Here is a 55,309-nt window from a genome sequence, read left to right as displayed (position 1 = left end):
AAAGCGATCGCCGGGCAGCTGGCGGGTAAACAGTCCTTCATCCGGTTGCATTAGCGGTCTCCTCGACGCAGCAGGCCCATCACCCCGCGGGGTAAAAACAGGGTTACGATGATAAAGATGAGGCCGAGAAACAGCTGCCAGTACTCCGGCATCGCCACGGTGAAAATGCTCTTCGCGCCGTTGACCAGCCCGGCGCCAAGCACCGGGCCAATCAGGGTGCCGCGCCCGCCGAGCGCCACCCAGATGGCGGCCTCGATGGAGTTGGTCGGCGACATTTCGCTGGGGTTGATGATCCCCACCTGCGGGACATATAACGCCCCCGCCAGGCCGCAGAGTACTGCCGACAGCGTCCACACCAGCAGCTTGAAGCCGCGCGGGTCGTACCCGCAGAACATCAGGCGGTTCTCGGCATCCCGCACCGCGGTGAGGATCCGACCAAACTTACTCTGCGCCAGCGCCGAGCCCAGCCACAGGGTCAGCAACAGCAGCAAAACCGTGGCCATAAACAGGGTGGCGCGGGTGCCGGTGGCGGTGACCGGAAAACCCAGCAGCGTGGTAAAACCGGTGAAACCGTTGTTGCCGCCAAACCCGGTCTCGTTGCGAAAGAACAGCAGCATACCGGCATAGGTCAGGGCCTGGGTCATGATCGAGAAATAGACCCCTTTGATCTTCGAGCGAAAGGCAAACCAGCCGAAAACCAGGGCCAGCAGACCGGGAACCAGCACCACCAGCGCCATCGCCCAGGCGAAATGCTGCGTGCCCCACCAGAACCAGGGCAGTTCACTCCAGGAGAGAAAAGACATAAACGCCGGCAGACCGTCGCCCGCCGCCTGGCGCATCAGGTACATGCCCATAGCGTACCCGCCGAGGGCAAAGAAAATCCCGTGCCCCAGCGACAGCATACCCGCGTAGCCCCAGACCAGATCCAGCGCCACCGCCACAATGGCGTAGCAGAGGATTTTACCGCTCAGGGTCAGCAGCCAGCTCGGTACCGCCAGCGGATGGGAGGCCGGCAGCAGCGCCAGAAATGGCATGCTCAGTAGCCCCAGCACCAGCAGGATCCCCAGCCAGCGCAGAGGCCGCGGCGCGCGCTGCGCCAGCGTTAAGGTAACAGGTTGGCTCATCAGTCAATCACCCTCCCTTTCAGCGCGAACAGACCCTGCGGGCGTTTCTGAATAAACAGAATAATCATCACCAGGATCAGGATCTTGCCCAACACCGCGCCCATCTGCGGTTCGAGAATTTTGTTGAAAATGCCCAGCCCAAAGGCCGCCGCCACGCTGCCGGCCAGCTGGCCGACGCCGCCCAGGACCACCACCAGGAATGAGTCGATGATATAGCCCTGACCCAGCTCGGGCCCGACGTTGCCGAGCTGCGACAGCGCCACGCCGCCCAGCCCGGCAATACCGGAGCCGAGGCCAAAGGCCAGCATATCCACCCGCCCGGTAGGTACGCCGCAGCAGGCGGCCATCGCCCGGTTCTGCGTCACGGCGCGGACGTTCATCCCCAGACGGGTGCGGTTCAGGATGAGCCAGGTAAAGCACAGCACCAGCAGGACGAACGCCAGCACCGCCAGCCGGTTCCACGGCAGGATCAGGTTCGGCAGGACCTGCACGCCGCCGGAGAGCCAGGCGGGGTTTGCCACCTCGACGTTCTGCGCGCCAAACAGCATGCGCACCAGCTGGATAAGCATCAGGCTGATCCCCCAGGTGGCGAGCAGCGTCTCCAGCGGCCGACCATACAGATGACGAATAATGGTGCGCTCCAGCGCCATGCCGATCCCGGCGGTCACCAGAAACGCCACCGGCAGCGCGACCAGCGGATAAAAGGCCAGCCACTGCGGCGCGAGCTGCGCCAGCGCCTGCTGTACCAGCCAGCAGCTGTAGGCGCCAATCATCAGCATCTCGCCATGGGCCATGTTAATCACCCCCAGCAGGCCGTAGGTGATCGCCAGCCCCAGCGCGGCCAGCAGCAGCACCGATCCCAGCGACAGCCCCATAAAGGCCTGGCCCAGCAGATCGCCGAACAGCAGACGATGTTTGATCTTTTGCAGGCTGTCGCTGGCCGCCTCGCGCACCGCCGCATCCGGCTCATGCTGGGCATCGGTAAAGGGGATCAGCAGCGCCTGGGTTTCCGGGTCCACAGAATGGCCGAGCAGCGTCACGGCGGCCAACCGCGCGCTGGCCTCAGGCTGAGTGAGCTGCAGCCGGGCCAGCGCCACCTCCAGCAGGCCCCGCACATTATCATCGCTTTCCGCCTTCAGCCGCTGCTGCAGCAGCGCGGCCATGGCCGGGGTCGCTTCCCGCTGTAGCGTTCGTGCGGCGGACGCTCGCTCTGTGACGTTGTCACTTAAAATAAGATGGCTGGCCAGCGCGCCGGCAGCCAGATTGCGCAGCCGGTTGGTCAGACGCACCGGTCGGGTTTCGCCCTGGGGCGCGGCGACGGCACCCAATGGCTTTAATCCGCCCTGTCGGGTGCGGAAAGCATGTTTTCCGTCGTCCATCACCAGGCTCTCGGTGGTCAACGCCCGCAGCAGCGGCAGACGATCCGCCTGCGGCGCTGCCGCCCACTGGGTCAACAGCTGCGCCTGCTGGCTGCGGCTGGCGGCAACGAAGTCGTCCGCCTCCGCGGCCTGTGCCCGCCATGGCAGCAGGATCAGCAGTAGCGTCAACACACTCATGAGACGCAATGCGTTCATGTCGTTCTCCTCTGGTCAGCGGCCGACGGACACGACGTTCCCGCTCCGTCGGCCCTGGCGCTTACTGGCTGACGGTTTTCACCGGATGGTCAGGTTTCTTATCATTACCGGGGATCCACGGGCTCCACGGCTGCGCGCGGACGGGCTCATCGGTCTGCCAGACCACGTTGAACTGGCCGTTGCCTTCAATTTCACCAATCATCACCGGCTTATGCAGATGGTGGTTGGTGGCATCCATCGTCAGGGTGAAACCGGACGGCGCTTTGAAGGTTTGTCCGGCCATAGCGTCGCGCACTTTGTCCACGTCGGTGGTGCCGGCTTTGGTCACCGCCTGCGCCCACATATGCAGACCCACCCAGGTCGCTTCCATCGGATCGTTGGTCACCACCGTATCGGCATTCGGCAGCTTGTGCGCTTTGGCGTAAGCGCGATAATCGGCGACAAAGGCTTTGTTGGTCGGGTTATCGACCGACTCAAAGTAGTTCCATGCCGCGAGGTTGCCGACCAGCGGTTTGGTGTCGATGCCGCGCAGCTCCTCTTCCCCCACCGAGAAGGCCACCACCGGCACGTCGGTCGCTTTCAGTCCCTGGTTAGCCAGCTCTTTGTAGAACGGCACGTTGGAATCGCCGTTGATGGTAGAGACCACCGCCGTTTTGCCGCCGGCGGAGAATTTTTTGATATTGGCGACGATGGTCTGGTAATCGCTATAGCCGAACGGGGTGTAGACTTCTTCGATATCTTTGTCCTGGATCCCTTTGGCATGCAGGAAGGCGCGAAGGATCTTGTTGGTGGTGCGCGGATAAACGTAGTCGGTTCCCAGCAGGAAAAAGCGTTTGGCGCCGCCGCCGTCCTCGCTCAGCAGGTATTCCACCGCCGGGATGGCCTGCTGGTTAGGCGCCGCGCCGGTATAGAAGACGTTGGGGGACATCTCTTCCCCTTCGTACTGTACCGGGTAGAACAGCAGGCCGTTCAGCTCCTCAAACACCGGTAGCACCGATTTACGCGAGACCGAGGTCCAGCAGCCAAACACCACCGCCACCTTGTCCTGGGCCAGCAACTGGCGCGCCTTCTCGGCGAACAGCGGCCAGTTGGAGGCCGGGTCGACCACCACCGGCTCCAGCTTCTTGCCCAACACCCCGCCTTTGGCGTTGATGTCGTCGATGGCCATCAGGGCGACGTCCTTCAGCGGCGTTTCGGAAATCGCCATCGTCCCGGAGAGCGAATGCATAATCCCGACTTTAATAGTGTCGGCGGCATAGGCCTGGAATGAGAGACCCATAGCCATAACAGAGGCGGAGAGTGCAAAAGCTTTTAATAACGTTTTACGTTGCATGATTCACTCCTGAGTAGCGCAAAAATAAAGAATTAACAGCTAACCAGAGGTGATAAGGCAAAAACGGTGCCAGGTTGTGAGAACAGTGGGATGCGGCGCAGGCGGAGGGCGGAGGCGAAGGAGATGGCAGCGTTGCCTCATCACGGTGCAACGCTGCGCTAAGAAAGCAATTACCAGACGTCGGCGGCGATGGCGGTCACCAGACGGACTTTTTGCCACTGCTGGTCTTCGCTGAGGGCGTTACCCTCTTCCGTGGAGGCGAAACCGCACTGCGGACTCAGGCAGATCTGCTCGAGCGGAACATATTGCGCCGCCTCAGCGAGGCGCGCTTTTACCCCCTGCGGGTTCTCCAGCTCGCCGTTTTTGGTGGTGATAAGCCCGAGGACCACCTGCTGATGGCCGGGACGAATAAAGCGCAGCGGCGCGAAATCTCCGGAGCGGTCGTTGTCATACTCGAGGAAGAAGGCATCGACATTGACGCCGCCAAACAGCACCTCGGCCACCGGCTCGTAACCGCCCTCCGAGATCCAGGTTGAGCGGAAGTTGCCCCGGCAGACGTGCAGGCCCACCGTCAGATCGGCCGGCTTGCCCTCCAGCGCCTGGTTCAGCACCCGGGCATAAATGCGCGCCAGCGCATCCGGATCGTCGCCGCGCTCGCGCACCTGCTGACGCTGGGCATCGGAACAGAGATAGGCCCAGACGGTATCGTCCAGCTGCAGATAGCGGCAGCCGGCGTCATAAAACGCACGGATCGCGTCGCGCCAGGTGGTGGCCAGGTCGTCGAAGTAGTCGCTGAGATCCGGGTAAACGGTGGCATCAATATCTTTCCGACCGCCGCGGAAGTGGAGCACGCTCGGGCTGGGAATGGTCATCTTAGGCTGCGCGTCGCCGCTGATGCTTTTCAAATAGCGGAAATCCTCCAGCATTGGGTGGTCGCCAAACGCCAGCTTGCCGGTAACGCGCACGCCGTGCGCTTTGGTCTGCACGCCGTTGAACTGGATCCCCTGCTCGGCATCGTAACGCTCAACGCCTTCCAGGCCGTCGAAGAAATCAAAATGCCACCATGCGCGACGAAACTCGCCGTCGGTAACCACGTGCAGGCCGCAGTCGCACTGCTGCTGGACCAGGTGACGGATAGCGTTATTCTCAATGTCGCGCAGCTGACCGGCGTCGATGAGCCCCTCAGCCAGCTGCTGACGCGCCTGTTTGATGCTGTCCGGGCGCAAAAAACTGCCGACGATGTCTGCGCGGAACGGGGCCTGTTGACGTTGCATGCTGTCTCCTTAGCGGTGGGCGCGTTAGTTGCCCACCGTGATAGTTCATTATTTGAATTTTTAGACTTCTGGATGGCTATATGTCCAGATACTGGCATGCAGGCCGGCGGGCCGCAAACGAGAATATTTCATGGGACATGAAAAATATTCATTTACCGGCGACAAACGCATAGCCCTCATCTTCCCAGCCGGTGATCCCGCCGAGCATCATTTTCACCGGCCGCCCCAGTTCGGCCAGCTTTAGCGCGGCAACGTCGGCACCGTTGCAGTGCGGCCCGGCGCAATAGACCACAAACAGGGTCTCTCCCGGCCAGGCCGCCATTCTCTCGGCGCTGATCTGGCTGTGCGGGAGATGCAGCGCGCCGGGCAGGTGGCGCCTGGCGAAGGCCTCCTCGCTGCCGACCACGTGCAGCAGGACAAAGTCGACCTCGCCGGCACGCTGGGCGCTGTGCACATCGGCGCAGTCGGTCTCGAGATGCAGCTTATGGCGGAACCAGCGGATAGCCTCGGCGGAGGTGGCGGGGGTAAATTGGGTTACTACACTCATGGCGTCTTCTCCTTGTCTGTGATAACACTACTTTACTGACGCCCATCACCCTTATCTGCCGGCAACCATGACAGAAAACGCTAACATCCTGACAACTCCTTCGGTGACACTGTCACCTCACCGCGTGGTGGCCCTCGCCTACGATGGCCTGTGCACCTTTGAGTTTGGCGTGGCCGTGGAGATCTTCGGCCTGCCGCGCCCGGAAATGGGCGAGCGCTGGTACCAGTTCGCCGTCGCCGCCGTCGATGAAGGGCCTCTGAGAGCCACCGGCGGAGTCCGGTTGATGACCGACGGCGGCCCTGAGCTTCTCGCCCAGGCGCAGACCATCGTGGTCCCCGGCTGGCGCGGCATCGACGCTCCGGTCCCCGAGGCGCTGTGCGCCGCCCTGGCCGCCGCTCACGCCCGCGGGTGCCGGATTATTTCCATCTGTTCCGGGGTGTTCGTTCTCGCCGCCGCCGGGTTGCTCAATGGCCGCCAGGCGACAACCCACTGGCGCTACACCGCCGCGCTGCAGTCCCGTTTTCCGCAGATCCAGGTGGTGGAGGATGTCCTGTACGTGGGTGATGATTTGCTGATGACCTCCGCCGGCAGCGCGGCGGGGATCGACCTCTGTCTGCATCTGGTGCGCGAGGATTTCGGCAGCGAGGCAGCGAATGTGGTCGCCCGCCGCCTGGTGGTCTCTCCCCATCGCGACGGCGGTCAGGCGCAGCAGGTCCTGCGTCCGGTGGCCCGCAGCCGGGAGAGTCTGCGCCTTGGCCAGCTGTTTGATTATCTGCACCAGCATCTCGCCGCCAGCCACACCGTCGCCTCCCTCGCACAGCGCGCCGGCATGGGGACGCGCACCTTTTTGCGCCGCTTTGAAGAGGCCACTGGTAAAACCCCCGCCCGCTGGCTGCTGGAGGAGCGTCTGCTGCGCGCCCGTCAGCACCTGACGGAGAGCACGATGGGCATCGACCAGATCGCTGAGCGCTGCGGCTTTGCCAGCGCTGGCACCCTGCGCCACCATTTTCGCCAGCGCTTCGCGCTAAGCCCACTGCAGTACCGTAAACAGTTTGCAACTTCTCCGATTGCAAAATCGTCCCAGCCACGGACAATAGACGGCCACAGTAAACCGGTCGCCAGGATGGTCGATGATGAAGAAAGAGTGTCGGGTAGTAATCTATAAAGAGGGCCTGCTGGGCAGCCTGTTTTTTGGCGAAGCCAAAGCCGACCCTGACAAAATGAGCCAGTTTCTCAGTAGCTATACCCGCGAAGGCTGGGAGGTAAAAACCATGTCGGTGGAGCGACGCCGTACCGCCCTGTTCTGGTCGCGGGAAGCGTATCTGTTTGTGCTTGAACGGCCCCTCTGACGGCGCCTGCGCCTGGTTTAACCGCTTAAGCCAGGCGTTGCCCGGCATCCGCGCTCAGGGCTGGCGGATATAGCCCTGCTCCTGCATGTTGCGCATGGCCTCCTCGCTGGCGCAGACCATCCCGGTGGTCAGCATGGCAAAACCAAAGCGCTGATAGAATGGGATTTTATCGGCCACCGCATAGATAAAGATTTTGCCGAAGGGCAGCAGCTGCTCCCGGATGGCCAGCATTAGCTGTTGTCCGTAGCCCTGCCCCTGGCGGTCGGGGACGATCGCCACATCCGACAAATAGCTACTCCAGGTGCAGTCGCTGATGGCCCGCGCCACGGCAATCAGCTGACCGTGCTCATAGCCAAACCAGCAGAAGGTGCTATGGAGAAACGCCTGCTCCAGCTGCTGAACATCACGTTCATTCAGCCCGGCCTCGGCGACGATGGTCCTCACCCGCCGCCAGTCTACCCGCCCAATCGCCTCTTTCCCCTCAATCACCATCATGACCTTGACTCCCGTTGTGTTCGGCATCTACCCCGAAAGAAAGATGTAGCATGCCGCCGCAGGGGATGCCAGGCGAAAAAACGAACGGAACAAAGCGGGAAACGGAGGAAGGCAAAAAAAAAACCGCCATGTGACTGGCGGTAAATCAATGCTTGCATGGATAGATTGTATTTTGCATTTTACGCAGGCAGAGGATCCTGACCTCTCTACGTTTGATCCCGAGGTTAGCATGGTCAACCTCAATAAATCCTCAACGGCCTGCGGCTAGAGCTTCTCCACCAACGCTTTCAGCTGCGCCAGGGTCTGCTGCCGGTCCTCCGCGGCGGCGAGCGGCCACGCCGACTGGCGCACGATGAGCCGGGTCGGCAGCAGCTCGCGGATCCGCAGCTGCGGGGCCGCCATCAGAGCAATCAGCCGCTCCACGGCCCGCTTGCCCAGCAGATCGAAGTCCTGCGCCACCGTGGTGAGCGGCGGCTGAAAGTAGAGACTGTCGGCGGTGTCGTCATAGCCGGTCACCGATACCGCCTGGCTGCCGCTGCGATTGAGCTGGGCCAGCGCGCTGAGTACCCCGAGCGCCATCTGATCGTTCGCCACCACAATGGCGCTGATCCGCGGCTGCAGGTGCAGCAGTTCAAAGGTTTTCTGCCAGCCGCTGGCGGCGCTCCAGTCTCCGAACACCGTGGTTGAACGGGCGATATTCAGACTGTGCAGCGCCTCGCGCCAGCTGGCGAGACGCAGACGAGCGGAAACCGAACTTTCCGGCCCTGCCAGCAGGCCAAATTCGCGATGCCCCAGCTCCCACAGATGGCGCACGCACGCCCCACAGCCGTCGCGATGATCGAAGCGCACGCAGCAGACATCGGCCTCCGGGGAGACGTCCAGAAACAGGCAGGCCATATCCGGGTTCTCTTTAACCAGTCGCTCGGCGGTAGCGCTTTCCAGCGGCAGACTAACGATCACTCCGCGAATATGCTGGGCGCGCAGTTCGTCCAGCCGGGCCTGCAGCGCGGCGAAGTCGGCCTGCGCCGGCATCGCTATTGCCACCTCCAGCTGGTGCAGGCTGGCATGGCTCTTTACCGCGGCGGCGATCTGCGAGGGAGCATGCAAGGTCAGCGAGGCAGTGATAAGCCCAATGGAGGGCGCTGCTTTGCCGGCGAGCAGCTGCGCCGAGCGGTTAGGTACGTAGTGCAGCGCCTGCATCGCGCGGATTACCTGCTCGCGGGTGCGGGCTGACACCACTTCAGGACGGTTCAGGACCCGGGAGACGGTTTGTTGGGAAACCCCGGCCGCGCGAGCGACATCCTCCAGGGTAGCGGTACGACGCGGCATTTTTTCTCCTCAGCAATAACAATGTCGTGCGCTAACATTTTATGTTTAACGCGCGACAAAAAACAGCGCTTTAGCCTCGCTTTCGTGATCGTCTGTTAATTTCATTTCCGCCGTCGTTGCTGGACAAAACAAATTATCCGATAACGTTCTTTATCCTGTTTAGCGATCGACATTTTCTGACTTACCGGGGATTACTATGCCAATAAGCGATACCAGTCGCCGCCACGCGCCTGACTTTCACGCCGTCCTCGCCCGCGAAGACTGGCAGAACCAGACCATTACGCATCTCAACCGCCTGCCAGCGCATCCTGCGTTCGCCAGCTGGCGCGATGAGCTTGCCGCCCGCGATAATCGCCCTTCGCCTCGACGTCGTCAGCTGGACGGCGAGTGGCAATTTGCTTACGCCCGCAGCCCGTTTGCCGTCGATGCGCAGTGGCTGACGCAGGACCTGCCAGGCAGCCGCGGGACGCCCGTGCCCTCCAACTGGCAGATGGAGGGCTATGACGCGCCGATCTACACCAACGTCCGCTACCCCATCGACACCATCCCGCCGCGGGTGCCGGAGGATAACCCAACCGGCTGTTACTCCCTGCACGTTGCGATCGATGACGCCTGGCACACGGACGGACAGACGCAGATTATTTTCGACGGCGTCAACTCAGCGTTTCATCTGTGGTGCAACGGCGCCTGGGTCGGTTACTCCCAGGACAGCCGCCTGCCGGCGGCGTTCGATCTCAGCCCCTTCCTGCGCCCGGGCGACAACCGCCTGTGCGTGATGGTCATGCGCTGGAGCGCCGGCAGCTGGCTGGAAGACCAGGATATGTGGCGAATGAGCGGTATTTTTCGCTCGGTGTGGCTGCTGAATAAGCCGCACCAGCGGCTATGCGACGTGCAGCTGACGCCGACCCTTGACGCCCTCTGCCGCGACGGCGCTCTGCAGGTTCAGGCGACCGTCGAAGCGACAGAGGCGGCGCTTGCCGGGCTCTGCGTCGGGGTTAGCCTGTGGCGCGGCGAGCAGCCTGTCGCCGCCCATCGTCAGCCGTTAGGCTCCCCGGCGGTGGATGAGCGCGGCCACTACGCCGAACGGGTCGATTTCTCCCTGGCGGTAGCGGCGCCGGCGCACTGGAGCGCGGAAACCCCGAACTGTTATCGCGCCGTGGTCACCCTGTGGCGTGGCGACGAACTGCTGGAGGCCGAGGCGTGGGATATCGGTTTTCGCCGCATCGAGATCGCCGACGGTCTGCTGCGCCTTAACGGCAAACCGCTGCTGATCCGCGGCGTTAACCGCCATGAACACCACCATTTGCGCGGTCAGGTGGTCAGCGAGGCGGATATGGTGCAGGACATTCTGTTGATGAAGCAGAACAACTTTAACGCCGTCCGCTGCTCACACTACCCCAACGCGCCGCGCTGGTATGAGCTGTGCAACCGCTACGGTCTGTACGTGGTCGATGAAGCCAATATTGAAACCCACGGCATGGTGCCGATGAACCGGCTGTCCGACGATCCGGCGTGGCTGCCAGCCTTCAGCGCCCGCGTCACCCGGATGGTACAGAGCAACCGCAACCATCCATGCATTATCATCTGGTCGCTGGGTAACGAATCTGGCGGCGGCGGCAACCATGAAGCGCTGTACCACTGGCTGAAGCGCAACGACCCGAGCCGTCCGGTGCAGTACGAGGGCGGCGGCGCGGATACCACCGCTACCGATATTATCTGTCCGATGTACGCCCGCGTCGAACGCGACCAGCCGATCCCGGCGGTACCGAAGTGGGGGATCAAAAAATGGATCAGCCTGCCCGGCGAGCAGCGGCCGCTGATCCTCTGCGAGTACGCCCATGCGATGGGCAACAGTCTCGGCAACTTCGCCGATTACTGGCAGGCCTTCCGCGAGTATCCGCGGCTGCAGGGCGGGTTTATCTGGGACTGGGCCGACCAGGCGATCTGCAAAACCTTTGACGACGGCAGCGTCGGCTGGGCCTACGGCGGCGACTTTGGCGATAAGCCGAACGATCGCCAGTTCTGTATGAACGGCCTGGTGTTCCCCGATCGCACGCCGCATCCGTCGCTGATCGAGGCGAAGCACGCCCAGCAGTATTTCCAGTTCGCCCTGCTGTCGACCTCGCCGCTGCGCGTGCGCATCGCCAGCGAATACCTGTTCCGCCAGAGCGATAACGAAGCGCTGCGCTGGCAGGTGCAGGCGGCCGGTGAAACCCTGTATCACGGCAACCTGACGCTGGCGCTTCCCCCGGAGGGCAGTGACGAGATAACGCTGCTTGATGACCTGATTCTACCGCCAGGCGCCCGCGCGGTGTGGCTGACGCTGGAGGTGGTCCAGCCCCGGGCGACCGACTGGTCCCCGGCGGACCATCGCGTCGCCTGGCAGCAGTTTCCCCTGCCCGCCCCGCTGGCGCTGCCGGCGCCCACGGTGCCTGCCGGCGCCCCGGATCTGGTCGTCAGCGAGGAGGCCTGGCAGATCCGCGCCGGCACGCAGTGCTGGACCGTCGATCGGCGGACCGGTTTGCTGAGTGGCTGGTCGCTTGCCGGTCAGGAGCAGCTGCTGACCCCCCTGCAGGATCAGTTTATCCGCGCGCCGCTCGACAATGACATCGGGGTCAGCGAAGTGGAGCGCATCGATCCCAACGCCTGGGTGGAGCGCTGGAAAAGCGCCGGCCTGTTCGACCTTGAGGCATGCTGCGTGCAGTGCGATGCCCAGCGCCTGGCCAATGAGACCCTTGTCGACAGCCGCTGGCACTACCTGCGCGGCGACGAGGTGGTGATTGTCAGCCACTGGCGCATGCGCTTTACTGCGGACGGAACGGTACGGCTGACGGTGGACGGCGAGCGCGCGGAAACGCTGCCGCCGCTGCCGCGGGTCGGACTGCATTTCCAGGTGGCGGAACAGCAGGCGCCGGTGAGCTGGCTGGGGCTGGGACCGCATGAGAACTACCCCGACCGGCGGAGCAGCGCCTGCTTCGCCCGCTGGGAGCAGCCGCTGGCGGCGATGAGCACGCCCTACATCTTCCCGACGGAAAACGGCCTGCGCTGTGATACCCAGGCGCTGGATTGGGGACGCTGGCACGTCAGCGGTCATTTCCACTTCTCCGTTCAGCCATGGAGCACCCGTCAGCTGATGGAGACCGACCACTGGCACAAGATCCAGGCTAAAGACGGGGTGTGGATCACCCTCGACGGCCTGCATATGGGAGTGGGCGGCGATGACTCCTGGACCCCAAGCGTGCTGCCGCAGTGGCTCCTGACCCAAACGCGCTGGCAGTACGAGGTCTCATTGCGTTGCCTTTAATCCGTGGGGGCGGCAGCCCCCACCCTACAAACAGAATAACAAGGGATCATGGTGATGAAATTCTCTGAACTGGCGCCGCGAGAACGGCATAATTTTGTCTATTTCCTGCTGTTCTTTTTCTTTTACTATTTCATTATGTCGGCCTATTTTCCTTTTTTTCCGGTGTGGCTGGCGGACGTTAACCATTTAACCAAAACGGAAACCGGGATCGTCTTCTCCTCCATCTCGCTGTTCGCAATTATTTTTCAGCCGGTATTTGGTCTGATGTCGGATAAGCTTGGCCTGCGCAAACATCTGCTGTGGACCATCACGGTACTGTTAATTCTGTTCGCGCCGTTCTTTATTTTCGTTTTCTCCCCGCTGTTGCAGATGAATATTATCGCCGGTTCGCTGGTGGGCGGGATCTACCTGGGGATTGTTTTCTCCAGCGGCTCCGGGGCGGTGGAAGCCTATATCGAGCGCGTCAGCCGGGCAAACCGCTTTGAATATGGCAAAGTGCGGGTCGCTGGCTGCGTCGGCTGGGCGCTGTGCGCCTCGATAACCGGCGTGCTGTTCGGCATCGACCCCAATATTACCTTCTGGATCGCCTCCGGCTTTGCGCTGGTGCTAGGTCTTCTGCTCTGGCTGTCGCGCCCGGAAAGCAGCAACAGCGCCCAGGTTATTGAGGCGCTGGGAGCCAATCGCCAGGCCTTTTCGCTGCGCACCGCGGCCGAGCTGTTACGTATGCCGCGTTTCTGGGGCTTTATCGTCTATGTGGTGGGAGTCGCCAGCGTCTACGACGTGTTTGATCAGCAGTTCGCCAACTTTTTCAAAAGCTTTTTCGCCAGTCCGCAGCGCGGTACCGAAGTGTTTGGCTTCGTCACCACCGGCGGCGAGCTGCTCAACGCGCTAATTATGTTCTGCGCCCCGGCCATCGTTAACCGCATCGGCGCCAAAAGCGCCCTGCTGACCGCCGGGATGATCATGTCGGTGCGCATTCTCGGATCGTCGTTCGCCTCATCGGCGGTAGAGGTGGTGATCCTCAAGATGCTGCATATGTTTGAGATCCCCTTCCTGCTGGTCGGGACCTTTAAATATATCTCCTCCGCCTTTAACCCGCGGCTCTCGGCCACCCTGTTCCTGATCGGTTTTAACCTGTCGAAACAGCTGTCCGGGGTGGTCCTTTCCGCCTGGGTGGGCCGGATGTATGACACCGTCGGCTTCCATCAGGCCTATCTGATCCTCGGCTGCATCACCCTGAGCTTCACCCTGCTCTCGTTCATCACCTTACGCGGCGGCAAAAGCCTGCTGCCAGCAGCGGAGACGCAGACCCCCGCCTGATCCCGGCGCTCCCGTCAGGGATGACGGGGTTTACGCCACAATGCGCGTTTCTCCGCCGCTATTCTCCAGCGCATAGCGCTGACAGGGCGCCCCAGCGGCGATAAGCTCCGCCAGTTCAGCCGAGTGGCTGGTCAGCCAGATCTGGCTGTAGCGGGAGGCCTCGATTATCAGCCGGGCCAGCGCCGGGAGCATGTCGCGATGCAGGCTGTTCTCCGGCTCATTGATCGCCAGAAACGCCGGCGGGCGCGGGCTGAGCAGCGCGACGGCGAGACAGAGAAAGCGCAGCGTGCCATCGGACATCTCCGCCGCCAGCAGCGGCCGGCGGATCCCCTCCCGGCGCATTTTCAGGGCGAAACGCGAGTGCTCGTTTTCACAGTAAAACTGGCAGCCGGGAAAGGCGTCGGCGAGGATCTCGTGCAACATCTCCTCCGCGCCAATCTCGACAATGGTCTGAAAGGCGGCGGCCAGATTATGGCCATCGCTGTCGAGTACCGGCGAACGATACCCCACGGCCGGCTGGCGCAGCGGCGAGTGGCGGCCAATGGCGAACTCATGGTAAAACCGCCAGCGGCGCAGGGTCTCCCGCACCCGCGACACTTCGGGAAAACGGTGCGGCTCGCCAAGCTGACCGAACACCGACTCGTTTTCATAAATACTCTCGGTGAAGGTGCTTTTCTCCCCGGTGACATCGACGAGGAACGCCGCCTGATTCTTGCGCTGCAGTACGCGGGAGGAAGGCCGACGGGAGTAGCCTGCCAGCCAGATGTGCTCTTCTTTGACGATGGGATCGAGCATGAACTGCGTCGGATAGGGTAATTTTTCCGGGAAACCTACCTGCAGTTCATAATCAAAGCTCTCCGTCCGACAGGCGATTTGCAGCCGGCGGGGATGGCGATCGAGGGGGGAACGATCTCCGGACCACATCATATTTTCCAGGCCGCCCTCTGCGCTGATAAACCCCGACAGCCTGCCGTCGGCAGCCGCGGTCAACAGATGGATGGCGTTGTAAATATTGGATTTGCCGCAGCCGTTAGGACCGAAGACAATGTTCAATGGCCCCAGCTCCAGTTCGATATCCCTGACTGAGCGAAAGTTTTGTATATGGATGTACTGAATCATGATGCGTCCTGGCCCGGAGAGAGAAGGCTGCCACAGTAGCAAAGCCGCGGCATGGATACTATCGCATCCCCTCACTCCGCCCGGGTTCAACAGAACATTTTTTTCATTCCGCGGGTCAGCGCCACCCGCGTCAGCTTATCGCTATCCTGATGGGCGTCACTAAAGACGCCAAAGAAATAGCGTTCATCGTCAATGGTTTGACTTACGATACGATAGCTGAGCGGTTGCCCGGACGGCGCACCGTATTGCGCAGGCGTCACCGAGACCTCGGTCGCATCGTCGGCGACGCTGACCAGCAGTCCATCCGCCTTACCGCCCACCAGCATGACCTTAATTATCGGGTGCACCAGTTCCTCCCGGGATGGCATAGATCATTGGCAAACCGCGCAGCGCGGCGGGCGTATCGTCAGCAATCAGCGGCGCCAGCCAGCGTGCGGTCTTAAGTACTTTCTTATAGTTCATTGCGGCCTTGAGTCAAAAAATAGCGTGCTTAGGCTGAGCTAAATATTGATTATTCGAAATAAAAGATGACAAATGATGAAGGAAAAAAGAGGAATTGTGAATCAGCAAAATACCGGGTTATTCTTATTCGTCACACCTTTTCTCGCCTTTATCGGCCCTTACACAAGGAAGTATTACGGTTATGCGTTATGTTCGCCTGTGCCTTATCTCCCTGATTGCCGCCCTGCCACTGGCGGTATTCGCCAGCCCTCAGCCGCTTGAGCAGATTAAAATCAGCGAAAGTCAGCTGGCGGGCCGGGTGGGCTATGTTGAAATGGATCTGGCCAGCGGCCGCACGCTGGCCGCCTGGCGCGCCAGTGAGCGCTTTCCGCTGATGAGCACCTTTAAAGTGCTGCTCTGCGGCGCGGTGCTGGCCCGGGTGGATGCCGGCGACGAACAGCTGGATCGGCGGATCCACTACCGCCAGCAGGATCTGGTGGACTACTCCCCGGTCAGCGAAAAACACCTTGCCGACGGGATGACCGTTGGCGAACTCTGCGCCGCCGCCATCACCATGAGCGACAACACCGCCGGCAATCTGCTGTTGAAGATCGTCGGCGGCCCCGCGGGATTGACCGCTTTTCTGCGCCAGATCGGTGACAACGTCACCCGCCTTGACCGCTGGGAAACGGAACTCAATGAGGCGCTTCCCGGCGACGTGCGCGACACCACCACCCCGGCCAGCATGGCCACCACCCTGCGCAAGTTGCTAACCACCCCCTCTCTGAGCGCCCGTTCGCAGCAGCAGCTGCTGCAGTGGATGGTGGACGACCGGGTGGCCGGCCCGTTGATCCGCGCCGTGCTGCCGGCGGGCTGGTTTATCGCCGATAAAACCGGGGCCGGTGAGCGGGGCTCACGCGGCATTGTCGCCCTGCTCGGCCCGGACGGCAAAGCGGAGCGTATCGTGGTGATCTATCTGCGGGATACCGCGGCGACCATGGCCGAACGTAACCAGCAGATCGCCGGGATAGGCGCGGCGCTGATCGAGCACTGGCAGCGCTAGCCCGGCGAAGGCCGCGCGCCTTACCCGGCGCGCAGCACCTCGCAGGCGTGCCGGGTGATATGGGCGGCAGCGGCATCGGAGAGATGCCGGTCGGTAATGATGGTGGTAAAGCGAGTCAAGGGCAACGCCATAAACGTGGCCACCTGATTGTATTTCGAACTGTCGCACAGCAGGATGCTTCTGGCGCTGACCTGGCTGACGGTCTCCTTGACGGTGACTTTGTTCTCATCAGGGGTGAAAATTCCGCGGCTGTCCCAGCCGCTGGCGGAGATAAAAGCCGTATCGATAGCCAGGTGGCGCAAGGTGCGCGCCGCCGACTCGCCGACGCAGGAGCGGTTCTCCCGGCACAGGGTGCCGCCGGTGTGGATCACCCCGCACTGGCTGGCATCTATCAGCAGCTGGGTTATCTCAAAATCATTGGTGACCACCTGCAGGTCGTCCCGGTCGAGGATGGCCCGCGCCAGCGCCAGAGTGGTGGTGCCGGCATCGAGATAGATGCAGCTGTTTTTGGCAATGAGACTGGACGCCAGCGCGCCGATGGCCTGCTTCTCTTCACTCTGCAGGGTGCTTTTCACCAGATGACTGGGCTCTGCGGCCAGCCGGCTGACGGCGCGCACGCCGCCCGAGACGCTGACCAGCAGCCCCTGTTCTTCCAGCTTACTGACGTCCCGACGGATAGTCATATGGGACACGCCGAGGATCTCCGTCAGCTCATTAATGCTTACCGCCCCACGCTGCTCCACCAGGGCTAAAATACGCTGATGACGTTCAATTGGAATCACCGCTCTCCCCTTACCATTTTTTCACACCAGACCACACCACTCACGCCGGGAGCCTGACGATACCCTGTACTGTTATCGCGCTTGACCACTGTTTTTACGCTATTTTAGGGCAAGAATCGCCGTCGCGCAGCCACTTTCCGCCTGTGAATTTTTTATATTCATGTGGGTTATTCGTGATAACTCTCACATAATTTCACATGATAACGCTTTATTCTATCATTAAATCACATTAATTAACGAATATTCACAAGGAGACCATCATGACTGCACACACTAACGTCTGCGTGATTGGACTGGGTTCGATGGGCATGGGCGCCGCTCGCGCCTGCCTGCAGGCGGGCCTGAACACCTGGGGGGTGGACATCAACCCCGACAACTGCCGCGCGCTGCTGGAGGCGGGCGCCAAAGGCGCAGGCTCCAGCGCGGTGCCTTTCGCCGCTGAGCTGGATGCGGTCGTACTGCTGGTGGTTAATGCCGCCCAGGTGCGGGGGATCCTGTTCGGCGAGAGCGGCCTCGCCGCCCATCTGAAGCCGGGCACCGCGGTGATGGTGTCGTCAACCATCGCCGCCGCCGATGCCCAGGCGATAGCCGTAGCGCTGGCAGAATACCAGCTCTTGATGCTCGACGCGCCGGTATCGGGCGGCGCAGTGAAAGCGGCCGCCGGCGACATGACGGTAATGGCCTCCGGGAGCGATGCCGCCTTTGCCCGCCTCGCGCCAGTGCTGGATGCGGTGGCCGGCAAAGTCTACCGCATTGGGAGCGACATTGGCCTCGGCTCAACGGTGAAAATCATCCATCAGCTGCTGGCCGGGGTGCATATCGCCGTCGCCGCCGAAGCGATGGCCCTCGCCGCCCGCGCCGGCATCCCGCTGGAGACGATGTACGACGTGGTGACCCACGCGGCGGGTAATTCGTGGATGTTTGAGAATCGTATGCAGCACGTCCTGGATGGCGATTACTCGCCAAAATCCGCCGTCGATATTTTTGTCAAAGATCTCGGTCTGGTGAATGACACCGCCCGGGCGCTGACCTTCCCGCTGCCGCTCGCGACCACCGCGCTGAATATGTTCACCTCCGCCAGCAACGCCGGATTCGGCCGGGAAGATGACAGCGCGGTGATCAAGATTTTCAACGGCATTACCCTGCCGGGCCATAAACAGTGAGGAGAGACAAGATGCAGCTTGGTGTCATTGCCGATGACTTTACCGGCGCCACGGATATTGCCAGCTTCCTCGTGCGCAACGGCATGCCGACCGTGCAGCTAAACGGCGTACCGCCCCACGAACTGCCGTTGACCAGTGAAGCGGTGGTGATCAGTCTGAAAACGCGATCCTGCCCGGTGGAAACCGCCGTCAGCCAGTCCCTGGCGGCCCTGCGCTGGCTGCAAGCCCGGGGCTGTCAGCAATTTTATTTTAAGTATTGTTCCACTTTCGACAGCACCGCGCAGGGTAACATTGGCCCGGTACTGGATGCGCTGCTGGCAGAGCTGGGCGAGACGCGGACGGTGATATCACCGGCGCTGCCGGTGAACGGCCGCACGGTCTATCAGGGGTATCTGTTTGTCGGCCAGCAGTTGCTCAATGAGTCCGGCATGCGCCACCATCCGGTGACGCCAATGGAGGATGCCCACCTCGGCCGCTTAATCGAACGCCAGGGCGGCGGTAAAGCGGCGCTGATAGCCTGGCCAATTATCGATCAGGGGCCGGAAGCGGTCGTTGCCGCGCTGGCGGCCATCAGCGATCCGGCGGTGCGCTATGTGGTGCTCGATGCCCTTAGTGAACAGCATTTGCTGACCCAGGGGGCGGCGCTGCGGGAGATGAAGCTGGTCTCCGGCGGCTCTGGTCTCGCCATCGGCCTCGCCCGCGACTGGGCTCAGCGCCACGGAACCCAGGGTGAAGGATCCCTGGCGGGCATGCCGCTGCCCGGCCCGGCGGTGGTGCTCTCGGGCTCTTGTTCGCTGATGACCAACAGCCAGGTGGCGGCCTATCGTGAACAGGCTCCCGCCCGCGCCGTTGACTTAAGCGCCTGCTTTACCGATCTCGAAGGCTATGTCGGGACGCTGGCAGCCTGGGTGGACGCAAACCGCGATGCGCCGCTGGCGCCGATGGTCTATGCCACCACCGAGCCGCAAACGCTGCAGCGGATCCAGGCGCAGTATGGCGACAAGGCCAGCAGCGAAAGGGTGGAACAGTTGTTCGCCGCCCTCGCCGCCGCGCTGAAAGCGAAAGGATTCACCCGCTTTATTGTGGCTGGAGGGGAAACGTCGAGCATCGTGGCGCAGACGCTGGGGGTCGAGGCGTTCCATATCGGGCCGACGATCTCCCCTGGAGTTCCCTGGGTGCGTGACACCCGCCAGCCGCTCTCCCTGGCGCTGAAGTCAGGGAATTTCGGCGATATCTCGTTCTTTGCCCGTGCCCAGCAGGAGTTTTGTCATGACTGAGCAACAGCTGCGAGATGAGATGGTGCAAATTGGCGCCTCGTTGTTTAACCGCGGTTATGCCACCGGCTCCGCCGGCAATCTGTCGCTGCTGCTGCCGGACGGCAACCTGCTGGCGACGCCGACCGGCTCATGCCTGGGCGAGCTGCAGGCGCAGCGGTTGTCGGTGGTCACCCTGCAAGGCGAATGGCTCGCCGGCGACAAACCGTCGAAAGAGGTCGCTTTTCACCGGGCGGTCTATTTGCATAACCCGACCTGCAAGGCGATCGTCCACTTGCATAGCCACTATTTGACCGCGCTCTCCTGCCTGCAGGGGCTCGATCCGCACAATTGTATTCGCCCCTTTACTCCCTACGTGGTGATGCGGGTCGGCGACGTCCCGGTGGTTCCCTACTACCGACCGGGTGACGACCGCATTGCCGAGGCGCTGGCCGGGCTGGCGCCGCGCTATAACGCCTTTTTACTGGCCAACCATGGTCCGGTGGTCACCGGCTCATCGCTGCGCGAAGCCACCAACAATACCGAAGAGCTGGAAGAGACCGCGCGGCTGATGTTTACCCTCGGCAATCGCGAGATCCGTTACCTGACCGCTGACGAAGTGGATGAACTGAGATAAAACCATGCCAAAATTCGCTGCAAATTTATCCATGCTGTTTACCGAACTGCCGTTCCTGGACCGCTTTGCCGCCGCCGCCCGCGCTGGTTTCGAAGCCGTGGAGTTTCTGTTCCCCTATGAGTATGCCGCCGGGGAAATTAAACAGCGCCTGCAGGAAAACCAGCTGCAGCTGGTGCTGTTTAATACCCCGCCCGGCGACGTTAACGCCGGGGAGTGGGGTCTCGCCGCCCTGCCGGGCAGGAGCGCCGAGGCCCGGCGTGATATTGAGCTGGCGCTGGAGTATGCCTGCCAGCTGGATTGTCCGCAGGTGCATATCATGGCCGGCGTGGTGCCGCCGGGGATGGATCGCGCGGCCTGCGAGGCCGAGCTTGTCGATAACCTGCGCTACGCCGCCGAGTGCTTTGCCCGCCACGACAAGCGAGTGCTCATTGAAGCCCTGAATCCGCAGACCAAACCGGGCTATCTCTACCACAGCCAATATCAGACGCTGGAGATAGCGAAGCGGGTCGACCGGCCAAACATCGCGGTGCAGTTAGATCTGTTTCATGCGCAGAAAGTGGACGGTAATTTAAGCCATCTTATTACAGAGTATGCCGGTCAGTACCGCCATATTCAGATAGCCTCCCTGCCCGACCGCCATGAACCGGACGAGGGCGAGATTAATTATTCATGGATCTATGCGTTACTGGATAAAGCGGGCTATGAAGGTTGGATCGGCTGCGAATATATCCCCAGGGCGGATACCCTTTCCGGACTGGAATGGTTTTCGCCCTACCGGAAAAAATAAAGCGCGGTACTAAAAATATAACTCTCTGTATACCTGTTAATACCCGAGGCAAAACTATGTCGACATCGGCGCTGTTACTTATTGCGTTAGCCAGCGTAGTGCTGTTGCTCCTGCTGGTGATCAAAGCTAAAGCGCATCCTTTTGTGGCGCTCCTGATCGTCAGCCTGCTGGTGGCGTTCGCCACCGGCATTCCGGCGGATAAAATCATTACCACCATTGAAAAAGGGATGGGCGGCCTGCTCGGCCATATCGCCAGCATTATTATTTTGGGATCAATGCTGGGGGTGCTCATTGAAATATCCGGCGGCGCCGAATCGCTGGCGAAAACGCTGACCGGCGTGCTGGGTTCTAAACGGACGATTGCCGCCTTAACCATCGTTGCTTTTATTCTCGGCACGCCAGTCTTCTTTGAAGTCGGCTTTATTATCATCATTCCGTTAATTTACGGCTTCAGTAAAGTCGCTCATATGTCGCCGTTGAAGTTTGGCCTGCCAATGGCCGGAGTGATGTTAACCGTCCACGTGGCATTGCCAACCCACCCTGGCGCGGCGGCCGCGGCAGGTATTCTGCATAGCGATGTCGGCTGGCTGATGCTGGCGGGGATTGGGGTGTCGGTCGTGGTGGGTATCGTGGGTTATTTTGTCGCCCGGTCGATCAATCAGCGCCATTATCATCTGTCGATTAACGTGCTGGAACAGCAGCAAACGGCCGAGGTGCCCGACCTCTCCGTCAACGCGCAGCAGACCCGACTGGCGCCGCCGAATGCGCTGGTTATCGGCGGGCTGATCGTGGTGCCCATCGTGCTGATTGTTTCCGGAACGCTCTGTCAGGCCTTGCTGCTGCCGGAAAACGCGATTCGCCAGCTGATGACCGTCATTGGCACCCCGCCCGTCGCCCTGCTGATCTCCCTGGGGCTGGCCAGCTGGACGCTGGGCATCCGGCGGGGTATGAACCTGAAAAAGCTGGGAGAAGTGACCGGCAGCGCGATCCCCTCCTCGGCGGACGTTATCCTTGTCGCCGGCGCCGGCGGCGCCTTTGGCGGGGTGCTGGTCGCCTCCGGCATCGGCAATGCCTTAGCCGAGGCGCTGGAGACGATTCATCTGCCGCTGATGCCCGCCGCTTTCCTGCTGTCGCTGGTGCTTCGGGCCTCGCAGGGCTCGGCCACCGTGGCGATCCTCACCACCTCCGGCCTGCTGTCACAGGCGGTTGCCGGGCTGGAGCCGCTCCAGCTGGTGCTGGTGACGCTGGCGACCTGCTTCGGCTCACTCGGATTGTCACACGTCAACGATGCCGGATTTTGGGTGGTCACGCGCTATCTGGGGCTCTCGGTGCCGGACGGACTCAAAACATGGACCGTACTGACAACCATCATGGGGGTGACGGGCTTCCTCATTACCTGGCTGCTGTGGTTTTTACTGTGAAGTTTATTTGGGTGGCTCCGGCCACCTTATTGGGTCCCCCTCGCGGGGACTGACTCATTATCGCTGCCCGGCTGCTGAGCCGCCGCTTTCAGCGTCACCGGTATAAAATAGCGTACGTGATAGCACCTCTCTTCTGTATCTCCCCCCTCCGTATGGCGTGCCATGAAACATTCTATGTCATACCCGTCGCGACGGCTTACCCCCAGCGTTGGCAGCAGATCCAGATAGAGATCGCTGGACAAACGGGCATAGCGTGACCAGCTGCCGTAGAAATCAACTCCGACATAGAGTCCCGACCGGGCGGTCAACGTGGACGATGGCTTTCGCGCCTCATGACAACCGACAAAGGCGTTAATCTCGACGTTAAGCTCATTTTGACGCGCCGCGGCGTAATCAGAGAGTATGGAAAGTGAGCCTTCTCCGGCGGTAAAAAAACGGTCAACCTTTTGTCTGATAGCCGTCTTGGCGGTGCGTTGCAGCACCATATCCGACAGGCGCAGTTCATACTTCATCGGGTAGCCATAATAGACCCGCTCCGGCAGGGAACAGATCCGCGCCAATGGCAGACGTTCATCATCCGGGGAGAGTTTTTTTAACAGTTTTGCCGTATCCCAGTGCGCTGCGCATCGGTATTCCCGTGGCGAAAGCGAGAACCGTTTCTTAAACTCGCGGGAAAAGGTCTGCGGCGAATCGTAACTTAACTGCCAGGCTATGGCGGCGATCGGTTGCCGCGTTAAGCGCAGACTGACCGCTGCGATGGTCAAGCGCCGCAGGCGAATATACTGCCCGATGGGTAACCGGCCGTATTGATAAAACACCTCGTACACAAACCGACGCGAATAGCCCATATACTGTGCCAGGTCATCGATCGCCGGGTTACAGTAGATATTATCCTCCAGCCACGCCAACATTTTTAAATAGAGTTTCTGCTTCATAAGCACTACATACTTCCTGTAATCTTGTCCTCCGCTAATTCTAACAACAGATACTGGCTATCACTAAGCTTTTTATGCATCGCAAAAATAAAAAATCATCAAAACGCTTAAAACGCTGATCGATATATCCTTAACATTTTGTTTATTAGGAACTTTCGCATACCAATACACCGATATCTCACTTTTCCAGGCAGATATTGCATTAATGAAAAACATCCCTTAGATTACCCCGGCTAAAAAACGTCTGCACCTCACCATTATATTCTTTAATTTATTCTGACACCTTTTTTAATACCCAACAGGGAAGTTATATGACGAATTTTTTGATCAATATAAAAAATCACTATTTGCGGGTTGCTATTGCGGAACTGGTGGATGAAGCGATGAAGACCTACGGGGGATCAGAGTATCAGTTTTCTCAACAATGGAACGCGGATGGGATGGCGCAAGCTAATGTGATCTTCACGGAAATGGTGGCGGGAGAATGGTACCTGTGTCATGACCTGTTTCAGCATGCCCCAGAGCAATACACGCTTTTTATTTTTCAGGACAATGAACAAGCTACCGCCGAAGAGGGTTTACCCAACTGTCTGCGGCAGGCGGTGTTTATGCCTCCCCACGCTCCCGTTCAGCTTCTTAAAGATGAGATAGCCAGCGCGATTCAGCGCTCCCTGCCACCTCATCATGACCCATCCTTCAATCGCCTGCGGCGTTGCATCAATTGCGCCTGCAAGACGGTCAGCGATGCGCAAACCAAAGTCATTTACGCATTCAGTATTGGATTAAGTCCGCATGAAGTCGCCGCGGCGCTTAAAATTAGCCATAAAACCATTCATTCACATAAAAAGAATATTATGTGCAAGTTCAATTTAAACAGCCGCCAGCAATTTAACAACCTCGTAAAACTACTCGCAAGACGTTAATACAATCGTCATTGTATTACCTCTGCAGCTTATCTTCTGGAACGGAAGACGTAGCGTCTTTTGCGTCTTTCCTGAATATAAGAAAGACCACTCCACAAAGAAATTACGGGACAAAAAATCAAACACAAAATAATAAATAAGTCGCTCATATCAGACCTGAAAAAAGGAATTAAACTTACGTTGATAATATGGATTTGCTTTTAATCAGGCAAGACCAGTATCTCTTTTTAAGAGCGGGCAATATAATGGCAGGATAATTCCTGGTGGCGAATGTTAACCGATAATTTTAGGTGGTGGACCAATACCGCAGGAGGAGTGAGCGGCCTGTTTCCCCCTTTTGCATCGTAAATGAGAAAAAGATAGCTAAACCTCAGATTCCCTGTAGAGTGAAGGTAATCACAAAGTGAAACTCCCGTTCCGCGTAGCGGACATCACGGTTGGTTAAATGTCATAAAAAACAGCCTCCCTTCTCCGAGGGTCTGGCCATACCTCCCTAAATACGCGCTGTGCGGACCATTACGCGCTGCCGCAGCGACCGGAATGATTATGCTAACCACCCTGATATACCGCAGCCAGGTTAATCCTGCCCGCCCGCCCACCGATCTCGACGCTTTAATTCATCGCGCCAGCGGGAAAAACATGCCTCTTGGCATCACCGGTATTCTGCTGTTTAACGGCCTGCAGTTCTTCCAGGTGCTGGAGGGAAGCGAGGAAGATCTTGAGTCGTTATTCCACGAGATACAGAGCGATCCGCGCCATCGCGACGTGGTGGAACTGATGCGCGACTATTCGGCCTACCGTCGTTTTCACGACACCGGGATGCGCCTGCTGGATCTTCGTCTTTTCGAAGCCGAAAGCGCGCTGGAGGAGCTCCTGCGCTTTAGCTCGTTTGGGGTCACCGAGCCGGTCAACGACCGGATGTTCCGCCTGATTAGCGCCTTTATCGCCGACGGTGGGCGCTATTGTCTACCCGAGCCGCTGCAGCCTTCTCGCTGGACGATGATGCCTGCCCCGGCCACTGCTACGGCGCGCCACCTGCCCGATCAACCTTGCCAGTTTGCCCTGCAGGCCATCGTCGAGCCGGCCAAAAAGCGGGTCTCTTCCTTTGAAGCGCTGATACGCAGCCCCACCGGCGGATCCCCTGTGGAGATGTTTGCCGCCATCCCGGCGGAGGATCGCTACCGTTTCGACCTTGAGAGCAAAGCGTATGCCTTCTCTCTCGCCGGTCAGTTACCGCTTGGTAAAAACCAGCTGGTCATTAACCTGCTGCCCGGTTCGCTGTATAACCACCCTGACGCCGTCGGCTGGCTGATGAACAGCCTGCTGGCGGCCGGCCTCCGGCCGGACCAGGTGCTGATAGAGGTTACCGAAACGGAGGTGATCACCTGCTTTGACCAGTTCCACAAGGTGCTCAAAGCGCTGCGCGTCGCGGGCATGAAGCTGGCCATCGACGACTTTGGCGCGGGTTACTCCGGCTTGTCGTTACTGACCCGCTTTCAGCCCGATAAAATCAAAGTGGATGCGGAGCTGGTGCGCAATATTCATATCAGCGGCGCCAAGCAGGCGATTGTCGCCTCGGTGGTGCGCTGCTGCGAGGATTTGGGCATCACGGTGGTGGCGGAAGGCGTCGAAACCCTGGAAGAGTGGTGCTGGCTGCAGTCGGTGGGCATTCGCCTGTTTCAGGGGTTCCTTTTCTCCCGACCGTGCCTGAACGGCATCGGGGAAATTTGCTGGCCGATAGCGCGTCAGGCCACGGATCTGTAAGGCCGCGGTAGGCGGCAGCGTCACTGCCAGTGGGGGAGCTTTTCGCCCAGCGCCGCCAGGGCGAAGCGCACCGCTTTCGCCACCACTGTCTCGCAGTCGCCGGTAAAGCGCAGCCGTTGAGTTTCGATCTGGCCGCGAAAGTTCCAGGCAAACCATACCGTGCCGGCGGGGGTACCATCCTCTCCCCCCTCCGGTCCCGCATAGCCGCTGATGGCGATGGCGATATCGGCCCCGGCTAACGTCAAAATACCGGTCGACATTTCCTGAACGCACGCTTCGCTGACAGCGCTATGTACCGCCAGGGTTTCCGCGCGGACCTGCAGCACGTTGCGCTTGGCTTCATCGCTGAAGGTAACCACGCCGGTATCATAAAAGGCCGCGGTATCAGCCTGAGCACAGAGCGCCGCCGCCAGATTGCCACCGGTGCAGGATTCCGCCGTGGTCAATCGCCAGCCTCTCGCAATAAGCGCCCGGGCCACCCGAGCGGTCAATTCATGGGTATTTTGTGCGTCTTTATCGATTTGGTCCGTCATTCTGACACCTCGCCGACTTTTAGAAGGAACACAGCCTCACAGGCCCTGTTTACAGGATAGCATATCGATTTCTCTGATCGCCGGGAGGCCGTTTACGCCTCCTTTAGCGGATAATATAAAGGCCCGCAGCGCGGGCCTTGAAATGAATAACTTTAGGACAGAGGCGCAATCAAACTTTATGCTCGATCACCCTGCCTTGATTCTCAATCGCAATTTTGCGCGGTTTTTCGCTCTCGGGTATTTCCTGATGGATAGCAATTTTTAAGATCCCGCTATCCAGCTGCGCCTGATTAATCTGGGCGTGTTCAGGAAGGGAGAAACTGAGCTGGAAATCAGCCCGACGAATGCCTTTATAAATCCAGCCCTGGCTGCCGCCGGAATGATTTTCGGTTTGCGCGCGTTTGCCGGTAATATGTAAATTACCGCCTACGGTCTCAATTTCCAGTTCATCATCTTTCCAGCCTGGTACGCTGACGCTGAGCAGAAAATTACTGTCATCCACTTTCTGTAAATCGTAGGCAGGTAAGGTACCCACCGGCGTATCGCCAGTTAACTGGCTGAAAAGACGGTCAATACGATTAAAGCGATCGGCAAAAAGGGAATCAGCAAATACCGGGAGTGCTGACAAGGTTTTGAGTGCCATCATTAACCTCCTGAATATCCATTCAAAAGCTCAACATAAAGGCAAGCATTGCTTGTCCGCTATATAAAATAATAGCTAAAGCGCGTTTTTCAAGACCTGAAATAAAAATTTTCTTCGTCAGTCACCGTGAGAAATAACCAGGTCAGGTGGCAAAGTAACCCCCGCCCGACGGCGGGGGTGTGGTGCTTCTGAGTCCCATAACTGATGCTGTTTAACATTCAATAAACAGAAGCGACATGTATATATAACTTGTACAATGGGATGTCAACGCCCGAAACACGACGCATCCCCCTGCCAGTGGCTTCCTGCAACAGCGCAGGGAGAAACACGGCTCCCCGCATTATCCCTCCGTCAAGAGCGGTGCCTCGATATGACATCCGCCTCGCTGGCGCCAGACGGAAAGACGCTGGTGAAAAGATAATCCGTCAGGGAAGGAACCTTTCTCGTCCCCCCGTGCCTAATAATCTGCATACGCACTTTCTGAGGCATCATAATGACCAGCATTTTTATCTCTACCACCCTGTTCGCCCTCTTCGCGTCGATGTTGATCGGTCTGGGGATGGTATGGAGAGGCATCTCCAACAACCCGGATAACTAATCTTTTTCTACGCCGTTGCCTTTCGTCTGTTGCAGCGGCGGGTAAACACCCCACCTTCAACTCCATCTACACGCCTTGTTCAGGCGACATATAATCAGTACTTGCGCCTGCGTACATTTTTCGCAATAGCAATTCACATGGTGAATACGTAACTTCAATTAATATATTTCAGGCCAGAATTATGGCCTGCAATATAGGCAACTTAAACAGTATGTGCCCAGGCGTCAGCCTTACGCCTGAGGGAAGGGATCACAATCGCATGATTTCAAAATCATTTCTCACAACGCCCCCTCCCTGATGAACTATGCTTTCCTTTAGACATTATGCTGGAGGTGGCGATGTGCGGACGTTTTGCGCAAGCACAGACGCGGGAAGAATATCTGGCTTATCTTGCCGAAGAGGCTGAATACGATATCCCCTGGGACCCGGCGCCGATTGGGCGGTATAACGTGGCACCCGGGACAAAAGTGTTACTCCTGAGTGAAAGGAATGCGCAACTCCACCTCGATCCCGTTTACTGGGGTTATGCGCCAGGATGGTGGGATAACCCCCCGCTGATCAACGCCCGCGTTGAGACCGCAGCCACCAGCAGGATGTTCAAACCGCTGTGGCAGCACGGGCGGGCGATCTGCTTCGCCGACGGCTGGTTTGAGTGGAAAAAGGCCGGAGAGAAAAAGCAGCCCTACTTCATCCAGCGCAAGGATGGTCAGCCGATATTTATGGCCGCTATTGGCAGCACGCCCTTCGAACGCGGGGATAGCGCCGAAGGATTTTTGCTGGTGACCGCTGCCGCCGATCGCGGTCTTGTCGATATTCATGACCGCCGGCCGCTGGTCCTGGCGCCGGAAGCCGCCCGGGAATGGATGAGGCAAGAAGTCACCGGCGCGGAAGCGGTGGAGATTGCCAGGGACGGAGCCGTCACCGCCGACGATTTCAACTGGCATGCGGTATCGCGGGCGGTCGGCAATGTCAACAATCAAGGGCCAGAGTTAATTGAGCCAATAGAATGAACGCATGATTCTGTGAGCAATCCCCACCTGATGCGCCGGCTACGGTGCGATCCAGCCTTGCGAATAAGCGCCCGCGGGTTACCCCGACTGGCTTAACCACTCGCTTAAGGTCAACGAATAGAGCAGACTCGGCGGCGCATCTTTTACATCAGCAATATCGTTAATGTACCTCATCCCGGCTTTCTCGAGAACTTTCTGCGAAGCCAGATGGTTAGCCCGGACAACCGCTGACATCTCCTTAAGTTTAAGCGCCTCGAAGCCATATCTTATCGCGCCAATCGCAAACTCGGTGGCCAGGCCTTTTCCCCATGCCTCAGTGGAAAACCGATATCCGAGATTGTTAATGGTGACATCGTTATAACTGCGTAGACTTACGCCGCCAAAGCCAATGATTTTTTCCGGGGTATCACGCGCCGATATGGCCCAGTTGCCAAATCCGCGATCGTGCCAGTGGGCAAGCCAGCGCTGGAGAACCGTACTGGCATAGTCAATATCCGGATAGGGCCCTGCGGGGTTATAGGTATTTGTCGCCGGATCGCCATAAATTCGGTATAGATCGACAACATCTTCAGCCATGACAGGGCGAAGACGCAGGCGATGAGTCTCAATATGCAAACGTATCTCCTTGACGAATGAGGTGGGCAGTGCTCCTCCCTGCCGATTAAAACCCCACGATGAGCTCAACCAGTGATGAGGAGCGGTCGAGGAACAGACCCTCGACAATTCTACAATAGTATCTGCCCGGCGATACGCCCAATCCCCATCGAAAAAAGCATGGCCAGCGAGCTCCAGAACGTAATTCTGATGATCGCCCTGACAGGCGGTGCGTTACTCACAACGGAAGAGAGATAGCCCAGCGCAGCCAGTGAAAAAAGTGTAGAAAAGAAGATAGAGATGGATATCAATTTTGCTGGCGATAACAAGGCAACGATCAAAGGCAACCCCGCCCCGACGGAAAAACTCACTGCCGAAAAGAGAGCCGCCTGCAAAGGTCGCGCAGAAAGGACATCCGTTAACCCCAGTTCTTCGCGGGCATGAGCCTCCAGAGCGTCTTTAGCCATAAGCTGCTCTGCTACCTGCCGGGCAAGCGCTGGCTCCACACCACGTTGGATATAAAGTGATGTCAACTCCCGCACCTCTCCCTGATAATCTGCGTCAAGCTCGCTTTTTTCCTGGGCAAGCGCCGCGGCTTCGGTATCCGCCTGGGATGATACCGAAACATATTCTCCTGCGGCCATAGACATGGCGCCAGCAACCAGCCCGGCGACCCCCGCCAGTAGTACACCCGAAGAGCCGCTGTTTGCAGAGGCGACGCCGAGCACCAGGCTTGCGGTTGAGACAATCCCGTCATTTGCTCCCAGAACCGCAGCCCTTAGCCAGCCGACGGTTTCGATGCTGTGTCGTTCAAGATGCATGTCGTTTCCCTTTAAATACGCATCCTCATCGGAATTAGAAAGTGCAGAACATTAATCAATAATCGCTTGTTTCCTTTGACGGCGAAAGGAGAGAAAGATATGCAGCACTCCCATCGCACCATGTGCCCAGAAATAGGTTTCAATGAACACCGTCAGAAACTTATGCCAATGAAGGACTGTTTCCGCCAGCGACGGTGACGCCCATGACGCGGTGTCCAGTACAAACCAGAGTCCACCACAGAGTGCGACCGCTAACAGTGCCAGTACGCCAAGCCCCTGGATCATTGCCGCTATGCCCCCGGCATGGGCTTCAGGAAGACGAAATGTCATCAGCTGTTTACTGTCTTCAACCACACCACGAAAATCAAACGTCGACCAGGCAAAATAGTATCGAAACCCGCGCGTATTAAGCATCCAAACCAGCATCACCGCACCAAGCGCAATCAGCGCTAATCCCGAGACAATATGAAACCATGTGACGACCCCGGTAATATTCAGGTCGCGAAGCGCCTCACTTTCAGTGAAATTAGAGCTAATAATCTGCAGCAGAATCAGGGTGGCGACAATAATATGCAGCATGCGGAAAAAAGGGGTGTCTTTATGCGGTAGTGCATTACGTAACTGTTCGTTCATGATTTGGCCATTTTATGAGAGGATTGGCGAGGTCAGTATCCTGCCTGTTTGTTAATTAAACCTTAACACCCGTGTTTGCAGGGAAATAAGTGGCGCCTGATGTCCTCTTTTTCTGTGTTTGGAAAACGGACAAAGTCGCTGTCACCTGTGCCGCCCCGTTACTGCGACGAAAATATCGCCGGTATCGTTTTTTCTCAGAATTTGAGGGGGGACTGGGGAGAACAGTGTGGAGATATTTGAGGAACAAAAAGCGGTCAATAAACCGGGCATCGCGCCCGGTTATCGTGTCAACCCGAAATGACCCTACGCACTCAGCCCACGGTTTTCCAGCATCGGCTCAATCTGTGGATCGTGTCCGCGCCACTGGCGATAAAGTTCAGCTAAATCAGTGCTATTGCCGCGCGACAGAATCGCTTCCCGGAAACGCTGACCGTTCTCACGGGTCAAACCGCCCTGCTCCACGAACCACTGATAGCCGTCATCGGCCAGCATCTGGGTCCACAGATAGGCGTAATAGCCTGCCGCATAGCCCCCGCCGAAGATATGGGAGAAGTAGCTGCTGCGATAGCGCGGGGGAACGGCCGCCAGATCCAGTTGCTCATCCCGAAGTATCTTCTGTTCAAACGCATCCACCTCTTCCGGTAACGAAGTGGTCGACAGCGTGTGCCAGCGCATATCGAGCAGCGCGGCGGCTAGCAGCTCGCTCATGTCATATCCTTTATTGAAAGTTGCCGCACGCAACATATTGTCGCGCAGCGCCTCCGGCATCGGCTCTCCGGAGCGATAATGCTTCGCATAGTGGGCAAATACCTGCGGATGGCTGGCCCAGTGTTCGAAGATTTGCGACGGGAACTCGACAAAATCCCGCGGGGTATTGGTGCCGGAGAGGCTGGCATAACGCTGATTGGCGAACAGCCCGTGCAGGGCGTGGCCAAACTCATGGAACAGGGTGATCACCTCATCCCATGACAACAGCGCGCTCTGCTCGCACTGCGGCCGGGTGTAGTTGCAGACGTTATAGATAACCGGGCGCTGCTCCCGCAGGGTCGACTGTTCGACAAACACGTCCATCCAGGCGCCGCCGCTCTTTGAATCGCGCGCGAAATAATCACCATAAAACAGCGCTATCCCTTCGCCATTGTGGTCGAAGATCTCCCAGACCCGCACATCCGGGTGGTACACCGGGATGTCAAAGCGCTCCACGAAGCGGAGCCCAAAGAGCTGCGATGCCGTCCAGAAGACGCCGTCCTGCAGCACGCGCTCGAGGGCAAAATAGGGTTTAAGCTGCGCGTCATCAATGGCATAGGCAGCCCGCCGCACCTGCTCGCTGTAGTAGAGCCAGTCCCATGCCTGCGCGCGAAACGCCCCGCCTTCGTTGTCGATCACCTGCTGGATGTCCGCCAGCTCACGTTCCGCCCTCGCCCGCGCCGCCGGCGCGATCTGACGCATAAAGCCCAATGCCTCCGCCGGGGAAGCCGCCATTTGATCGGTCAGCGCCCAGCTGGCGTAATCTGCCGCCCCCAGCAGTTCCGCCTGCTGCGCGCGGATCGCCACCAGCCGCAGCACCAGACAACGGGTATCATGCTCATCGCCCTGCTGATTGCGCGTCCAGCCGGCGGCGAAAAGATTTTCCCGCGTTTGCCGGTCGCGCAGCGCAAGCAGCTGCGGCTGCTGGGTGGTGTTGGTCAGCGTCAGCAGCCAGCGATCGCTGAGCCCTTTTTCGCGCGCCGCCTCGGCCGCCGCCGCTATCTCCTCATCGTTCAGGCCATCCAGTTGATGCCGGTCATCGACCAGCAGGCCGCCGCTTTTCGCCGCCCCCAGCAGCCGCTGCTGCAACTGACTTTGCAAAGTGGCCGCTTCAGTGTTCAGCGCGCGCAGCACCGCCTTCTGCGCCGGGTCCAGCGTTGCCCCGGCGTGAACAAAACGTTGCCATGTCAGGGTCAGGAGACGCAGGGATTCGCCGTCAAGCGCGAGCGTCTCGCGCTGTTCGTAGACACTGTTCACCCGCTGGAATAGGGCCTCGTTGAGCCAGATATCATTCCCCAGCCCGGCGAGCTCGGCGGAAAATTGTTCATCCAGTGATTGAAGATAAGGGTTGGTATGGGCGCCGGCCATGGCGAAAAAGACCCGCGTCACCCGCGCCAGCAGCTGTCCGCTCTGCTCCAGCGCCTCGAGCGTGTTGGCGAAACTGGCCGGCTGCGGATTATCGATAATGGCGCGGATCTCCTCGCGCTGCTGCCGAACGCCCTCATCAAACGCCGGCCGATAGTGACTGTCTTCGATCAGATCAAACCGCGGCGCCTGGTAAGGCAACAGACTGACGCTAAAAAAGGGGTTTTGTTCGGACATCTTTCTCTCCTGCACAGGCTAATCCTGTAAGATTAGGCTTCTCCTTAAGGGGTCGCAATGATTTCCGTTACCGGTCGCCGCCTGTGCGTGCTATGGTATGAAAACACAAAAAGCGTTGAGGAACAGTAAGATGATTATCATGGTCACCGGCGCCACTGCCGGTTTTGGTGAAAGTATTACTCGCCGTTTTGTCGCTAACGGTCATAAAGTGATTGCCACCGGACGTCGCGAAGAGCGCCTGAAGACGCTGAAAGATGAGCTGGGCGATAATCTTTATATCGCGCAACTGGACGTCCGCAACCGCGCCGCTATTGAGACGCTGATTGCCGACCTGCCCGCCGAGTGGCAGGCTATCGATGTGCTGGTGAACAACGCGGGTCTGGCGCTCGGCCTGGAGCCGGCGCACCGCGCCAGCGTGGAAGACTGGGAAGATATGATCGACACCAATAATAAAGGGCTGGTGTACATGACCCGCGCCGTCCTGCCGGGCATGGTGGCGCGCAATCGCGGCCATATCATCAACATCGGCTCCACGGCGGGCAGCTGGCCTTATGCCGGCGGTAACGTCTATGGGGCGACCAAAGCCTTTGTGCGCCAGTTCAGCCTCAATCTTCGCACTGACCTGCACGGCACCGCGGTGCGCGTCACCGACATCGAGCCGGGCCTGGTGGGCGGCACCGAGTTCTCTAACGTCCGCTTTAAAGGCGATGACGCCAAAGCCGGTAAAACCTACGAGAACACCGAAGCCCTGACGCCGGAAGATGTGACCGAGGCGGTCTGGTGGGTGGCCACCCTACCGAAACACGTCAACATCAACACCCTGGAGATGATGCCGGTGAGCCAGAGCTTTGCCGGGCTCAGCGTTCACCGCCAGGGCTAACCGTCAGCCACCCGGCCTGATGGCCGGGTATGGGCGGAACCGCAAAAAACGCGTAAAATAGTGCGCATAACCCCATAAAAAGTAACCATCAATGGCCGCAGAATCGCAACTGAATCCGACGCAACCCGTTAATCAGCAAATTTATCGCATCCTCCGCCGGGATATCGTTCACTGCCTCATCCCGCCTGGCACGCCGCTGTCGGAGAAAGAAGTCTCCGTGCGTTTTGCGGTATCTCGTCAGCCGGTGCGCGAGGCCTTTATTAAGCTGGCGGAGAATGGACTTATCCAGATCCGTCCCCAGCGCGGCAGCTACGTCAACAAAATCTCCCTGTCTCAGGTGCGCAATGGTTGCTTTGTCCGCCAGGCGATTGAGTGCGCGGTGGTCCGCCGTGCCGCTGGCATGATTAACGATGAGCAAGTCTATCAACTGGAGCAGAATCTCCATCAGCAGCGTATTGCCGTCGACCGCCAGCAGTTAAACGATTTTTTCCTGCTTGATGATGAATTTCACCAGAAGCTTTCGGTTATCGCCGATTGTCAGCTGGCCTGGGATACGGTGGAAAACATCAAAGCCGCCATTGACCGCGTGCGCTACATGAGCCTTGACCATGTCTCCTCCCCGGAGATGCTTCTGCGCCAGCATCACGAAATTTTTACCGCGCTGGAAAAACGCGACGCTGAGGCAGTCGAGAAAGCCATGAGTATTCATTTGCATGAAATCAGCGAATCTGTGCTGCTGATCCGCCAGGAGAATCGCGACTGGTTTAGCGAAGAGTAAGGACCAGACGGCTGCGAAATAAGGCTGACGCAGCCGTCGTGACGGAGGGGATTATCTGACCACCAGCACCGGCGTTTTGGCGTAGCGCAAAATGGACTCGGCGTTGGAGCCCAGCAGATGGGTGGAGATCCCCGGTTTGCGGGAGCCAATCACTATCACATCGAACGCTTCGTTGTTACTGATAGCCAGAATTTCATCGCGCACGTTACCAAACACGACCCGGGTATGGATCCGTGACATTGGCAGGTCGAACAGTCGCGCCACCTCGCGCATCTTTTTCTCTGACTCTTCCTGCATATAGGCTTCGAATTTACGAATATCCGCCGTAAATCCGCGTAATAACGAACGGCTGCTGTTCGGCAGGACGTTGAGCAAGGTGATCTCGCCATTTTCCGCCGATGCGAGAAATTCCGCGTGACGCACTGCCTTATCGCTTAAATCCATTTCAAAAACATCAACAGGCAATAAAATCTTTTTATACATGGCCCGCACTCCTTTTCCAGAGAAAATGATTTTTCAATAACTTAACTATGCCATTTTTGCGGTGAATGAACAGCCATTATTCGGAAAAATAACAGCTAATTATCTTTAGTAAATCAGGGAAATATAGAGTTATGTAAGGACATTGCGTTCGATCATATTTTTAGCCTGCTAAAAGCGATCAACAGCAAAAAAGATTTATCAGCGGAACCGTGCAGAAACAGCAGAAGAGCCGGTGTCGACCCCATGACCGACACCGGGAACGAATGATTATTGCGCCTCAGCCCATGCGGCAACGGTGGCTTTCGCCCCCTGACGCTGTAGCGCTACATAGGCGCGGGTCACCGCCGAGACGAACCGCGCTTCCTGCGGCAGCTCCCGGCCAAAGATGGCCTCAATGCCCAACAGCGCTTTGACGCGCGCTTCGCCATCGGCGCTGGCGGCTACCGCCTGCTGGATCACCGGCAGCAGCGGATCGCAAATTTCGATTGCCTGGCCGGCGTCGTCAACACCGCCGACATAGCGCATCCACCCCGCCACGCCCAGCGCCAGCAGCGTGAAGTCATGCTGGTGCGCCAGATGCCAGCGTACCGAGTCCAGCATGCGCTGCGGCAGCTTCTGGCTACCGTCCATTGCAATCTGCCAGGTACGGTGTTTGAGCGCCGGATTGCAGTAGCGGTCAATCAGCAGACTGGCATAGTGTGACAGATCCACCCCCTGCACTTTTAAGGTCGGGGCCTGCTCGTCCAGCATCAGCGCCAGCGCCGCGCGGCGGTAGTTGTCATCCTGCATACAGTCGTTGATATGCTGATAACCGGCCAGATAGCCGAGATAGGCGAGGAACGAATGGCTGCCGTTAAGCATCCTCAGCTTCATCTCTTCGAAAGGCACCACATCGGCGACCAGCTCCGCCCCCGCTTTCTCCCACTGTGGACGTCCGGCGACAAAATTATCCTCAATCACCCACTGGCGGAACGGCTCACAGGCCACCCCAGCCGGGTCGCGCACGCCGGTCAGCTGTTCAATTTTATCGAGGGTTTCCGCGGTCACCGCCGGGACAATGCGGTCCACCATGGTCGACGGGAAGGTGACGTTCTGTTCTATCCAAGCTGCGAGGTCCGCGTCCAGCGCCCGGGCGTAGGCGCAAACAACGTTGCGCATCACATGACCGTTTTCCGGCATGTTATCGCAGGACATCACGGTAAAGGCAGGCAGCCCTGCCGCCCGGCGGCGCGCTAAGGCCTCCACCACCACGCCCGCTGCCGATTTCGGCTGGCGCGGGTTAGCGAGATCGGCGGCGATCAGCGGGTGATCGAGCTGCAGCTCGCCGCTGGCGGGCGAATGGCAATAGCCTTTCTCGGTAATGGTGAGGGAGACAATGGCCACCTGTGGCTCACACATCGCCGAAAGCACGGCCTCGAGACCATCGACCTGGGCATGCAGCGCCTGCTTCACCACCCCGACCACGCGCGCGGTCCACGCGTCGGCGGACATTTCGGCCACGGTATACAGCAGATCCTGCTGCCGGAGATCGGCGATCTGCTGCTCGCCGCCAATCAGGTTGACTTCTGTGTAGCCCCAGTCACTGCCGTACTCGCTGGCCAGTATATCGGCGTATACCGCCTGATGGGCGCGGTGAAACGCGCCAAAACCCAGATGGACGATACGGGGGACCAGCGCGTGGCGATCGTAGCCGGGCAGGATGGCGTTAGCGGTTAAGAGGGTGTTTTCCATGGTAACTCTCGTTGTTATGTGGCTCATCAACCATTCTCTGGGAGAACTCTCGAGGAGAATGCCTTTGTGCCTCAACCATCTCACGCAATTGGTATAACATCTTTGATTTCTGTCAACTACCATACAAGAAGCTTTTTGCCGGGTTGTGCTCGCTGGCGATCGGTCACAAAATCTCTGAGATGACAGAAGAAAATCCGCCACGAAGCGGTAAGAGAAGACGGATCATGGCGCAGGCCACGCCTCCCTGCGGGCCTGTTGCATAACGACCGGTTAATCGATGCGGGTTTTGACGATAAAGAAGTAGCACAGCGCCCCGGCGAAGGTCACGCCGGCGGCGATCACCAGCGCCAGATTGAAAGAGTGGGTGGTATCCACAACCCAGCCGGTGACGATCGGCGCGAAGGAGGCAAACACAAAGCTGCCAAAGTTCTGGATCGCCGCCACCGACGCCACTTTATGTTCCGCCACCAGCACCTGTACCAATCCCCAGGCCGAGGTGCCAGCGAAATGGACGCAGAACAGCGCCATGGAGATAAACGCCACCGCCTGGGTCGGCGTGTTTGATTGCACCACCAACAGCGTGCCGAGCGCGGAAAGCACCAGTCCGGCTACAATCGCCGTTTTGCGGGTTTTCGCCAGATCGTAGCCTCTGCGCGCCAGCGCATCGACCACCAGCCCATTGACCCACATGCCCACCGCCGCAGCGAGAAACGGGATCGCCGCCACCCAGCCGGTTTTAGCAAGGCTCAATCCCTGCTGCGACTGCAGATAACCCGGCAGCCACGCGATATACAGCCAGCCGGTATAGTTCACCCCGGAGAAGCCGAGGATCATCCCCCAGGTGGTACGTCGTTTAAACAGCGCCAGCCATTCGCTCAGTTTCAGCGCCGGTCGGGCCGCCTCCTCGCTGGCCAGATAGCGTTGCTCCTCCTCCTGCAGGGTGAATTGCCGCCGGTTACGGTATCCCACATACCAGCACAGGCCGACCAGGATACCGGCTAAACCAATCACCACAAACATTGTCCGCCAGCCCCAGGCCAGCTGCATGATGACCAGCGCCGGCGGGGCGATGGCCTGACCCAGCACCGTCGAGGAGTTAAATATCCCCACCGCTGTGCCGCGCTCTCGTTGCGCATACCAGTCGTTGATCGATTTCACGCCGGCGGGCATAAACGGCGCTTCGCCGATCCCGAGGCCAATGCGCAGCAGAATAAAATGCGAGAACGAATTGACTATCCCGGTCAGGGCCTGCATCGCAGACCAGAATATTAGCCCGGCGCCCAGCACAACCCGCGGTCCGAGGCGATCCAGCAAAATGCCCGAGGGCAGTTGCGCGAAGCCGTAGGAGAGCGAAAAAGCGGAGAGCAGCACCCCGAACTCGGTGGCGCTCAGACCCAAATCGGCGCGTATCGCCTCCCCGGCGACGCTCAGGGAAGAGCGGTCCAGAAAGTTAACGATACCGGCGATAAACAGCAGCGTCAGGGTGATCTTCTGCACCCGACGGATGCGCAGCGGCGTTGCCCCCGCCTGTGGGGCAAATGTCTCCATAGCCATCGTTGTTCCTTACAGAGTCATAACCCAATATGATGTCTGATAAGTAAGGCAACAGGTCGACTACCATACAAGAATTAGGGTTTAAAAAAGTGGCAGGGATCACATTAGACGGGCTTATGCCCGTCCCCAGCCCGCCACGATGATCAGCATCCCGCACAGCGCGATGGCCGCCCCCGCCCAGTCATAATGGGTTAATTTGACTCCGTCAACGACCCGCAGCCAGAGCAATGCGGTACAAACATACACGCCACCGTAGGCGGCATATACCCGCCCGCTGGCGGTTGGATGGAGCGTCAGGAGCCAGACGAACAGCCCCAGCGCCAGGCCGGCGGGGATCAGCAGCAGCGGCGTGGCCCCGCGTTTTAACCATAGCCACGGCAGATAGCAGCCGACGATTTCACACAGAGCGGTGGCAAAGAATAGCAGCGTGGTTTTGAGCATTAAAAGATTCGTAAAAGAGACAAAGCGTTGAACTATTCTACGCGATAATAGCCCTTTCCCTACGCTGTTTTGTCGGCTATGCCCGGCAAAACAGCTGTAGTAAACTTAACCTGAGGGTTAACCCATCACCTAAAGGAAATCGTGATGAACATGACACTGAACAAACGCTGGTGCCTGACCGCCATTATGGCGTTAAGCGCCGTGGTCTATACCTCCAGCTCATTCGCAGCCACCGACCGGCTGGTGATTGAGTCAGGCGACAGCGCGCAAAGCCGTCAGCAGGCGTCGATGGAAAAAGAGCAATGGAACGACACCCGCAGCCTGCGCCAGAAGGTGAACAAACGGGCGGAAAAAGAGTGGGACAAAACCGATGTCGCCTTTGACGCGCAGGATAACTGCCAGAAGAGCGCCAACGTCAATGCCTACTGGGAACCAAACACCCTGCGCTGCCTTGACCGCCGTACCGGCCGGGCGATCAATCCCTGAGCACGCTGGCGCCTGCGGGCGCCGCCTTTCCGTCCCCTCTTTTCCGCTTTGACCACAGGAATTCCCATGACCGACGCGCTACACGTCAGACTCCGCCCCCTTGAGCGCGAAGATTTGCGCTTTGTTCACCAGCTCGACAACAACGCCAGTGTGATGCGCTACTGGTTTGAAGAGCCCTATGAAGCCTTCGTTGAGCTTTCCGATCTGTACGACAAGCATATTCACGACCAAAGCGAGCGTCGCTTTGTGATCGAATGCAATGGCGATAAAGCCGGACTGGTGGAGCTGGTTGAAATCAACCATGTGCACCGCCGGGCCGAGTTCCAGATCATCATCTCGCCCGACTTCCAGGGAAAAGGCCTCGCCACCCGCGCCGCGCGGCTGGCGATGGACTATGGCTTTACCGTGCTCAATCTGTATAAGCTGTATCTGATTGTCGATAAAGAGAATGAAAAAGCGATCCATATTTACCGCAAGCTCGGCTTTATGGTCGAGGGTGAACTGATCCATGAGTTTTTCATTAACGGCGAGTATCGCAACACCATCCGCATGTGTCTGTTCCAGCATCAGTATCTGGCGGAACACAAAACGCCGGGGCCGTCCCTGCTGAAGCCGACGGCTCAGTAATAATCAATGCGGTTTTTAATCGTGTAGTGGCGGGTCAGCGGCGGCTGGACGCTTTCATCGATCACCTGCAGCTCACAGCTCAGCGGATTGTCATGACGATCGTAGTCGCAGGTCTGGCGCACTGTGCCCAGCGTGCGGTCGTTGAAGGTGCTGATGGCGGTATAGTCCATTTTCTTGCGCGGATCCTTCGACGGCGTGGAGGCAACGGTAAATCGCTCCTCTTTGGCGGTGGTGGTTTTCCCCAGCGGATAGCCATCGCTGTCGTAGCGGTAGGTGGCGGTGGTCTCTTTGCCGCGGGCGCTGATAATAAAGCCGTTATCATCCGTTTCCCAGCTAACGCCGGTGGCGGGCATCTCCGCCAGCTGACATTTCCCCTGCAGACGCAGCCGCTTCTCATGGGTGCGGCCATCGACGTAATAGTTGGCGTCCAGCAGCAGCGTAGCGCCGGTGTTATTCTCCACATCCTCCAGCGTCAACAGATCGAAACATCCCTCTTTTGACAGCTGCGCGCTCACCTTTTTGACCACCACATCGTGTTCGTCCAGTAGGGTCTGGCTAAAATCTTTCACCGGTCCGCGCAGCGGATCGAACTCAAACTCATTGGAAAAACTCGCCATCTCCGGGGTGAAGGCTTCCGGGACGCTTTCGCGGTCGCACGCCGTCAGCAACAGCGCGGTCGGGATCAGCCAATACAGTCTTTTCACAGGTGATTCCTTTTGTGTACATCCAATCATATTAGCAAATACAATTGTTTACACCAGTTCTGCTATGCTTAAATCTGGATAACATCGATAAGGAGCGTAAGATGAAACTATCCCTCTGGACAGGCGCCGCGCTGCTGCTGTGCTCCACGACCGTACTGGCGGCCCCCGACTCCTGTGAACGGGTCAAAAATGATATTCAACAGAAGATCATGAACAATGGCGTACCAGAAACGGCCTTCAGTCTGGCCATTGTGCCCAACGACCAGGCGGACCAGCCCGGCGCTCAGGTGGTCGGTCATTGCGCCAATGACACCTTCAAAATCACCTATACCCGTAACAGCGACAGTCCCGCCGAAAACGACGCTCAGTAAGCCCACTTCGCTTTCAAACGAAAGATCTTATCCCTGCATTGACCAGGGATAAGATCTGCCGGCTACCCATAACGTATTATCGCTCACCCCGGCGTCTGTTAATGACGCGGCGGCCCTTCTCCGCCCAGCATAACCATCATGGAGTGAGCAATGTCGAATCAGGAATCTTCCGGCGGCGTCACCCGACGCGCGTTACTTAAATCCACAGCCCTCGGTTCTCTGGCGCTGGCCGCCGGCGGGCTTCCCCTCCCCTTTACGCTGCGCAGCGCCGCGGCGGCGGTACCGCAGGCTGCCGGCGACAACACCCGCATTGTCTGGGGCGCCTGTTCGGTCAACTGCGGCAGCCGCTGCGCCCTGCGGTTGCACGTGCGTGATGATGAAGTGGTGTATGTCGAAACGGATAACACCGGCGACGACCGCTATGGCGATCACCAGGTCCGCGCCTGCCTGCGCGGGCGTTCGATTCGCCGGCGCATCAACCACCCGGATCGCCTTAACTATCCGATGAAGCGCGTGGGAAAACGCGGAGAAGGCAAATTTGAGCGTATCAGCTGGCAGGAAGCGCTGGATACCCTTGCTGACCGTCTGAAGCGCGTCGTCGCGCAATATGGCAACGAAGCCGTGTACATTAACTACTCATCAGGAATTGTCGGCGGGAACATCACCCGCTCCTCGCCTTCCGCTTCGCCGGTGGCGCGGCTGATGAACTGCTACGGCGGCTCGCTTAACCAGTACGGTACCTACAGCACCGCGCAGATCGCCTGCGCCATGCCCTACACCTACGGCAGTAACGACGGCAACAGCACCTCAGATATTGAAAACAGCAAGCTGGTGGTGATGTTCGGCAACAACCCGGCGGAAACCCGCATGAGCGGCGGCGGCATTACCTGGTATCTGGAACAGGCCCGCGAGCGCTCCAACGCGCGGATGATCGTTATCGATCCGCGCTACACCGATACCGCCGCCGGTCGCGAAGATGAGTGGATCCCCATTCGCCCCGGCACGGACGCCGCGCTGGTCGCCGGTATCGCCTGGGTGTTGATTAACGAGAATCTGGTGGATCAGCCGTTCCTTGATAAATACTGTGTCGGCTACGATGAGAAGACGCTGCCGGCCGGGGCGCCTGAGAATGGCCACTATAAAGCCTATATCCTCGGCGAGGGCGACGACGGCGTTGCCAAAACGCCGCAGTGGGCCTCGCGTATCACCGGCATCCCAGCCGATCGCATCATTAAACTGGCGCGCGACATCGGCATGATCAAACCGGCCTATATCTGCCAGGGCTGGGGGCCGCAGCGCCAGGCAAACGGCGAGCTCTCGGCCCGGGCAATCGCCATGCTGCCGATCTTAACCGGCAACGTCGGCATCAACGGCGGCAACAGCGGCGCCCGCGAATCGACCTACACCATCACCATCGAGCGTCTGCCGGTGCTGGAAAATCCGGTGAAAACCGCCATCTCCTGCTTCACCTGGACCGACGCTATCGCCCGTGGTCCGGAAATGACCGCCACCCGCGACGGTGTGCGTGGCAAAGAGAAGCTGGATGTGCCAATCAAATTCCTGTGGAACTACGCGGGCAACACCCTCATCAACCAGCACTCCGACATCAATAAGACGCACGATATTCTGCAGGACGAGAGCAAGTGCGAAACCATCGTGGTCATCGACAACTTTATGACCTCGTCGGCGAAATATGCCGACCTGCTGCTGCCCGACCTGATGACCGTTGAGCAAGAGGATATCATTCCCAACGATTACGCCGGCAATATGGGCTATCTGATTTTCATCCAGCCCGCCACCTCGGCGAAGTTTGAACGCAAACCGATTTACTGGATCTTAAGCGAAGTGGCGAAACGGCTCGGCGACGATGTCTACCAGCGTTTTACCGAGGGGCGCACGCAGGCGCAGTGGCTGCAGCATCTGTACGCCAAAATGGTGGCGAAAGATCCGGCGCTGCCGGCCTACGAGGAGCTGAAGCGAATGGGCATCTACAAACGCAAGGATCCGAACGGCCACTTCGTCGCCTATCGCGACTTCCGCCGCGATCCCGAAGCGCATCCGCTCAACACCCCGTCCGGCAAAATTGAGATCTACTCCAGCCGGCTCGCCGAGATTGCCGCCCGCTGGCAGCTGGAGAAAGACGACGTCATCAGCCCGCTGCCGGTCTACGCCTCCACATTTGAAGGCTGGGACGATCCGCTGCGCAGTCAGTATCCGCTGCAGCTATTTGGATTCCACTATAAGGCGCGTACCCATTCCAGCTACGGCAACGTGGATGTGCTGCAGGCCGCCTGCCGTCAGGAAGTGTGGATCAACCCGCTTGACGCGGAAAAACGCGGGATTAATAACGGCGATCTGGTGCGGGTGTTCAACCAGCGCGGCGAAGTCCGGCTGCCGGCGAAAGTGACGCCGCGCATCATGCCGGGCGTGTCGGCGATGGGCCAGGGCGCGTGGCACGACGCCAATATGGCCGGCGACCGGGTTGACCATGGCGCCTGCATGAATACCCTGACCACCCATCGCCCGTCGCCGCTGGCGAAAGGGAATCCGCAGCATACCAACCTGGTCGATATCGAGAAGGTTTAAGGAGTAAACCATGAGCACGCAATATGGATTCTTTATCGACTCCGCTCGCTGTACCGGGTGCAAAACCTGCGAGCTGGCCTGTAAGGACTATAAAAACCTGACCCCGGAAGTCAGTTTCCGTCGCATCTACGAGTATGCCGGCGGCGACTGGCAGCAGGACAACGGCGTCTGGCAGCAGAACGTTTTTGCCTATTACCTCTCCATCGCCTGTAACCACTGCGCCGATCCGGCCTGCACCAAAGTCTGCCCGAGCGGGGCGATGCACAAGCGCGAAGACGGTTTTGTGGTGGTGGATGAAGAGGTGTGCATCGGCTGCCGCTACTGTCATATGGCCTGTCCGTACGGCGCGCCGCAGTACAACGCCGACAAAGGCCATATGACCAAGTGCGACGGCTGTCATGAGCGCGTCGCCGAGGGGAAGAAGCCGGTCTGCGTCGAGTCCTGCCCGCTGCGGGCGCTCGATTTCGGGCCGATTGCTGAACTGCGTGCTAAGCACGGCCAACTGGCGGCGGTAGCCCCGCTGCCCTCGGCGCACTTCACTCAGCCGAGCATCGCGATCAACCCTAACCGCAACGCCCGGCCGTGTGGCGATACCACCGGTTATCTGGCAAACCCGAAGGAGGTGTGAGATGGGAAGCGGATGGCATGAATGGCCGCTGGTGCTGTTTACGGTACTGGGGCAATGCGTGGTGGGCGCGACACTCATCAGCGGTCTGGTCTGGCTCGAGCTGGCGGACCAGCGCGAAGCGCGGCAGCGTCTGGTGCGCAGCATGTTTTTTATCTGGCTGCTGATGGGGATCGGCTTTCTCGCTTCAGTTATGCATCTCGGTTCGCCACTGCGCGCGTTTAACTCGCTGAACCGCGTCGGCGCCTCGGCGCTGAGCAACGAAATCGCCAGCGGCGCCTTGTTTTTCGCTGTGGGCGGATTCTGGTGGCTGCTGGCAGTGCTGGAAAAAATGCCGGCGGCGCTGGGCAAAATCTGGCTGGTGATCACCCTGCTGTTGGGGCTGCTGTTTGTCCTCGCGATGACCCGGGTTTATCAAATCGATACTGTACCGACATGGTACACTGGCTACACCACCAGCGCCTTCTTCCTGACGATACTCCTTAGCGGGCCGCTGTTCGCCGCCCTGCTGTTGCAAATGGCGAAAGTCGACGTTAACGGCTGGTTTATTGCTGGGTTGAGCGTGGCCGCGTTGGTCATCAGCGCCGCGGTGATCGTCATGCAAAGCACCGGGCTCAGTACTATTCACAGCTCCGTTCAGCAGGCGGCCAGCCTGTTGCCGAATTACGGCAGACTGCAGGCCTTACGCCTTATCCTGCTGGCGCTGGGACTCGGCTGCTGGCTGTGCCCGCTGATCCGTCGCCAGCCGCCGCGCGCGGCGGGGCTACTGGCTGGTCTGCTGCTGGTCTTGATTGCTGAATGTATTGGCCGCGGCCTGTTTTATGGGCTACATATGACCGTCGGTATGGCGGTTGCCGGTTAATGAGACGGCGCGCCGGCGCGCGCCGCAGAAAGGAATAAGTGATGATGCCGTTCCCACACCGCGACGCCGTCGCGTTAAGCGCCCGTACCCTGGGCGCGTTGTTCTCTTATGCGCCGAATAACGCGCAAATCGCGCCGCTGGTCGCCGCCTTCCAGGACGGCAGCTGGCAGCAACAGTGGCCCTACCCGGTTGCCGCCCCGCTGGCATCGGGGTTTGCCGCGTCGGCTGAAGAGTCGTTGCCGGAAGCCTGGCAGCGCCTGTTTATCGGACCATGGGCCCTGCCGGCGCCGCCATGGGGATCCGTCTGGCTGGATAAAGAATCGGTGCTGTTCGGCGAATCCACGCTGGCCCTGCGCGAATGGATGCGCGCGAACGGCATCGCACTGGACGCCGATCGCAACGAGCCGGAAGACCATTTCGGCACCCTGCTGCTGCTGGCGGCGTGGCTGTGCGAAACGGAGCAGGAGGCGTTGTTTGGCCAGCTGCTGGCCTGGCATCTGCTGCCGTGGTCCGGACGCTTCCTGAGCGTCTTTGTCGAACGCGCTGCCCACCCCTTCTACCAGGCGCTGGGTCAGCTGGCGCAGGCGACCCTGGCGCAGTGGCAGGAGAATCTGCCGATCGCCGTGGCGGAAAAGCCGCTCTATCGCTAATCCCTTTACCGCGCCGGTAGTCGGCGCGGTTTCCTTATTTGCACGCCTGACCGTGACCCGCACTTATCGCTTTTGCATATAAGTTTATTCCCTATCACAATAAGGCCATGTTTTCCGACTCTCGCCATGACCGATGCACCGTCTTCATCCCTATCCTGACGTGCAGGTGATGTTTCGTCGCCTGCTGATCGCCACGCTGATTGGCCTGCTCGCCGCCCTGGCGGTGGCCCTGTTTCGCCATGCCATGGTGGTGCTGGAAACGCTGTTTCTCGGTAACGACAGCGGGAGCCTGGTCAATGCCGCGCAGTCGCTGCCGGCGTGGCGGCGGCTGATTACCCCGGCGCTGGGGGGACTGGCGGCAGGGACACTTCTCTGGCTCTGGCAGCGGCGCAGCATTGCCCGCCCCCACGCCGCCACCGATTATATGGAAGCCCTGGAAACCGGGGATGGTTGCTTCGATACGCCGGCAAGCCTGGTGAAGTCGCTGGCCTCGCTGCTGGTCGTGGTCACCGGCAGCGCGATTGGCCGGGAAGGCGCCATGATCCTGCTGGCCGCGCTGGCGGCCTCGCTGTTCGCCCGCCGCTTCACGCCGCAGGCAGAATGGAAGCTGTGGGTCGCCTGCGGCGCCGCCGCCGGGATGGCCAGCGCCTATCATGCCCCGCTGGCCGGCAGCCTGTTTATCGCTGAAATTCTCTTTGGCACGCTGATGCTGGCCTCGCTTGGGCCGGTTGTCATCTCGGCGGTGATCGCCCTGCTGCTCACCCAGTTTCTCAACGGCGGCGCCGCGCCGCTGTACCATGTCGTTCTGCAGAAGGACCTCAGCGCGCTGCACTATGGCCTGATGCTCGCCACCGGACTGCTGGCCGGGCTGTGCGGGCCGCTGTTTATCTGGCTGATGGACTACAGCCACCGCGGGTTCGTCAGGCTGAAGCTGGCGCCGCCGTGGCAGCTGGCGCTGGGCGGGCTGATAGTCGGCGGCTTATCGCTCATCACTCCGGCGGTGTGGGGCAACGGCTACAGCGTGGTGCAAAGCTATCTCCTGCTGCCGCCGCCCGGCGCGCTGCTGGTGGCGGTATTCCTGTGCAAACTGCTGGCGGTGCTGGCCAGCAGTGGCTCCGGCGCGCCGGGCGGGGTGTTTACCCCCACGCTGTTTGTCGGTCTGGCGATGGGCATGCTGTTTGCCCGCTTCAGCGGGCTGTGGCTACCGGGGGATCAGGAGATGGCTTTGATGATGGGACTGACCGGCATGGCGGCGTTTCTTGCCGCCACCACCCATGCGCCCATTATGTCGGCCCTGATGATTTGTGAGATGACCGGGCAGTATACGCTGCTGCCCGGCCTGTTGATCACCTGCGTGGTGGCGTCGGTGCTGTCGCGGACGTTACGCCGGGATTCGATCTATCGCCATCACGTTGCCGAGCATGTCTAAGTCGACGTAGCGGCTTAGCTCACGCTGCTCGGCGCGCGGCAGATACGGCAGCTCGCCAATGAGCGGCGCCGGCAGCTTTTTGCTGAGCACATCGATGATTTCGGCGTAGTGCGCCAGACCGGGGTTAATGCGGTTGGCCACCCAGCCGATCAGCGGTAGCCCGTCATTGGCGATCGCCTGGGCCGTCAGCAGCGCATGGTTGATGCACCCTTCCTGGATCCCCACCACCATCAGCACCGGGAGCTGCTCCTGTACCACCCATTCGGAGAGCGGTCGCAGGTCGTTCATCAGGCTGCGCCAGCCGCCGGTGCCTTCAACCACCACATGTTCAACCTGCCCGGTCAGCCGCTGCAAACCATCCGACAGCAGACCGTAGTTGATCGGGCAGCTGTGCGCCACGCTGCTTTCGTCTTCGCTTAAGGCGATGGGATTGACAGCCTCATAGGGTAACGCCAGCGTGGAGACGCTCTGCAGCACCAGCGCGTCTTTGTTACGCAAACCGTCCGGCGTCTCTTTGCTGCCCTTCGCCACAGGCTTGTACCCGGCCACGCTTTTGCCTCTGGCAGCAAGTGCCTGCAACAGCGCACGGGAAACCACTGTCTTCCCGACAGAGGTGTCTGTACCTGTAATAAAGAAACGCTTAAACATCACTAACCCCACAGTTTTGTCGATGAAATATACGGGAGAGAAATAATCAACAGTGGGCAAAGTCTACGTGAAGCCGCTGGGGGTCAGCTTGAGATAGCGCAATTTTTGGTGTGACTATGAAAAAATGTTAACCCTGTAACAGTCGTATGAGTAAGGATCCGTTATAGAGCGCATCCTTGACCAACGCCGCGCCAGCCATCGTTCCGCGGTTGGAGAACTGGGTGCTTTCAACCGCGATATGCTGGCTGTAGGCCGGGAGTGATTGTTGCCGAATGCAGCTGGAAATTGCCGGAAAAAGAATGTCTGCCGCCAGGTTAAACGGCGAGCCAATCAGGATTTTCTGCGGGTTAAACAGATTGACCATGATCGCCAGAATGCGGCCGACGTGATTACCGACGCCGCTGATAATGTCCCGGGCCAGCAGATCGCCCTGCAGCGCCGCCTGACATAGCCACTCCACGCTCAGCGGACGCTGATGCAGTAGCGAGCTCATCGACTGCGCCATCCGCATCTGCGCCAGCTCCAGCACGCTCTCCACGCTGGCGATCGTTTCCAAACAGCCATGGTTGCCGCAGTAGCAGCGTTTGCCGTAGGGGTCGACCTGGGTATGACCGATCTCCACGAGACTGCTGCTGCCGGCGTGCAGCAGACGTCCATCGGTGATAACCCCGGCGCCGACGTTGTGATCGATCACTACCTGAATGACGTCCCGGGCGCCACGCGAGGCGCCAAACAGCGATTCCGCCATGGTCCAGGCGCTGATGTCATGCTGAATATAGACCGGCACCCCGGTATGGTTGGCCAGCGTTTCGCCCAACGGGACGTCTTTGACTTCTTCATAAAACGGCATGCGATGAATAATGCCGTTTTCAGTATCAATGATACCCGGCATCGTGATGGCGATGGAGGTGAGACGTTCCAGTTTCTTCTGGTGGCGAATAAAGAAGCGATCGATATGGTCGATAATCCGCGTCAGAAACGGGGTGCTGTCGGCAAGCGCCAGCTCCAGCTGCTCCTCCACCACCAGCTGGCTGCTTAAATCACGCAGCGAAAGGTGGATCTCGCCGCGGCTGATGCGCACCGCCAGATAGTGCCATGCCTCGGTTTCCACCATCAGCCCCACCGCCGGCCGCCCGCGGCTGCCGGGCTCCTGAATTTCGGTCTCCTGCACCAGGTGCGCTTCCAGCATTTCGCGGACAATTTTGGTGATGCTGGCGGGCGCCAGTTGCGCAAATCGGGAGAGGTCGATACGCGATACCGGGCCGAGCTGATCAATCAGGCGATAGACGGCGCCCGCATTGGTCTGCTTGATTTGATCGATATGGCCTGGTTGACTATCCGCTACCACCATTGACTCCCTTTATTTTCGCGCTTCGAAATAAACTTTCGGCTATGGTGAAGCACTTCGATGGTGAACGTCAAATTTTTGCTTAGCCTTGTGATTTACCGCACATTTCCAGCCCATTTTTGCTTCAATTGCGCTCGCTTTTCCAGGCCAGCAGCGTGTCACGAAAGCGTTTTGCCAGCGCTCCCTGCTCATGGTGTTTCGACCACACCAGCCACATCTCTGACACCGCATCCTGTTCGTCGATCGGCAGCCAGCGCATTTCGCTGAGCTGCACGCGCTGAAAGGAGGCCGGCAGGATCGACACCCCCAGCCCGGCGGCCACCAGGCCAATAATGGTCATCGCCTCCCCCACCTCCTGGGCAATCACCGGCGTATGGCCGTAGCGGCGCAGCAGGCCAAGGATATCGTCATACAGGCCGGTACCGACATGCGGGTCGAAAAAGACGAACGGCTCCCGCGCCAGCGCCGCCAGGCTGACCGAGGGCAGGCGGGCCAGCGGATGGTCCGCCGGGACCATCGCCAGCAGCGGCTCACGCAGGACCCGCTGCCACGCCAGGGTGTCCGGCAGTTGAGTATTACGCAACAGGCCAAGGTCGAGGGCCCCCTCGCTCAGCGGGACAATCTGTTCGCGGGTATTGGTCTCGCGGGTGAGAATATGCACATCCGGGTAGCGCTGACGAAACAGCGACAGCGTATCGGATACCGCCTTGATGAAAGGGGCCGAGGAGGTAAAGCCGATACGCAGTTCGCCCGTTTCCCCATGGTGCAGGCGGGCGGCGCGGGCGGCGGCGTCCTCCACCTGGGCGAGAATTTGTCGGCTGTCGGCGAGAAACTGTTTGCCCGCCGCCGTCAGGCTGACGCTGCGGTTGGTGCGGGCGAACAGGCGGGCGCCGGTCTGCTGCTCGAGGATCTGAATTTGCTGGCTTAACGGCGGTTGAGAGATGTTCAGTCGCGCCGCGGCGCGGCCAAAATGCAGCTCCTCGGCGACGGCGACAAAGTAGCGCAGATGACGCAACTCGATATTCATATTTAAAACGTCTTATTTGAGATTATTAATATATTAGACAGAATATTTACATTTTCATACCCTAAAAATGTGAGCTGAATGGTCACAACACTCTGTTGGTAAGCAGCAACTTCTATCCAAGGAATTCTCTGTGAGTCGTACAACAACCGTTGACACCGTGCCGGCGGACGAGGTCAGCGTCGCTGGTGCATCCCGCCCGGATCAATTTATTAAGCGCGGCACCCCGCAGTTTATGCGCGTCACTCTCGCGCTGTTCTCCGCCGGTCTGGCCACCTTTGCCCTGCTCTATTGCGTGCAGCCGATCCTGCCGGTGCTGTCGAACGAGTTCGGCGTATCGCCGGCCAGCAGCAGTATCTCTCTCTCCATTTCCACGGCGATGCTGGCGGTGGGCCTGCTGTTTACCGGCCCACTATCGGACGCCATTGGCCGCAAGCCGGTGATGGTCACCGCCTTGCTGCTGGCCGCCTGCTGCTCGCTGTTGTCGACCATGATGACCAGCTGGCACGGCATCCTGATTATGCGCGCCCTGATCGGCCTGTCGTTGAGCGGCGTGGCGGCGGTCGGCATGACCTACCTGAGCGAGGAGATCCACCCCAGCTTCGTGGCCTTCTCCATGGGACTCTATATCAGCGGCAACTCCATCGGCGGCATGAGCGGCCGCTTGCTCACCGGGGTCTTTACCGATTTCTTCGGCTGGCGCGTGGCGCTGGCGGTGATCAGCGGGTTCGCTCTGGCAGCGGCGATTATGTTCTGGCGTATCCTGCCCGAGTCGCGCCATTTCCGCCCGACCTCGCTGCGGCCAAAAACGCTGCTGATTAATTTCCACCTGCACTGGCGCGATCGCGGCCTGCCGCTGCTGTTCGTCGAAGGTTTCCTGCTGATGGGGGCCTTTGTCACTCTGTTTAACTACATTGGCTACCGTCTGATGATGTCGCCGTGGTCGTTAAGCCAGGCGGTGGTGGGTCTGCTGTCGGTGGCGTATCTCACCGGAACCTGGAGCTCGCCGAAAGCGGGCGCCATGACCGTACGCTATGGCCGCGGTCCGGTGATGCTCGGCTTTACCGGAGTGATGCTTTGCGGACTGCTGATGACGCTCTTTTCTTCCCTGTGGCTGATTTTCATCGGCATGCTGCTGTTCTCCGCCGGCTTCTTCGCCGCGCATTCCGTCGCCAGCAGCTGGATTGGCCCACGCGCGCGCCGCGCCCGCGGTCAGGCGTCATCGCTATATCTGTTCAGCTATTATCTTGGCTCAAGCCTGGCGGGGACGTTAGGCGGGGTGTTCTGGCACCGCTACGGCTGGAACGGCGTCGGCGGATTTATCGCGCTGCTGCTCCTTGCCGCGCTGTTGACCGGCACTTGCCTGTATCGCCGACTAAAATAATCGCCCGTGACGTGGCCTGCGGGCCACGTTTCACCACATGCCCATGATAGATGACAAGCCCATCAGCTCTCTGACGGCATCAACGGACAGTAAGGCAATAAACAGCCAGGTGAACGGATTCATAAACCACCCCCGAACCTCCAGACCTGTGTAATCGATCACAGTTTAGTCACGATACGTTGCCGATTTCTGCAATACCGCTCACAGAGCCACGCTTTTTTTCCTGCTATCTCCCGGCTGATGCTATACCACGCCTCCTGCGCGCAACGCTCGACCCGCCAGGCGTATCAGGATAGTGTAGAGGCATACCGATAATCTGTTCATTCACCTGTCACGGACCGAACGCTACTATGACTGAAAATACGCCTTATCAGCAGCTTACCCGCACCTTTCAGCGCCTGTCGCGCTTTTCGCATCTCTCCGCCATCGCCGGCTGGGATATGTTCGCCATGATGCCTCCGGGCGGTAGCGCCGCCCGCAGCGAAGCGCTGGCGGAACTCGGCGTGCTACAGCATCAGATCCTGACCGATAAAAAAGTGGGCCAATGGCTGCAGGCGGCCCGCCAGCAGGATCTCAACGACCTCGAACAGGCCAACCTGCGGGAAATGCAGCGTCAGTACGATCAGGCGGCGCTGCTGCCGGAAAGCCTGGTGGAGGCCAAATCACTGGCCGGTAGCCGTTGCGAACATGCCTGGCGCAGCCAGCGGCCGGCTAACGACTGGGCTGGCTTTGCCGAAAATCTGCGTGAGGTGGTCAGACTGAGCCGCGAGGAAGCGCAGATCCGCGCCGACGCCCGGGGCGGCTCACGCTATGACGCGCTGCTTGATATTTTCGAGCCGGATATGACCAGCGCCCGGCTGGACAGCCTGTTTGCCGACCTCAAGTCCTGGCTACCTTCCCTGCTGCGGCAAGCGGTCGACAAGCAGGCGACGCGAACCTTGATCGCCCCGCAGGGGCCGTTCCCGATCCCTGAGCAGCGCGAGCTGGGTCTGCAGGCGATGCGCATCCTCGGCTTTGACTTTGACGGCGGGCGTCTGGACATCAGCGCCCACCCGTTCTGCGGCGGCGTCCCTCAGGATGTGCGCATCACCACCCGCTACAACGAAAACGACCTGCTAAGCGCCCTGTTCGGCGTGATCCACGAGACCGGCCACGCCCGCTATGAGCAGAACCTGCCCCGCCCTTGGATCGACCAGCCGGTAGGACTGGCCCGCTCTACCGCCATTCACGAGTCGCAAAGCCTGTTCTTTGAAATGCAGCTGGGACGCAGCGAGCGCTTCCTCCACCGCCTGTTGCCGGCGGTGCGCGAACGCTTTGGCGATCGGCCGGCCTTTAGCGAGGAGAATTTTGTCGCCTGGAACCAGCGGGTGAAACCAGGCTTTATTCGCGTTGATGCCGATGAGGTCAGCTACCCGGCGCATGTGATCCTGCGTTATGAAATTGAACGCGCGCTGATCGACGGCGAGATCGAGGTGGAAGATATTCCGTCGCTGTGGGATGAGAAAATGCAGCACTGGCTGGGACTGTCGACCACCGGCAACTACCGGGACGGCTGTATGCAGGATATTCACTGGACCGACGGCGGCTTCGGCTACTTCCCTTCCTATACGCTGGGGGCGATGTACGCCGCGCAGCTGATGGCCGCCGCCCGCCGCGCGCTGCCGACGTTAGACCGCGATATCGCGGAAGGGGATTTCAGCGCCCTGTTTGACTGGCTGCGGCAGAATATCTGGCAGCATGGCAGCCGCTTCACCACCTCGCAGCTGATCCAGCAGGCCACCGGAGAGGATCTTAACAGCCGCTACTTCCGCGACCACCTTACCGCCCGCTATCTGTAATCGTCCGCGCCGGGCTGCCCGGCGCGTCCTTCGCTCCCCGCCTTGTACATTCGGTTACACGCCGATACCAAACACTCACGGAAAGCCCGAAAAGACAAGCATATAGTAATTTCACCGGCCCCGCAGTGGGGTTGAAATTAAGAAAACTTTTCGAGGATATCAGAATGAAAAAAGTATTAGCTCTGGTCGTTGCCGCTGCTATGGGTCTCTCTTCCGCCGCTTTCGCTGCTGACGCAGTAAGCACCACTCAGGCACCTGCTGCTACCCACAGCGCTGCTGCCAAGACCACCCATCATAAAAAACACCATAAAGCCGCAGCAAAACCAGCTGCAGAGCAGAAAGCTCAGGCTGCCAAAAAACACAAGAAAGCAGAAGCGAAACCAGCCGCTGCCCAGAAAGCCCAGGCCGCTAAAAAACACAAAAAAGCAGAAGCTAAACCAGCCGCTCCGCAGAAAGCCCAGGCCGCTAAAAAGCACCACAAAGCTGCCGCTAAACCGGTAGCCCAGAAAGCCCAGGCAGCGAAAAAACACCACAAAACCACCAAACACCAGGCCGCTAAACCTGCTGCACAGCCGGCAGCATAATTCCTCCCGGTGAACCAACCTTCTTAAATAATCGGCGCTGTTTCAGCGCCGTTTTTTCTGGAGAGCACTATGCTGCGGCGCTATCGTTTTGAGCTCATCCTGATCCTGTTAATCATTTGCGCAGTGGTTGCGACCCGCTTTTTCCTCTATTAATTGTTTCGCCCCCTCTCCCGTTTTGCCGCCTGGCGCAGACTTCCCGGAAGGTGAATGTCGCGTAAATATTATTGCCTACCTCTTACCACTCTCTGTACCCTGCCGCTGCCAGCGGCGCAAATAATGCCCGGCGCCCGAAGACGCCAGACACGTTAGCAAGAAACCATCGCGCGCCTGGCTCCCACGCGGCGGCCAGACTCATCACAAAGCACGTACCGCTTCCATCACCAGATAGCCGGTTGCGCCCCAGATGGCCACGGAGACCAGGGAAACATACACCAGTGCGCGAATACCTTTTTTAGACATATACCCTCCGAACGCCGGGGAAATAGAATTCAGGCTATCATCGCCGGTATTACCTCTCTATTTACTCAACGGCGGGGTGACGGTAACAATGTTTTCGGTGAGAAAATGTTTCGCATTGAAAATTATTAAGTGAGGCGTAAAGAAGTGCGAATTCTGGTGAAGTTCTGGCGGGTAAACGTATTATTTTTGCGCATTCCGCTGACAAACCAGGAATAACCTTAAAGAAGTGTTGCTGCATTATTCGCCAATTTCAGTACGTTCTGATACACGAATGTTCTTGCGCCAGACCGCGCTTTCTGCGGAAATAGCAGCAGAAGGTTACTGGTATTAACCGATTGAAATCAGACGGTTTTACCCGCGCCAGGGCCCACCGCGCGCAGATGAGACATGCCGTTTGGCCTGATAAGAATTATTGTTTACTTTCATAAACTTAAATCTCCTGCTACTGTCAATAGACATCATAGCCTCCCCAGAGAGTGATATGCGTAGAAACGTTCTGTTATTACTGTGTTCATTTTATCTGTTACCTCTGGGCGCACATGCCGATGATAACGGACTGAGCGCCAAAGATATTAAGACGTTGTTTTTCGGTCACGATGACCGTAAAGCGGTGAGCCGTCCGGAGGAGAGCCCGTGGGACGCGATTGGCCAGCTGGAGACCGCCAGCGGCAATCTGTGCACGGCGACGCTCATCTCCCC

General features: G+C 59.1%; 57 protein-coding genes and 1 pseudogene (2 of these 58 only partly in view). 28 read left to right on the top strand and 30 right to left on the bottom strand.

Features of this window, described 5'->3' with window-relative positions; genetic code table 11:
* From urtD to ACQUTP_RS01340, 6 genes are all read right to left on the bottom strand, one after another.
* Positions 1-51, bottom strand: the 5' portion of a protein-coding gene (urtD, locus tag ACQUTP_RS01365) for an urea ABC transporter ATP-binding protein UrtD (RefSeq protein WP_004205978.1). Its footprint begins 747 nt before the window's first position; only the first 51 of its 798 coding nucleotides appear in the window; it begins with the start codon at positions 49-51; the stop codon falls past the left edge of the window.
* A complete protein-coding gene (urtC, locus tag ACQUTP_RS01360; RefSeq protein WP_017900354.1) occupies positions 51-1,124 on the bottom strand; it encodes an urea ABC transporter permease subunit UrtC in 1,074 nt (357 codons plus the stop codon). The genes urtD and urtC overlap by 1 nt, the downstream gene beginning before the upstream one ends.
* On the bottom strand, positions 1,124-2,698 hold the full coding sequence (gene urtB / locus ACQUTP_RS01355) for an urea ABC transporter permease subunit UrtB (protein WP_285756047.1): 1,575 nt from the start codon (positions 2,696-2,698) through the stop codon (positions 1,124-1,126). Before urtB ends, urtC begins: the two co-directional genes overlap by 1 nt.
* Positions 2,699-2,759: 61 nt before the next feature.
* The gene (gene urtA, locus ACQUTP_RS01350; protein WP_135719511.1) at positions 2,760-4,031 is read right to left on the bottom strand and encodes an urea ABC transporter substrate-binding protein; all 1,272 of its coding nucleotides are present in this window, start codon (positions 4,029-4,031) and stop codon (positions 2,760-2,762) included.
* Positions 4,032-4,201: 170 nt separating this feature from the next.
* Positions 4,202-5,305: a cobalamin-independent methionine synthase II family protein gene (locus tag ACQUTP_RS01345; RefSeq protein WP_285756050.1), complete on the bottom strand. Its 1,104-nt coding sequence runs from the start codon at positions 5,303-5,305 to the stop codon at positions 4,202-4,204.
* 148 nt (positions 5,306-5,453) lie between these two features.
* Positions 5,454-5,852: a rhodanese-like domain-containing protein gene (locus ACQUTP_RS01340; protein WP_032456007.1), complete on the bottom strand. Its 399-nt coding sequence runs from the start codon at positions 5,850-5,852 to the stop codon at positions 5,454-5,456.
* A gap of 67 nt (positions 5,853-5,919) precedes the next feature.
* Between ACQUTP_RS01340 and ftrA the strand changes: the two genes are divergently transcribed.
* Together ftrA and ACQUTP_RS01330 are read left to right on the top strand one after the other, a co-directional pair.
* Positions 5,920-7,017, top strand: coding sequence for a transcriptional regulator FtrA (gene ftrA, locus ACQUTP_RS01335; RefSeq protein ID WP_043519534.1), 1,098 nt, complete (start codon positions 5,920-5,922; stop codon positions 7,015-7,017).
* A complete protein-coding gene (locus ACQUTP_RS01330; protein WP_004205985.1) occupies positions 6,986-7,201 on the top strand; it encodes a DUF4177 domain-containing protein in 216 nt (71 codons plus the stop codon). The genes ftrA and ACQUTP_RS01330 overlap by 32 nt, the downstream gene beginning before the upstream one ends.
* 54 nt (positions 7,202-7,255) lie before the next feature.
* Here the strand turns inward: ACQUTP_RS01330 and ACQUTP_RS01325 are convergent, their stop codons facing one another.
* Positions 7,256-7,696: a GNAT family N-acetyltransferase gene (locus ACQUTP_RS01325; RefSeq protein WP_004205986.1), complete on the bottom strand. Its 441-nt coding sequence runs from the start codon at positions 7,694-7,696 to the stop codon at positions 7,256-7,258.
* Between the two features lie 264 nt (positions 7,697-7,960).
* Positions 7,961-9,025 carry a LacI family DNA-binding transcriptional regulator gene (locus ACQUTP_RS01320; RefSeq protein WP_004205987.1) on the bottom strand — a complete coding sequence of 355 codons (1,065 nt, stop codon included), beginning with the start codon at positions 9,023-9,025 and terminating at the stop codon, positions 7,961-7,963.
* Between the two features lie 196 nt (positions 9,026-9,221).
* Here ACQUTP_RS01320 and ACQUTP_RS01315 point away from each other — a divergent pair, with 196 nt between their 5' ends.
* Positions 9,222-12,329: a beta-galactosidase gene (locus ACQUTP_RS01315; RefSeq protein WP_080935718.1), complete on the top strand. Its 3,108-nt coding sequence runs from the start codon at positions 9,222-9,224 to the stop codon at positions 12,327-12,329.
* A 54-nt stretch (positions 12,330-12,383) separates the two neighbouring features.
* A complete protein-coding gene (locus ACQUTP_RS01310; protein WP_247050325.1) occupies positions 12,384-13,649 on the top strand; it encodes an MFS transporter in 1,266 nt (421 codons plus the stop codon).
* 30 nt (positions 13,650-13,679) lie between these two features.
* On the opposite strand, the gene ACQUTP_RS01305 is transcribed toward ACQUTP_RS01310, so the two are convergent.
* The 3 genes from ACQUTP_RS01305 to ACQUTP_RS01295 all read right to left on the bottom strand — a co-directional run bounded on the left by ACQUTP_RS01305 (position 13,680) and on the right by ACQUTP_RS01295 (position 15,230).
* On the bottom strand, positions 13,680-14,768 hold the full coding sequence (locus ACQUTP_RS01305) for an AAA family ATPase (protein ID WP_004205990.1): 1,089 nt from the start codon (positions 14,766-14,768) through the stop codon (positions 13,680-13,682).
* Positions 14,769-14,854: 86 nt separating this feature from the next.
* Complete coding sequence (locus ACQUTP_RS01300) at positions 14,855-15,115, bottom strand: hypothetical protein (RefSeq protein ID WP_004205993.1); 261 nt, start codon at positions 15,113-15,115, stop codon at positions 14,855-14,857.
* Positions 15,099-15,230, bottom strand: a complete 132-nt coding sequence (locus tag ACQUTP_RS01295; RefSeq protein WP_023318188.1) for a hypothetical protein — start codon at positions 15,228-15,230, stop codon at positions 15,099-15,101. Before ACQUTP_RS01295 ends, ACQUTP_RS01300 begins: the two co-directional genes overlap by 17 nt.
* Before the next feature lie 181 nt (positions 15,231-15,411).
* Between ACQUTP_RS01295 and ACQUTP_RS01290 the strand changes: the two genes are divergently transcribed.
* The gene (locus ACQUTP_RS01290) at positions 15,412-16,272 is read left to right on the top strand and encodes a broad-spectrum class A beta-lactamase OKP-B-8 (protein WP_017900346.1); all 861 of its coding nucleotides are present in this window, start codon (positions 15,412-15,414) and stop codon (positions 16,270-16,272) included.
* A 20-nt stretch (positions 16,273-16,292) separates the two neighbouring features.
* Here the strand turns inward: ACQUTP_RS01290 and ACQUTP_RS01285 are convergent, their stop codons facing one another.
* Complete coding sequence (locus ACQUTP_RS01285) at positions 16,293-17,054, bottom strand: DeoR/GlpR family DNA-binding transcription regulator (protein ID WP_064794837.1); 762 nt, start codon at positions 17,052-17,054, stop codon at positions 16,293-16,295.
* 260 nt (positions 17,055-17,314) lie between these two features.
* Here ACQUTP_RS01285 and ltnD point away from each other — a divergent pair, with 260 nt between their 5' ends.
* The 5 genes from ltnD to ACQUTP_RS01260 are packed head-to-tail and all read left to right on the top strand — an operon-like array spanning position 17,315 to position 22,315.
* On the top strand, positions 17,315-18,217 hold the full coding sequence (gene ltnD, locus ACQUTP_RS01280; protein ID WP_004205998.1) for an L-threonate dehydrogenase: 903 nt from the start codon (positions 17,315-17,317) through the stop codon (positions 18,215-18,217).
* An 11-nt stretch (positions 18,218-18,228) separates the two neighbouring features.
* Positions 18,229-19,494 (top strand): 3-oxo-tetronate kinase, encoded by a 1,266-nt coding sequence (otnK, locus tag ACQUTP_RS01275; RefSeq protein ID WP_064794836.1) that lies wholly within the window; start codon positions 18,229-18,231, stop codon positions 19,492-19,494.
* A complete protein-coding gene (locus ACQUTP_RS01270) occupies positions 19,487-20,107 on the top strand; it encodes an aldolase (RefSeq protein ID WP_032455999.1) in 621 nt (206 codons plus the stop codon). Before otnK ends, ACQUTP_RS01270 begins: the two co-directional genes overlap by 8 nt.
* Positions 20,108-20,111: 4 nt before the next feature.
* Positions 20,112-20,894, top strand: coding sequence for an HPr family phosphocarrier protein (locus ACQUTP_RS01265; protein ID WP_064794835.1), 783 nt, complete (start codon positions 20,112-20,114; stop codon positions 20,892-20,894).
* Positions 20,895-20,950: 56 nt separating this feature from the next.
* Positions 20,951-22,315, top strand: coding sequence for a GntP family transporter (locus tag ACQUTP_RS01260; RefSeq protein WP_004206005.1), 1,365 nt, complete (start codon positions 20,951-20,953; stop codon positions 22,313-22,315).
* Positions 22,316-22,341: 26 nt separating this feature from the next.
* On the opposite strand, the gene ACQUTP_RS01255 is transcribed toward ACQUTP_RS01260, so the two are convergent.
* A complete protein-coding gene (locus ACQUTP_RS01255) occupies positions 22,342-23,250 on the bottom strand; it encodes a helix-turn-helix domain-containing protein (RefSeq protein ID WP_048324109.1) in 909 nt (302 codons plus the stop codon).
* A 311-nt stretch (positions 23,251-23,561) separates the two neighbouring features.
* Between ACQUTP_RS01255 and kbvR the strand changes: the two genes are divergently transcribed.
* On the top strand, positions 23,562-24,173 hold the full coding sequence (gene kbvR / locus ACQUTP_RS01250; protein WP_004206009.1) for a LuxR family transcriptional regulator KbvR: 612 nt from the start codon (positions 23,562-23,564) through the stop codon (positions 24,171-24,173).
* Between the two features lie 29 nt (positions 24,174-24,202).
* Here kbvR and ACQUTP_RS01245 read toward each other — a convergent pair whose 3' ends face one another.
* The gene (locus ACQUTP_RS01245; RefSeq protein ID WP_137910593.1) at positions 24,203-24,322 is read right to left on the bottom strand and encodes a small membrane protein; all 120 of its coding nucleotides are present in this window, start codon (positions 24,320-24,322) and stop codon (positions 24,203-24,205) included.
* A 397-nt stretch (positions 24,323-24,719) separates the two neighbouring features.
* Here ACQUTP_RS01245 and ACQUTP_RS01240 point away from each other — a divergent pair, with 397 nt between their 5' ends.
* Positions 24,720-25,937, top strand: coding sequence for a diguanylate phosphodiesterase (locus tag ACQUTP_RS01240; RefSeq protein WP_428902329.1), 1,218 nt, complete (start codon positions 24,720-24,722; stop codon positions 25,935-25,937).
* A 20-nt stretch (positions 25,938-25,957) separates the two neighbouring features.
* Here the strand turns inward: ACQUTP_RS01240 and ACQUTP_RS01235 are convergent, their stop codons facing one another.
* The 3 genes and pseudogenes from ACQUTP_RS01235 to ACQUTP_RS01225 form a co-directional block, all read right to left on the bottom strand.
* Complete coding sequence (locus ACQUTP_RS01235) at positions 25,958-26,470, bottom strand: 2-oxo-tetronate isomerase (protein ID WP_285756063.1); 513 nt, start codon at positions 26,468-26,470, stop codon at positions 25,958-25,960.
* Positions 26,471-26,639: 169 nt separating this feature from the next.
* Entirely contained in the window at positions 26,640-27,113 is a 474-nt protein-coding gene (locus tag ACQUTP_RS01230) for an Hsp20 family protein (protein ID WP_017900339.1), read from the bottom strand.
* 450 nt (positions 27,114-27,563) lie between these two features.
* Positions 27,564-27,656: pseudogene (locus ACQUTP_RS01225) on the bottom strand (hypothetical protein); the annotation flags it as partial.
* Between ACQUTP_RS01225 and ACQUTP_RS01220 the strand changes: the two are divergent.
* Complete coding sequence (locus ACQUTP_RS01220) at positions 27,616-27,711, top strand: YnaM/YnfT family protein (protein WP_272481999.1); 96 nt, start codon at positions 27,616-27,618, stop codon at positions 27,709-27,711. The pseudogene ACQUTP_RS01225 and the gene ACQUTP_RS01220 sit on opposite strands and share 41 nt — an antisense overlap.
* A 338-nt stretch (positions 27,712-28,049) precedes the next feature.
* A complete protein-coding gene (locus ACQUTP_RS01215) occupies positions 28,050-28,721 on the top strand; it encodes an SOS response-associated peptidase (protein WP_285756065.1) in 672 nt (223 codons plus the stop codon).
* A 78-nt stretch (positions 28,722-28,799) separates the two neighbouring features.
* On the opposite strand, the gene ACQUTP_RS01210 is transcribed toward ACQUTP_RS01215, so the two are convergent.
* From ACQUTP_RS01210 to dcp, 4 genes are all read right to left on the bottom strand, one after another.
* The gene (locus tag ACQUTP_RS01210) at positions 28,800-29,336 is read right to left on the bottom strand and encodes a GNAT family N-acetyltransferase (RefSeq protein WP_285756066.1); all 537 of its coding nucleotides are present in this window, start codon (positions 29,334-29,336) and stop codon (positions 28,800-28,802) included.
* A gap of 110 nt (positions 29,337-29,446) precedes the next feature.
* The gene (locus ACQUTP_RS01205) at positions 29,447-30,136 is read right to left on the bottom strand and encodes a VIT1/CCC1 transporter family protein (RefSeq protein ID WP_032455996.1); all 690 of its coding nucleotides are present in this window, start codon (positions 30,134-30,136) and stop codon (positions 29,447-29,449) included.
* A 51-nt stretch (positions 30,137-30,187) separates the two neighbouring features.
* Positions 30,188-30,769, bottom strand: coding sequence for a cytochrome b/b6 domain-containing protein (locus ACQUTP_RS01200; protein WP_004206021.1), 582 nt, complete (start codon positions 30,767-30,769; stop codon positions 30,188-30,190).
* 303 nt (positions 30,770-31,072) lie between these two features.
* Entirely contained in the window at positions 31,073-33,118 is a 2,046-nt protein-coding gene (gene dcp / locus ACQUTP_RS01195) for a peptidyl-dipeptidase Dcp (protein ID WP_306738449.1), read from the bottom strand.
* 130 nt (positions 33,119-33,248) lie between these two features.
* Between dcp and ydfG the strand changes: the two genes are divergently transcribed.
* Positions 33,249-33,998 carry a bifunctional NADP-dependent 3-hydroxy acid dehydrogenase/3-hydroxypropionate dehydrogenase YdfG gene (gene ydfG, locus ACQUTP_RS01190; protein ID WP_004206024.1) on the top strand — a complete coding sequence of 250 codons (750 nt, stop codon included), beginning with the start codon at positions 33,249-33,251 and terminating at the stop codon, positions 33,996-33,998.
* A 91-nt stretch (positions 33,999-34,089) separates the two neighbouring features.
* A complete protein-coding gene (locus ACQUTP_RS01185; RefSeq protein ID WP_004206025.1) occupies positions 34,090-34,776 on the top strand; it encodes a GntR family transcriptional regulator in 687 nt (228 codons plus the stop codon).
* A 51-nt stretch (positions 34,777-34,827) separates the two neighbouring features.
* Here the strand turns inward: ACQUTP_RS01185 and ACQUTP_RS01180 are convergent, their stop codons facing one another.
* The 4 genes from ACQUTP_RS01180 to ACQUTP_RS01165 all read right to left on the bottom strand — a co-directional run bounded on the left by ACQUTP_RS01180 (position 34,828) and on the right by ACQUTP_RS01165 (position 39,021).
* Entirely contained in the window at positions 34,828-35,259 is a 432-nt protein-coding gene (locus ACQUTP_RS01180) for a universal stress protein (RefSeq protein ID WP_004206026.1), read from the bottom strand.
* 267 nt (positions 35,260-35,526) lie between these two features.
* Positions 35,527-36,990, bottom strand: a complete 1,464-nt coding sequence (locus ACQUTP_RS01175) for a mannitol dehydrogenase family protein (RefSeq protein WP_004206030.1) — start codon at positions 36,988-36,990, stop codon at positions 35,527-35,529.
* A gap of 270 nt (positions 36,991-37,260) precedes the next feature.
* Positions 37,261-38,544 (bottom strand): MFS transporter, encoded by a 1,284-nt coding sequence (locus tag ACQUTP_RS01170; RefSeq protein WP_285756070.1) that lies wholly within the window; start codon positions 38,542-38,544, stop codon positions 37,261-37,263.
* A 114-nt stretch (positions 38,545-38,658) separates the two neighbouring features.
* Positions 38,659-39,021, bottom strand: coding sequence for a YnfA family protein (locus ACQUTP_RS01165; RefSeq protein ID WP_072140454.1), 363 nt, complete (start codon positions 39,019-39,021; stop codon positions 38,659-38,661).
* Positions 39,022-39,129: 108 nt separating this feature from the next.
* Between ACQUTP_RS01165 and ACQUTP_RS01160 the strand changes: the two genes are divergently transcribed.
* A complete protein-coding gene (locus ACQUTP_RS01160) occupies positions 39,130-39,471 on the top strand; it encodes a DUF1283 family protein (RefSeq protein WP_428902328.1) in 342 nt (113 codons plus the stop codon).
* A gap of 66 nt (positions 39,472-39,537) precedes the next feature.
* Positions 39,538-40,098: a spermidine N1-acetyltransferase gene (gene speG / locus ACQUTP_RS01155; protein ID WP_004206037.1), complete on the top strand. Its 561-nt coding sequence runs from the start codon at positions 39,538-39,540 to the stop codon at positions 40,096-40,098.
* Here the strand turns inward: speG and ACQUTP_RS01150 are convergent.
* A complete protein-coding gene (locus tag ACQUTP_RS01150; RefSeq protein ID WP_017900332.1) occupies positions 40,092-40,802 on the bottom strand; it encodes a YnfC family lipoprotein in 711 nt (236 codons plus the stop codon). The two genes, speG and ACQUTP_RS01150, sit on opposite strands and share 7 nt — an antisense overlap.
* 101 nt (positions 40,803-40,903) lie before the next feature.
* On the opposite strand from ACQUTP_RS01150, the gene ACQUTP_RS01145 reads away from it, so the two are divergent.
* From ACQUTP_RS01145 to clcB, 6 genes are all read left to right on the top strand, one after another.
* On the top strand, positions 40,904-41,173 hold the full coding sequence (locus ACQUTP_RS01145; RefSeq protein WP_023318174.1) for a DUF1161 domain-containing protein: 270 nt from the start codon (positions 40,904-40,906) through the stop codon (positions 41,171-41,173).
* Positions 41,174-41,323: 150 nt separating this feature from the next.
* Positions 41,324-43,759, top strand: a complete 2,436-nt coding sequence (gene ynfE, locus ACQUTP_RS01140) for a selenate/tellurate reductase subunit YnfE (protein WP_285756072.1) — start codon at positions 41,324-41,326, stop codon at positions 43,757-43,759.
* Positions 43,760-43,769: 10 nt separating this feature from the next.
* Positions 43,770-44,387, top strand: a complete 618-nt coding sequence (locus ACQUTP_RS01135; RefSeq protein ID WP_004206041.1) for a DMSO/selenate family reductase complex B subunit — start codon at positions 43,770-43,772, stop codon at positions 44,385-44,387.
* Between the two features lies 1 nt (position 44,388).
* Positions 44,389-45,246: a DmsC/YnfH family molybdoenzyme membrane anchor subunit gene (locus tag ACQUTP_RS01130; protein WP_285756075.1), complete on the top strand. Its 858-nt coding sequence runs from the start codon at positions 44,389-44,391 to the stop codon at positions 45,244-45,246.
* A 41-nt stretch (positions 45,247-45,287) separates the two neighbouring features.
* The gene (gene dmsD / locus ACQUTP_RS01125; RefSeq protein WP_049003714.1) at positions 45,288-45,896 is read left to right on the top strand and encodes a Tat proofreading chaperone DmsD; all 609 of its coding nucleotides are present in this window, start codon (positions 45,288-45,290) and stop codon (positions 45,894-45,896) included.
* 133 nt (positions 45,897-46,029) lie between these two features.
* Entirely contained in the window at positions 46,030-47,325 is a 1,296-nt protein-coding gene (gene clcB, locus ACQUTP_RS01120; RefSeq protein WP_285756076.1) for a voltage-gated ClC-type chloride channel ClcB, read from the top strand.
* On the opposite strand, the gene bioD is transcribed toward clcB, so the two are convergent.
* The 3 genes from bioD to ACQUTP_RS01105 form a co-directional block, all read right to left on the bottom strand.
* Positions 47,278-47,973: a dethiobiotin synthase gene (bioD, locus tag ACQUTP_RS01115; RefSeq protein WP_004206045.1), complete on the bottom strand. Its 696-nt coding sequence runs from the start codon at positions 47,971-47,973 to the stop codon at positions 47,278-47,280. The two genes, clcB and bioD, sit on opposite strands and share 48 nt — an antisense overlap.
* A gap of 127 nt (positions 47,974-48,100) precedes the next feature.
* Positions 48,101-49,321, bottom strand: coding sequence for a sugar metabolism global transcriptional regulator Mlc (mlc, locus tag ACQUTP_RS01110; protein WP_004206046.1), 1,221 nt, complete (start codon positions 49,319-49,321; stop codon positions 48,101-48,103).
* A 124-nt stretch (positions 49,322-49,445) separates the two neighbouring features.
* The gene (locus ACQUTP_RS01105) at positions 49,446-50,348 is read right to left on the bottom strand and encodes a LysR family transcriptional regulator (RefSeq protein WP_004206047.1); all 903 of its coding nucleotides are present in this window, start codon (positions 50,346-50,348) and stop codon (positions 49,446-49,448) included.
* Between the two features lie 130 nt (positions 50,349-50,478).
* Between ACQUTP_RS01105 and ACQUTP_RS01100 the strand changes: the two genes are divergently transcribed.
* Positions 50,479-51,729, top strand: coding sequence for an MFS transporter (locus ACQUTP_RS01100; RefSeq protein ID WP_049092632.1), 1,251 nt, complete (start codon positions 50,479-50,481; stop codon positions 51,727-51,729).
* A 30-nt stretch (positions 51,730-51,759) separates the two neighbouring features.
* Here the strand turns inward: ACQUTP_RS01100 and ACQUTP_RS01095 are convergent, their stop codons facing one another.
* Entirely contained in the window at positions 51,760-51,852 is a 93-nt protein-coding gene (locus ACQUTP_RS01095) for a KPN_01571 family protein (protein WP_004206050.1), read from the bottom strand.
* 227 nt (positions 51,853-52,079) lie between these two features.
* Between ACQUTP_RS01095 and ACQUTP_RS01090 the strand changes: the two genes are divergently transcribed.
* From ACQUTP_RS01090 to ACQUTP_RS01080, 3 genes are all read left to right on the top strand, one after another.
* Positions 52,080-53,567, top strand: a complete 1,488-nt coding sequence (locus ACQUTP_RS01090) for a carboxypeptidase M32 (protein WP_100051179.1) — start codon at positions 52,080-52,082, stop codon at positions 53,565-53,567.
* 164 nt (positions 53,568-53,731) lie between these two features.
* Positions 53,732-54,151 (top strand): acid resistance repetitive basic protein Asr, encoded by a 420-nt coding sequence (asr, locus tag ACQUTP_RS01085; RefSeq protein WP_053810423.1) that lies wholly within the window; start codon positions 53,732-53,734, stop codon positions 54,149-54,151.
* A 940-nt stretch (positions 54,152-55,091) separates the two neighbouring features.
* A protein-coding gene (locus ACQUTP_RS01080; RefSeq protein ID WP_004206054.1) for a trypsin-like serine peptidase crosses the window boundary here: on the top strand, positions 55,092-55,309 show its 5' end (the start). 595 nt of this gene lie beyond the right edge of the window; only the first 218 of its 813 coding nucleotides appear in the window; it begins with the start codon at positions 55,092-55,094; its stop codon lies off the right edge, out of view.

It is taken from the genome of Klebsiella sp. 2-CIP_Kleb. (assembly GCF_050378715.1).
In the GTDB taxonomy this organism is placed as follows: Bacteria; Pseudomonadota; Gammaproteobacteria; order Enterobacterales; family Enterobacteriaceae; genus Klebsiella; species Klebsiella quasipneumoniae.
The sequence above is the reverse complement of the archived record's forward strand: the minus strand, read 5'-3'. Positions and strand labels throughout refer to the sequence as shown.

What these genes read in the sequence shown, in the direction of transcription:
- urtC (WP_017900354.1), bottom strand. Translation starts at nt 1,124, where the DNA reads ATGAGCCAACCTGTTACCTTAACGCTGGCGCAGCGCGCGCCGCGGCCT.
- urtB (WP_285756047.1), bottom strand. Translation starts at nt 2,698, where the DNA reads ATGAACGCATTGCGTCTCATGAGTGTGTTGACGCTACTGCTGATCCTG.
- urtA (WP_135719511.1), bottom strand. Translation starts at nt 4,031, where the DNA reads ATGCAACGTAAAACGTTATTAAAAGCTTTTGCACTCTCCGCCTCTGTT.
- ACQUTP_RS01345 (WP_285756050.1), bottom strand. Translation starts at nt 5,305, where the DNA reads ATGCAACGTCAACAGGCCCCGTTCCGCGCAGACATCGTCGGCAGTTTT.
- ACQUTP_RS01340 (WP_032456007.1), bottom strand. Translation starts at nt 5,852, where the DNA reads ATGAGTGTAGTAACCCAATTTACCCCCGCCACCTCCGCCGAGGCTATC.
- ftrA (WP_043519534.1), top strand. Translation starts at nt 5,920, where the DNA reads ATGACAGAAAACGCTAACATCCTGACAACTCCTTCGGTGACACTGTCA.
- ACQUTP_RS01330 (WP_004205985.1), top strand. Translation starts at nt 6,986, where the DNA reads ATGAAGAAAGAGTGTCGGGTAGTAATCTATAAAGAGGGCCTGCTGGGC.
- ACQUTP_RS01325 (WP_004205986.1), bottom strand. Translation starts at nt 7,696, where the DNA reads ATGATGGTGATTGAGGGGAAAGAGGCGATTGGGCGGGTAGACTGGCGG.
- ACQUTP_RS01320 (WP_004205987.1), bottom strand. Translation starts at nt 9,025, where the DNA reads ATGCCGCGTCGTACCGCTACCCTGGAGGATGTCGCTCGCGCGGCCGGG.
- ACQUTP_RS01315 (WP_080935718.1), top strand. Translation starts at nt 9,222, where the DNA reads ATGCCAATAAGCGATACCAGTCGCCGCCACGCGCCTGACTTTCACGCC.
- ACQUTP_RS01310 (WP_247050325.1), top strand. Translation starts at nt 12,384, where the DNA reads ATGAAATTCTCTGAACTGGCGCCGCGAGAACGGCATAATTTTGTCTAT.
- ACQUTP_RS01305 (WP_004205990.1), bottom strand. Translation starts at nt 14,768, where the DNA reads ATGATTCAGTACATCCATATACAAAACTTTCGCTCAGTCAGGGATATC.
- ACQUTP_RS01295 (WP_023318188.1), bottom strand. Translation starts at nt 15,230, where the DNA reads ATGAACTATAAGAAAGTACTTAAGACCGCACGCTGGCTGGCGCCGCTG.
- ACQUTP_RS01290 (WP_017900346.1), top strand. Translation starts at nt 15,412, where the DNA reads ATGCGTTATGTTCGCCTGTGCCTTATCTCCCTGATTGCCGCCCTGCCA.
- ltnD (WP_004205998.1), top strand. Translation starts at nt 17,315, where the DNA reads ATGACTGCACACACTAACGTCTGCGTGATTGGACTGGGTTCGATGGGC.
- otnK (WP_064794836.1), top strand. Translation starts at nt 18,229, where the DNA reads ATGCAGCTTGGTGTCATTGCCGATGACTTTACCGGCGCCACGGATATT.
- ACQUTP_RS01270 (WP_032455999.1), top strand. Translation starts at nt 19,487, where the DNA reads ATGACTGAGCAACAGCTGCGAGATGAGATGGTGCAAATTGGCGCCTCG.
- ACQUTP_RS01265 (WP_064794835.1), top strand. Translation starts at nt 20,112, where the DNA reads ATGCCAAAATTCGCTGCAAATTTATCCATGCTGTTTACCGAACTGCCG.
- ACQUTP_RS01260 (WP_004206005.1), top strand. Translation starts at nt 20,951, where the DNA reads ATGTCGACATCGGCGCTGTTACTTATTGCGTTAGCCAGCGTAGTGCTG.
- ACQUTP_RS01255 (WP_048324109.1), bottom strand. Translation starts at nt 23,250, where the DNA reads ATGAAGCAGAAACTCTATTTAAAAATGTTGGCGTGGCTGGAGGATAAT.
- kbvR (WP_004206009.1), top strand. Translation starts at nt 23,562, where the DNA reads ATGACGAATTTTTTGATCAATATAAAAAATCACTATTTGCGGGTTGCT.
- ACQUTP_RS01245 (WP_137910593.1), bottom strand. Translation starts at nt 24,322, where the DNA reads ATGAGCGACTTATTTATTATTTTGTGTTTGATTTTTTGTCCCGTAATT.
- ACQUTP_RS01240 (WP_428902329.1), top strand. Translation starts at nt 24,720, where the DNA reads ATGCTAACCACCCTGATATACCGCAGCCAGGTTAATCCTGCCCGCCCG.
- ACQUTP_RS01235 (WP_285756063.1), bottom strand. Translation starts at nt 26,470, where the DNA reads ATGACGGACCAAATCGATAAAGACGCACAAAATACCCATGAATTGACC.
- ACQUTP_RS01230 (WP_017900339.1), bottom strand. Translation starts at nt 27,113, where the DNA reads ATGGCACTCAAAACCTTGTCAGCACTCCCGGTATTTGCTGATTCCCTT.
- ACQUTP_RS01215 (WP_285756065.1), top strand. Translation starts at nt 28,050, where the DNA reads ATGTGCGGACGTTTTGCGCAAGCACAGACGCGGGAAGAATATCTGGCT.
- ACQUTP_RS01205 (WP_032455996.1), bottom strand. Translation starts at nt 30,136, where the DNA reads ATGCATCTTGAACGACACAGCATCGAAACCGTCGGCTGGCTAAGGGCT.
- ACQUTP_RS01200 (WP_004206021.1), bottom strand. Translation starts at nt 30,769, where the DNA reads ATGAACGAACAGTTACGTAATGCACTACCGCATAAAGACACCCCTTTT.
- dcp (WP_306738449.1), bottom strand. Translation starts at nt 33,118, where the DNA reads ATGTCCGAACAAAACCCCTTTTTTAGCGTCAGTCTGTTGCCTTACCAG.
- ydfG (WP_004206024.1), top strand. Translation starts at nt 33,249, where the DNA reads ATGATTATCATGGTCACCGGCGCCACTGCCGGTTTTGGTGAAAGTATT.
- ACQUTP_RS01185 (WP_004206025.1), top strand. Translation starts at nt 34,090, where the DNA reads ATGGCCGCAGAATCGCAACTGAATCCGACGCAACCCGTTAATCAGCAA.
- ACQUTP_RS01180 (WP_004206026.1), bottom strand. Translation starts at nt 35,259, where the DNA reads ATGTATAAAAAGATTTTATTGCCTGTTGATGTTTTTGAAATGGATTTA.
- ACQUTP_RS01175 (WP_004206030.1), bottom strand. Translation starts at nt 36,990, where the DNA reads ATGGAAAACACCCTCTTAACCGCTAACGCCATCCTGCCCGGCTACGAT.
- ACQUTP_RS01170 (WP_285756070.1), bottom strand. Translation starts at nt 38,544, where the DNA reads ATGGCTATGGAGACATTTGCCCCACAGGCGGGGGCAACGCCGCTGCGC.
- ACQUTP_RS01160 (WP_428902328.1), top strand. Translation starts at nt 39,130, where the DNA reads ATGAACATGACACTGAACAAACGCTGGTGCCTGACCGCCATTATGGCG.
- speG (WP_004206037.1), top strand. Translation starts at nt 39,538, where the DNA reads ATGACCGACGCGCTACACGTCAGACTCCGCCCCCTTGAGCGCGAAGAT.
- ACQUTP_RS01145 (WP_023318174.1), top strand. Translation starts at nt 40,904, where the DNA reads ATGAAACTATCCCTCTGGACAGGCGCCGCGCTGCTGCTGTGCTCCACG.
- ynfE (WP_285756072.1), top strand. Translation starts at nt 41,324, where the DNA reads ATGTCGAATCAGGAATCTTCCGGCGGCGTCACCCGACGCGCGTTACTT.
- ACQUTP_RS01135 (WP_004206041.1), top strand. Translation starts at nt 43,770, where the DNA reads ATGAGCACGCAATATGGATTCTTTATCGACTCCGCTCGCTGTACCGGG.
- ACQUTP_RS01130 (WP_285756075.1), top strand. Translation starts at nt 44,389, where the DNA reads ATGGGAAGCGGATGGCATGAATGGCCGCTGGTGCTGTTTACGGTACTG.
- dmsD (WP_049003714.1), top strand. Translation starts at nt 45,288, where the DNA reads ATGATGCCGTTCCCACACCGCGACGCCGTCGCGTTAAGCGCCCGTACC.
- clcB (WP_285756076.1), top strand. Translation starts at nt 46,030, where the DNA reads ATGCACCGTCTTCATCCCTATCCTGACGTGCAGGTGATGTTTCGTCGC.
- bioD (WP_004206045.1), bottom strand. Translation starts at nt 47,973, where the DNA reads ATGTTTAAGCGTTTCTTTATTACAGGTACAGACACCTCTGTCGGGAAG.
- ACQUTP_RS01105 (WP_004206047.1), bottom strand. Translation starts at nt 50,348, where the DNA reads ATGAATATCGAGTTGCGTCATCTGCGCTACTTTGTCGCCGTCGCCGAG.
- ACQUTP_RS01095 (WP_004206050.1), bottom strand. Translation starts at nt 51,852, where the DNA reads ATGAATCCGTTCACCTGGCTGTTTATTGCCTTACTGTCCGTTGATGCC.
- ACQUTP_RS01090 (WP_100051179.1), top strand. Translation starts at nt 52,080, where the DNA reads ATGACTGAAAATACGCCTTATCAGCAGCTTACCCGCACCTTTCAGCGC.
- asr (WP_053810423.1), top strand. Translation starts at nt 53,732, where the DNA reads ATGAAAAAAGTATTAGCTCTGGTCGTTGCCGCTGCTATGGGTCTCTCT.